Raw genomic sequence first — 57,671 nt, 5'->3', positions numbered from 1 at the left:
GTGCAGGGCCTGCGCACCGCAAACGAGAACGGTGCGGCAAGCCGTCTGCGCGCGGCGGCATTCTGCGTGTTGTGGATAGGCTCGGTGCTGTCGCTGTCGCAGCGCCAGGGCTATTTCGGACTGCCCAACGTCTTCTGGCATGCCTACGCGATCAGCGGCCTGGTGCAGGCGATCCTGCTCACCGGCGCGCTGGCTGTCAGGCTGCGCGCGGCCGAGGCGCTGAACAGCCACATGCGCGAGCAGGCGCTGGTCGCCGCCCAGGATGCGGAGCGGACGGCCAATGCACTGGTCGTTGAAAAGACGCGGGAGCTGGTGTCGGCACGGCAGATCGCCGAGGACGCATTGCAAGCCGAGCTTCGCTCGCAGCAGCAGCAGGTGCGCTTCATGGAGGTGATCTCGCACCAGTACCGCACGCCGCTGGCTGCGATCCGCTCCAATGTCGACAGTATCGGCATCAGCCTGCCTGCGGCCGACGAAGGCAACCTTGCCAGGGTCAGGCGCATCCAGCGCGCCATCGTGCGCCTTGTCGAAATGCTGGAGGTCAACCTGGCGCGCAGCCGCCTGCAGGGTCCGTCCTTCCGGCCCGAGATGTCCGGGGTGGCCGCCGGCGACATCGTCGTCGCCGCGGCGGCGCGGGCCCGCGACCTGATGCCCGCCGCCGATATCTCCATCGACCTGGAGCCATCGGCCCGGAGCCTCCCGGTCAAGGCGGACGCCGGAATGCTCGAGCTCGCAATCGTCAATCTCCTGGAAAATGCGGTCAAGTTCTCGGCCGTGGTGGGGGCGTCACAGGTCATCCTGTCGCTTGGCGCGGACGACGGGACCGTCCGTATCGCCGTCCGCGACCGCGGCATCGGCATTCCCGCCGATGAACTGGAGCGGGTCATGGTCCACGGCGTGAGGGGGGCGAATGTCGGCAGCGTCGAGGGCTCGGGAACGGGGCTGTCGCTGGTGTCGCGTGTCGTCACCGCGCATGGCGGGTCTGTCGGAATCGTCAGCAATGCGGACGAGGGCACGGTCGTTGAAATCGCACTGCCGCTGGCGACGGGCGGCGACCTGTTGGCCGTCGATGGGACATCCGGCGTCGGCGCCCTGGCAGGCTGATTTCACTCGACGATCACGCAGCGGCAAAATCGGCATCGTTGATGCCGCCGCGACACGGTTTTCGTTCCATTTCGTTACAACTCGTTCCATCTCGTTCCTGTCGAAGCTCGCCATTGCCTAATAAATAGACGCCCTTGAGGGTGGAATGGTCGACGGATCGGCCGTCTGCCCCGCAATTGAAATTGCATGACAAGGGGCATCGGGGATGACGACAACAGCAACACAGGCCGTGCATCGGAAGCGGCGGCGCACGGCGTTGTCCACCTTGCAGGCGCAACTGCGGATCGGCACGGCCCTGGCCGGCGTGGTGATGCCGCTGAGCATGCCCGGCGTGGCGCTGGCCGCTGACGAATGCGGCGTGCCGCTGGGCGGCGTCGTCACCTGCTCTGCCGCCGGCAACCCATATGCGTCGGGAATTGAATATACCGCCGGTGGCCAGGACCTGACATTTGTTCTGACCGCGGACGGGCTGGTCCACACGACGGCGCCGGGCATCGGCGTTTCCGTATCCGGCGCGGGCGGCGTTCTCAGCCTCGACCTGCAGGGACGTGTCGTCACCGACGCCGCCGGTGCGACTGGCGTGTCGGTCGATGCGAATGCGACGAACACGATCGTCAACGTCAACAGCATCACGTCGGCGGGCGCGGGGCTCAACGTCGTCGGCGATACCTCCATCTCCGTCACTGCCGACACGGTCGAAAGCGTCGGCCAGGGCATCGTTGCGATGACCTATGACGGTCCGGTTTCCGTCGACGCCCGTTCGATCACCACCACGGGCAACAATGCCTGGGGCATCGACGCCTTCAGCAACGGCTTCGGGACCGTAACGGTCACCGGCGATGGCCGCATCGAGACCAGGGGCAATGTCAGCCACGGCATCGGGGCCAATACCGGTGGTGCGGTCGATATCGACGTCAATTCCGTGGCCACGTTCGGTGCCGACAGCCACGGAATCTACGCCAATTCCATCGATGCCGGCCTGGTCACGGTCAATGCGGCCTCGGTCGCGACCGAGGGCGCGCGCAGCAACGGCGTGCTCGCCACGTCGGTCGGCGGCGACGTCGATGTCGAGGTTGGCGACGCCTCCACGATCGGCGACGACGCCACGGCCGTCAGGGCGAGCTCCGTCTGGGGCAATGTCGGGGTCGCCACCACCGGCCTGATTTCCACGACCGGCAGCGCAAGTCATGGCGTCCGTGCGTCGTCCACCTATGGCGGCGCGTCGGCGACGAACAGCGGCACGATGACCACGACCGGCAACGATTCAGCCGGCATGTTCGTCGAGGGGGGCGCTGGCGCGGTTTCGGCGACCAACTCCGGATCGGTGGGCACTGGCGGCGACCGCTCGATCGCCATCTTCGCCACCAGCAGCCAGGGCGATGTGACTGTCGGAAATACCGGCGTCATCTCCACGACCGGCAGCGACAGCCACGGCATCAATGCCGTCAGCATCGACGGCGCCGTGACGGTGACCAATGGCGGCACGGTGACCACCACCGGCGACGACGCGGTGGCCATCGCCGCCAAGGGCGGAAGCAAGGACGTCCGCGTCACCAATGCGGGGACATTGGGAACGACGGGAGCGAACGCCGAGGCCATCAGGGCCGAGAGCGACCAGGGCGACGTCGTCATCGGCAACAGCGGCAACGTGTCGACGACCGGCGCGAGGTCGACCGCCATCTTCACGCGTACCGGCGGCGGCGACATCACCGTAACCAGCACCGGAAGGGTGACGGCCGCCGACGGCATCGCCGTCGCCGCCCAGAGCACGCTCGGCAATATCGAGATCGACATGGCGTCAGCCGCAGCGGGGGGTGTCCGCGGCACCGCGATCTATGGCTTCTCGACAGAGGGCAATGTCGACGTCAGGATCGGATCGGCCTCGACGACCGGCCAGGATGGCTATGTCATCGACCTGCGCAGCATCGACGGCAACCTGACCCTTGTCGCCGACGAGATCAGGTCGCAGGGGGCATTTGCCAACGGCGTCTTTGCGACGACGGATACCGGCCGCATCGACCTTAGGGCGAACTCCATCGTGACTCAGGGCGAAGAAAGCCGCGGCGTTTTGGCGGAGACGACCTCGGGTCCGATCGCCATCGACGTGGGGTCGGTTGCCACCAGCGGCGACCTGGCGGATGCCATCCTCGCCACATCCGCGACGGGAGCCGTCACGGTCAATGCCCACGGCACGATCTCGACGGCGGGCTGGGGCAGCAACGGCGTCAAGGTCGAGACCGATGGCGACGTCGACATCACGGTCGCCGATATCAATACAACCGGTCGGGGCGGCAACGCCGTCACCGCGAACTCGGGCAGCGGCAACCTGACCGTCGTCGCAAACGGCACCATCACCACGCGGGGCAAATCCGCCGTCGGCATCGGCGCCTACAGCGACAGCGGGGACATTGACGTCACCGCCGGCAACATCGACACCGCCCGGGACGATGCCCACGGCATCGAAGCCTACAGCACCTCCGGCAAGGTCAAGATCGTCGACACCGGCACAATCGCCGTGCGCGGCGAAAACGCCCATGGCATCGTGGCGGGCGGCGGCGCCGGCACCACCGTGATCGCCGATTCAGTCTCGGTGTCGGGCTATAGGGCCGATGGCATCGTTCTGTCTGGCGATGGCGGCATCGAGCTTGCGCTTCGCAACCTCCACGTCACCGGCGATGGCAGCGACGGCATCCTGGCAGACACTGCTTCCGGGGCGGTACGGATCGACGTCGGCAACGTCCATGCCGCCGATGGCCGCGCCATCAGCGCCGAAACCGGCAATGGCGACACGAGCCTCCGGATTTCGGGCAAGGTGCAAGGCCACGCCGAGGAGATCGTGTATGCCGCAAGCACAGGCGATACGCGCATCGACATCCTCGCCGGCGGCGAAGTGAGCGGCCTTTACGGCACGCGCACGGCAATTGTGGCCCGCGGCGCGAACGTGCTGATCGACAATGCCGGCATTCTCAGTGCAACTTCGGTGCCGACGGTCATGGTCAACAGCGGCACCGTCAGGCTGATCAATTCCGGAACCTTCATCGGCGGCGTGTCCTTTGACGCGGGCGACGACCTCATCGTCAACAGCGGCAGGTTCGAGCTCTCCGGCACCAGCGAGTTCTGGGACGGCAACGACCTTTTCGTCAACTCCGGCGTGGTCAGCCTGCGGGACAACGCGACGCTGGCCAATCTCGAACGCTTCGACAATTCCGGACTGGTGACGCTGGCCAACAATCGCGCCGGCGAGGTGCTGACGATGTCGGGTGACTATGTCGGCATCAACGGCCGGCTGGCGCTCGACATCGACACTGCCTCGGCTGGCACGAGCGACCTGCTGGTGATCGGCGGCTCGGCCTCCGGCACCACGACGATTGCGATCAACTCGGTGCGCGGCGGCGCCTTGCTGCCGGGCCGCACGCTGACGCTGGTCGATGCGGCCGGCGGCACTACGGCGGGCGCCTTCACGCTGTCGCCGGACACGGTCAATGCCGGTTTTGCCCGCTATGCGCTCAACTACGACGCGCTTGGCAACGACTTCTACCTCTCGGCGTCTGAAGGGTTCGGCCTGTTCCAGATGCTCAAGGTCAATGAAGGCGCCCAGGCGTTGTGGCGACAGTCGGCCGACGCCTGGTCGGCGCGCACGGCGAGCCTGCGCGACCCGGCCAAGGACGGTGTCGAGCAGGGGCGCCTGTGGGCCCAGTTCTACAGCTCTGCCGACGAGCGCGACCAGGCCTATGCGGCAAGTTCCGGCGATTACGATCTGTCCTACCGCCAGAAGCATGTGGGCGGCCAGGTCGGCGCCGATCTCGGCACGATCGGCGGCGTGACCTATGGTCTGACCGGCGGTTACCTCGCCTCGGCCTTGACCTTTGCCGGCACCGAAGATCGCACCGACTACGATGCCTACAATCTGGGCGCTTATGCCCAGGGGCAGTGGGGCAACTACTTCGTCAACGCGCTGGCCAAATATGACGTGTTCGGCGCCAAGATCGACAGCGTGACAGGCGGCTTCACCGAAAAGCTCGACGGCACCGCCTTCGGGCTCCAGCTCGAGGCCGGCGCCCGCTTCGGCGACGCCAGCTTCTTCCTCGAGCCGGTTGCCAGCCTCGCCTACAGCCGGACCAGCCTCGACACGCTCGAGGTGCTGGGCGCGGCGGTCGACTTCGACAGTGCAAACAGCCTTCGCGGCAAGGTCGGCGCCCGCATCGGCGGAACGGCGCCGGTTGGCAACGGTGTGGCCACCTTCTATCTCGGCGCCCATCTGGTGAACGAGTTCGAAGGCAAGGACGGGGTGCGTTTCGTCAACGGCGCAACCAGCGCACTGGCCAACGATCCGATCGATGCCTACGGCCAGTTCCAGCTGGGCGCCACGCTGGTGTCGGGAACCGGCCTGAACGGCTTTGCCGAAGGCACCGCGTCTATCGGCAACGACTATCAGAGCTATGGGGGCCGCCTGGGCGTCCGCATGGCGTTTTGAGACCGCACAAGGTGAATGACTGAAACGCAGCCCCCGGCCTGGCCCGGGGGCTTTCGCCTATGTGAAGCCTTTCTACCCGGCGTATTCAGCGTTGTCCTATTTGCTCTGCTTTTAATGCTTCGGCTGGGCTTGCTGCTGCGCCACCTCCGCCTGCGGGGCTTCCGGCGTGGCGACCGATATGGCAAGCAGCCGCCATTGCCCTGACGCGACCTGGAAGACCAGGTCGAACTTGATCTGCTGCGGGCGGGTGGGGAAGTAGCCCGCAAGGCGCAGCAGGCCATTTTGATCGAGCGCGGGCGCTTCGGTGAATTGCGGCGCCAGAAGGGCCACGCCATAGAGATCGAAATTGCGGTGCCGCAGGTCGGAAAAGCTCTGGCCAAGGTCGGCTGCCGAGTTCTGCGCCTGGAAGTCGGGTGCGGCAAGATCATGCAGCACCGTGTAGTTGCCCGACCGGTTGGCGTCGTTGAGCGTCAGCAGCGTGGAGCGGATCAGATAGAGCGCCTGCTCCAGGGAGACGGGCAGGGCAGGCGACAGACGAGAGGTCTTGGACGCCGCCGTCGACGCCTGTTCCTGAGCCCTTGCGCCGTAGAACGCCCAGGGCTGCTGCAGCAACAGCGCAAGAAGGACGGGGCCGAGGGGGCGGGCCAAGCTTTTGGCGATCTGTCTCACCAGCCTATCCGCACGCCCAGGCGTCCGCCCACGCCGCCGCCATTGGTGCCATATGCAACGCCGCCATTGGCCTGAACATGCTCGCCAAGGCGCATCGCCCCGCTCAGGGCCAGGGCGTTGGTGCCGTCGAACGTGCCCCAGTTCAGCGTCATGGCGAAGCGTTCGGCGGGCATGACCCACGGCGTGCCCGACATCGCAAAGGCCATGGCGACACCGTTGAGCGCCTTGCTGCTCCTGCCGTCGAGGTCGTTGAGGCGGCTGTTGAGCCCGGCGATCTGTCCGTTGATGCCGGCGATGTCGGCGATGCCGGCAATTCCGAGATCGCCGAGCGTGCTGGAGCCGAGATTGCCGCCGCTGTCGGTTGTGACGAATTGCAGCGGCCCGGTCTGCGCCGCACGGCTCGCTGCCGAGGTGATGCCGCCCATCGTGTAAGTGTTCGAAGCCGTGCCGAAGGATTGCTGGTTGGCGCGCGTCGCTGTGGCGCCGGTGCCAATCGCCATGGAATTTGCATGGGTCGCCGATGCGCCGTTGCCGAATGCCGAGGAATTGGCGCCGGTGGCGGTCGAGCCGTAGCCCACGGCGGTGTTGAAGGTGCCGCTGCCGCTCGCATTGGCGTTGACGCCCAATGCGACGTTGGCGCTGCCGGTGCCGTTGGCGTTGGCAAAAGCGCCTGACGCGACGTTGCCGGATCCTGCACCGCTTGCAGTGGCAAGAAAGCCCGTCGCGGCGTTGAAGCTGTTGGCGCCGCTGGCATTGGCGCCGTCGCCTGTCGCGACGTTTCTGCTGCCGTCACCGCTCGCATTGGCGTTCAGGCCGCTCGCAACGTTGGAACTGATGTTGCCGCTGGCATTCGCCCGTGTTCCGGAGGCGTTGTTGTTGCTGTTGTCGCCACCGGCATTGGCGCCGTTGCCGGACGCGACATTGGAGCTGTTGTTGCCGACGGCATTCGCCCGTGTCCCCGAAGCGCTGTTGTTGCTGCCATCGCCGCCGGCAGTGGCGATGAACCCGGTGGCGATGTTCTTGCTGCCTGCGCCACTGGCAATCGCCCCGTCGCCGACTGCCGTGTTCGTGCTGCCGTTGCCGCTGGCGTTGGTGTTGTTGCCGTAGGCCGAGTTGCTGGAGCCGTTGCCGGAGGCGTTGGCATTGCCGGTTGCGGTGTTGCCGCTGCGGTCGCCGCTGGCGTTGGCGCCTGTCCCTGTTGCCGTGTTGTTGCTGCCTGAAATGCCGCTGGCATTGGCACCGTTGCCGCAGGCGAAACTGGCTGGTGATCCGGCAGCCGTTGCGCCTTGAGCGGACGCTGCGCCGTCGACGCAGACGAACTGGGCCTGTGCCGGCGAGACGATGGCATAGGCTGAAATCATCGAGACGAGCGCGGTTGCGGTCAGGGCCGCCGCCCGGTTCGAGTTGGCGCTTGTGACAGTCATATTCTTCCCCCGCCCGACGCAATAGGCCTGGTCCACCCGGGCAGATGGACCCTGTCTCCGGCACGTTTTCACGGTGCCGGGACAAAGGCTGCCGACCGCGATGCCGGCGCCTTGCCGCTCCGTCACGCTACTCGCATCCGCGAGCGCGCGGCTTGCAGGCAGTGGCGCGCCACGAGGCAGGCAGGGCGTTCCGGATGTCTTTGCGCGTATGTCGTTGCCGCGAGATTTCTGGCACAGCCGAGCAAGGCTGTCGCCGCATGCAGCTACAGATTGGGACGCTCGGTCATGAGGATGGGACGTCGGGTCATGGCTACCGCAGGCGCCGACGTTCCGCGGGCCTGTTGCGGTCCAGGTTCAATGGATCGAGCGGACGGATGAACGCCATCGAGCCCGCAGTCACGGAGAATCTCGGCCTGCAGACGGCTGGCGCTGATCGAGGCGTGTTTTGCGTGAGGGGCGGCGGGCCGCCACCGGAGAGGGCGGTGGCGTCCGTTGTCCGTCGTCAGGCTGGCTGCTGCTGGGTCGTGCAGTGAATTCCGCCGCCGCCGGCGGCGATGCCGTCGATGTTCAGCTGGATGATGTCGCGGCCGGGAAACAGGTCCCTGAGCGCGTCCCGCGTGTTGGCGTCGGCCTGCCTGTCGCCGAATTCGGGGGCGATGACGGCTCCGTTGCAGACATAGAAATTGATGTAGCCGGCTGCGAAGTCCTTGTTTTCGTACTTGCTTCGCACCGTCGAGGGGCCTTGCAGCACGACCACCTTCAATTTGCGTCCCTTGGCGTCGCTCGACTGCCTGAGGATTTCCAGGTGCCGCTTGGTCACGGCGTGGTCATAGGATGAGGGGTCGGGGTCCAAACCGGCGACGACCACGCCCGGGCTGGTGAAGCGGGCGTAGAAGTCGGTGTGCCCGTCGGTAATGTCCTTGCCGGCAATTCCGGGCAGCCAGATGATCTTCTGCAGACCGAGCAGGCGAAAGAGTTCGGCTTCGCATTGGGCCTTGCTGACGCCGGGATTGCGGTTGGCGTTGAGCACGCAGCTCTCGGTGATGATGGCGGTGCCTTCGCCGTCGACCTCGATGCCGCCGCCTTCGAGCACCAGTTTTGTCTCGATGAATGTCGCGCCGGCCTTGCCGGCGACGAAACCCGCAACCTCGGCGTCGTACTCGTGCGCCTGCTTGTCGCCCCAGCCATTGAAGTTGAAGCCGATGGCACCAGCCTGGCCGGATTGATCCTTCACGAACACCGGCCCGGTGTCGCGCATCCACAGGTCGTCGATGGGCTGGGTCACCAGCGTGACCGAGGGGCCGCACAGGCGTTCGGCGATGTCGTGGTCGTCTTCGCGCACCAGCATCTTCAGCGGCTCGTGCGCCGCAATCGCCTTGGCGATGCCGGCGAGGTTCTCGCGGACGACAGGCAGGAGTTTTCCGCCCCAGATGTCCGGGCTCGGGCCAAATGCCATCCATGTGGCGGCGTGTTTTGCCCCTTCGTCGGGCATGTGCCAGGTCTCGGCCTGTTCAGACGCGGCCGTGGCAAAACGGCTGGCGAGGGTGCCAGCGGCAAGTGCCGCTCCGGAAGCGAGCAAGAGATTTCGTCGCGTCGGCATCGAGAATTCCTTGGGAAAGCGGACAATCCGGCGGAGAGGTCTATCCGGCGAGAGGGCTATCCGGTGGGTAGGGGCGCTCGCGAAACTGGTCCGGAGAAAGGGAGGCGCAGATTCCGCGCCTCCCTTGGGAAAAATCAGTTCTGGACGTAGCAGCGCTTGCGCGCGCCGGGGGCCGGGTCGCCGAACACGTCGTTGCTGCACTCGACGCCGTCGCGGAATACACCTTCCTCGAAGTTGCCGGGGACGCCGTAGCGGACGCGCTTGCGGCCGTTGAAGTCGCAGTAGTCGTTCTCGCTGGCGCAGGCGACCCAGCGATTGCGGCGCGGCTCGCCATAACCGCCATCGCCCCAGCCACCGCCGCCATTGTCCCAGCCACCGCCATTGTTCCAGCCGCCGTCGCCCCAGCCGCCATCACCATAGTCGCGGTCGCGACCCCTGCCGCGCAGGACGATGTAGCAGCTCTTGCGGACGCCCGGTGCCGGATCGCCGAAGACGCGGTTCGAGCAGCGCACGGACGGGCCGTCGATGAAACGCGAGGTCATCCGGCCTTTGGCGCCGTAGACCACTTCGGCTGGATAGGGCAGCCGGCAGGTGCCGCCTTCGGTGGCGCAAGGCTGCATGCGCTGCGCCGAGGCCGTCTCGGGAAGCAGCGCGGAGCCCGCGGTCAGAAGGCCGCCGAGGCAGAGTGAGGCAAGTGCAGTGCGGAGGGAGAATATGGGTGCGCGTGACACGGGTTGGTCCTCGAATCGTTGTGGTCACAGCTTAGTGACCGCGATTTGAACGCACGATGAATGAGGCGTTTGTGTGTGGTTCAGGCAGCTGCAACCGCCGCAAACGCCAAGCCCCGGCGTCGCCGCCGGGGACAAATTCTGTTTCGTGGTGAGACAAAATTTCAGGGCGGGGCGGCCCGCTCATGTGGGGTCGGTGGCAAAGCCTGTCAGCACGCGCAGCTTGCCAGCGCAGCGTTCGGCTTCATGCGGTGCGCATCCCATGTCCTGATCCATCGAGCCTATTGTCAGCCTGTTGGCGCCGATCTCGCGGATCAGCTTGCGCAGGATGGCGGCCGAATAGTTCTGCCGCGCCGTCACCGGTTCGACAAAGGCGCCGGGGCCGCCGATGACCTCGTTACGGTAGTAGTCGATGAGGTATTCGGGCGGAAAATCGTCCTCGGCGCCGTCGAGCACACCCTGCAACAGGCCCTTGTAGACGATGGGCATGCCGTTGATGGTCGTGCCCATATCGAGCAGCCGCGCCCGCGTCTCCTCGACGTCGGGCACGTTGTTGTTCACCCCGTCGCCCGACAGGTTGACGACGTTGCGGCCGGCATCATAGCCGCTCGACTGCAGCAGATAGCTAGAATAGTCGAGCGCCATGCCGATCGAGGTGCCGCGCGGCAGGCGGGAGGGGAAATTCCGCTCCAGCCGCTGGGCGAAGGCAAGGGCCGCCTGCGGGCTGTCGATGACAGTCCAGGGCACGACCAGCTTGGGCGTGCGGTCGCCGCCCCATTCGAAATAGGTCACCGAGATCCGCCCTTCGGGACCGGCCAGCATCATGCGGATCAGTTCAGGGTCGCGGAAGGCGAGGACAAACCCCTGCTGCTGCAGCGTCTTTTCCTCGCGATCCATCGAGGTGGAGACGTCGGCGGCGATGACCAGTTGCAGGTCGACCGCTTGGCCGGCTCGTGCCGGCCCCGACGTGACGACGGCAGCCGTCGCAAGGGTGATCGTGATGTAAAGGCATGCGCGATACAGCGCGCGCAGATGTAACGGCAGCACGTTTTGCCCCCCTGAAAGCGATGTCAGCGGTTGTCGAGACGGCTTGGCAGGTCGCGTCGCCGCCAAGTCCGGCGCGCTGAGGGACTGTGCAGGAAGATTGTTGTCCGAATATTTGAAAGGGCGGGTTTCAGGCACAAAGCAGCAGGCGAGGGTTCGTTTCCGCGCCTGCGCCGGACGCTTGACTGCAAGCTGCACGAGCGTCCCGCGGCCCAGCGACAAAAAAGGCCCGGCGTTGTGCCGGGCCTTTTGGGTTCAGATGTCGCGCTGCCTATTCAGGCCGCAGGAAGCGGCCGTTGACCCAGCCTTCCTGGCCGCGATAGCGCACCTTGCACCAGCTCTGGCCATCCTGGCAGCCGAGATTGCGCAGGCCGCCGGCGTCGAAGGGGATTTCGGCGACGATTGCGCCGCGCGGCGAAGGGGTCGTGCGCATGTTGAGCACGTCGTTGGGCGTCACGCCGACCACGCGCCAGGAGCGCGGACCCGGTACCGGATCGGGGCCGGGAGCCGGGCCGGGACCTGTTTCGCCACCACGGCCGAAAATCGCGACGCTGAGCGAGAAGGGGGCCGGCACGTTGCGGCGGGCCTCGGCGCGCACGAGATAGATCTGGATGGTGTAGACGCCGGTGGCCGGCAGGCGGCCGTCCCATTGGGTCTGTTCGCGGGCGATGGTGCGGCCGCGCGGGTCGAGCACGTTGAAATAAAGGAAGGTGTTGCGCGAGCTGAGGTCGAGGCTCATGCGCTGGCCGGCGCGCGCCTCGAGCCGGTAAGAGGCGCTGATGCGGCCAAAGACGATGCCGCGCACCGTCGTCTGCGTCGCGCCCGGGCGCATGCGCAGCGTCTCGACGCGCTCCTGCGCCGCCGCAACTTGCGGCAAGGCCGGCGCAAAGGCGAGCATCAATGCCAGGAAAAGGCCTGTCCGTCGCATCATCTTGGTCCCCTAGCGTAAGATGGAATCCGTGAACGGATAGTAGAGCAAGTTCGCCCGGGGAGGGAACCGCCTCACGGAAAAATCATGTTGTGGCAACAGGATAGGCCGCGCGCTCCGGCGAGCTGGGACCGCTGTGGGGCAGGTGGCCGGCGGCAATCTCAAGCCGCCGGCTGCCATGGTCAGAAATTCCTGCCGACCTTGAGGCCGAGCGCATGGCTCTGGCCGACGCCGCCGACGGCGGTGCGATAGTCGAACCTTGCCGTCCAGCTGCCGCTGAGAGCGGCGTCAAGCGATGCGCCGAGCGTGACATAGTCGCTGCCCTTGCCCTCGGTCTGGAAGACGTAGTCCAGGCCGCCGGTGTCGGCATAGCCGAGGCTGACCTGGCTGGACCCCGCGAAATCATGGACATACTCGATCCGGGCGCCCGGCTTCAGCGTGCCCCAGTCGGTGGTGACTGCATATTCGACGCGAAGGCCGGCGATGCCAGACACCGTGTCGACGGTCTGGCTGCCATATCTCAGCAGGCCGGCGCCGCTGCCGCTTTCGGTATAGCCGTCCAGCCACGAGCGCGAGAAGTCCAGCCGGCCATAGGGCGAGATCAGCCAGGCATCGTCGCGCTTCTCATAGCTTGCGGTGATCGAGCCGAAGATCTGGGTGCCGCTGCGGTCACCCATCGCAAAGGTGCCGCTTGCAGTCTCGTAGCGCTTGCTGGAGAGGTCGAGCCAGCTGCCGCCGATGAGACCGTCGAGATAGGTCGACTTGAACGGCTGGTAGCTTGCATAGACTGCGCCGCTATAGGCATGCGCGCGGCTTTCGGTGCCGTTGGCGCCGATGTCGGTGGCGTCGCGGCCGTAGCCGAGCCCGAAACCCGCCACCAGCGACTTGGAGAAGCGGTAGTCCATGCCGCCGCTGACGCCTGCGGTGGTGTAGTCGAGGCTCAGCTTGCCGTCGTCGCGCTTGCCGAAATTGACGTAGCCGCCGGTCCACACGGCGAGCCTGCCGAGGTCGACATCGGCAGCTGGCTGCGCCGGCTGGCTGGACTTCTTGTCCTCGGCATAGTTGTGCATGGCGAAGCCGCCGCCGGCTTCGGTCCTCGAGGATTTGCCCAGCAGCTCCTCGAAGCGCCGGTCCTCGTCGCTCTTGCCGTCATTGCCGGAATAGCCGAGCCGCACGGCCATGCTGTTGCGGCGGCGGTCGCCTTCGTCGTGCAACTGCTCGAGCCGTGAGTTGAAGTTCTGAACCTGGCTGTCGGCGAAGCGGCGGGCAGCGTCGACCTGAGCGGTCAGCAGGCCGGTGACCTCGGCATCCTCGGTCGGATCGGGGGCGAGCGCGGCCACCGTCACGGTGTAGTCTTCCGTCACGCGGAAGGACCGCGAATCCAATGCGGCAATCGTGAAGGTGGACGTGCCTGCGGTGGACGGCGTGCCGGACACGACACCTGTCGCCCCGTTCAACGTCAGGCCGGTTGGCAGGGAGCCAGCAGTGATGCTGAAGGTGTAGGGGGCGGTGCCGCCCGTCGCGCTCAGCGTCTGCGAATAGGGGCGCCCGACCACGCCATCGGCAAGCGTGGCCGGCAGCGACATGGTGGGTGCATTGACCGTGTAGTTGTTCGATATGGCGGCGCCGGTGCCCGGATTGGCCGAGCTATTGACCACGCCGGTCAGGTCGAGCTCGATATGGTTGGTTGCGGCAGACACACCTGCGGCCGGGGTGAGCGTGGCGGTCCATATGACGCCACCATCCGACGAACTCAGGCCAGACAATGTGCCGTTGTCCGCAGTCATATCTGCGGTGGTGAAGCCGGTCACCGCCTCCGAGAAGGTGATCGTCACCACCGACGTTCCGCCGGTGACAAGCGCGGGTGTCGCAACGACGATCGTCGCCGTAGGGCGAGCCGTCTGGACCGAATAGTTGTTCGAAGCGGTTGTTCCGCTGCCGGTGTTTCCGGACGCGTTGGTCACGCCCGTGTTGGACAGAATAATCTGGTTGGCCGAGGACGTGATGCCTGCTGTCGGCGTGAATGTCGCCGTCCAGGTAATGCCACCATCCGTGGATGAAACAGCCGACAGCGTCCCGTTGGCGACGCTCAGGTCGGTGTTGTCAAAGCCGGCCACCGCCTCCGAGAAGGTGATGGTCACCAGGGCTGTTTCACCTGCCTTCAGAACGGGTATCGCCACGATGACCGTTGCCGTCGGCCTTATGGTGTCGATGCTGAAATTGGCCGAATTGGTCACGCCGGCACCGAGATTGCCGGCGAGGTCGGCCACGCCGGCGTTGTTGAGGGAAATCAGATTGGTCGTGAAACGAACGTTCGCATTTGGCGTGAATGTCGCCGTCCAGGTGATCCCGCCGTCCGAGGAGGAGGGGGGCGAAAGGCTGCCGTTCGGTATGGTCAGGTCGGCATTGTCAAAGCCAGTCACCGCTTCCGAGAAGGTGAAGGTTACCAGGGATGTGTCGCCGGCTTTGAGGGCGCTTCGGGCCATGGTGATTGCTACGGTCGGTCGCTGCGAGTCGACACCATAATTGTTGGAATCGGTTGTTCCGCTGCCTTGGTTGCCAAAGAGGTCCGCCACACCCCAATTGTTCAGCGTGATCACATTGGATGATTGGGTGATGCCCGCAGCGGGGGTAAAGGTCGCCGTCCAGGTGATGCCGCCGTCCGAGGACGAGACAGCCGACAAGGTGCCGTTGCTGATGGTGAGGTCGGCGTTGCTAAAGCCGGCTACCTCCTCGGAAAACGTGATTGTCACCTGCGACGTCTGGCCAATGCCGATGTAGGTAGGGTACAAAACGATGGTCGCTGTCGGCCGCTGGGTGTCGATCCGATAGTTGTTGGAATCGACGGTGCCGCTGCCAGCCTCGCTGCCCAGGTTCGTCACGCCCGCCAGGTTCAGGGTAATCCTGTTGGTTGGGGCGGTGATGGAACTCGACGGTGTGAATGTCGCCGTCCAGGTGATGCCGCCATCGGAGGAGGCCACTGGTGTCAGTGTTCCGTTGGTGATGGTCAGGTCGAAATTGGTAAAGCCGGTTACCGCTTCCGAGAAAGTAAACGTGACCAGCGACGTGCCGCCGATATTGAGATCGCTGTTCGCAACGACGATTGATGCCGTAGGCGCCGCGCTGAAAGCCATCGACGGCCAGAACATGCCCATGCAGAGCATAAGCAACAGGCGGGTAAGCGTCCGGCACCGCGCAGCCATTGTCGCGACCGCGCGTGTTGTCGTCTGATGCTTCATCGGTGGCCCCCGCCAGCTCCAGCCCGACACCTGTGAGTGGTGCGGCTGCAGTAATCCCATTCGCAATGACCGCCCGGAACCGGCGATTCACCCGAGTGGACTGAGAGCTTGTCTTTGGGGAAAGGTCAACAGAAGAATAGGATGCAATCTTTGCAAATATATATGCCAAGGCATGTTGTTTCATCTATATGTAGAATTACCGGATTCTAAAATATTCAAATAGTTGCATTTGCCTCTAGCCGCCGCTGATTGCCGTCAGCACGAAGACCTCGACGCCGGGGCTGAGCTTCGTGGCGAGCGTCGCGCGTTCGCCGTCGATGAAAACGTTCATGTGCTTGCGGATGGCCGGCCGGGAATCGCAGATGCGGTCGCGCATGCCGGGCCAGCGGCGGTCGAGCTCGTCGACCATGTCGCGGACGGTCGCAGCCTTGACTTCGACCCGCCTGACAGCACCGGGAAACAGGTCGACCAGCACGCCGGGCAGGCGCACCACGATTGTCGCCAGCCCCTGGGCAGGCGCGGCGCCGGGGGAATGGGTGTTGTCCATGCGCCCTTCCTCAGTCGACCACGAGCGTTTCCACCGACAGGATCGTCGGCAGGTGCTGGGCGACGTCGATCCAGCTTTCGCCCTCGTCGGAACTGGCAAACAGCGCCCCCGAACTGGTGCCGAAATAGACGCCGGCGGGCTCAAGCCGGTCGGTCGCCATCGCCTGCCTGAGCACGCCGATATAGGCGTTTTCCTGCGGCAGGCCGTTGCGCATCGCCTGCCAGCCATGGCCGGCATCGCGCGTCCGCCACACCGCCGCCTTGGCGTCGGGTACATAGCGGCCGGCGCTGTCGCCGTTGAGCGGCACGAGGTAGAGGGTGTCGGGGTCGCGCGGATGGGCGGCGGCTGGAAATCCGAAAGTCGAGGGCAGGCCCTTTTCGATGCTGACCCAGCGCCTGCCGCCATCGTCGGAGCGATACATGCCGCAATGGTTCTGCTGGTAGAGCCGGTCGGGCATGCCGGGCGCCATGACCAGATTGTGCACGCACTGGCCGAATTCGGGATAGTTCTCGCCCTCGGGCAGGAAGTCGGCGCGGGTGCCGAGGTTGCGCGGCTCCCAGCTCTGGCCGCCGTCACCGCTGTAGAACACGCCGGCGGCCGAAATGCCGATCCAGATGCGGTCGTGGTCGTCGGGGTCGAGCACGAGGGAATGCAGGATCAGGCCGGCGCCGCCGGGGTTCCAGTGCGGGCGGGAAGGGTGCTTCTGCAGCGCTTCGACGTGGCTCCAGCTGTGGCCGTCGTCGTCGCTGCGAAACAGCCCCGCCGGCTGGACGCCGGCATAGAGGCTGCCATTGCCCTTGGCGAGGCTCCACACCGCCTTGATCGGCTCCTCGCCCTCGGCATATGCGAGCCCCTCGGATGAGTGCGTCCACGTCTCGCCGAGGTCGGTCGATTTCCAAACCGCCGGGCCGAACCATTCATTGCCGCCCGCACCCCAGATTGCGTCTGTCTTCGGGTCGGCGACGACATGGTTGATCGGCCATGTCTCGCAGTACGGTCCGCGCAGCTTCCACGACCGCCTGGCAGCGTCGCTCTCGGCAATGAAAGCACCCTTTTTGGTGCCAAGCAGGACAAGGACTTTCTCAGCCATTGCACTCCTCCCCACAGGGGCCGATCTTCAGAAATTGAATCTGGATCGGCTTCCAAGTTTTTCAAATACCTTGCGTTCCCGCGCCCGCCGCGCTCGCTGGCTCGGCTTCAGGGCTGCGGTGCAGCGCTGTCGGGCGTCATTGCGGCCGATGTTAGCGGCAAAGCCGGAAGCGAAACAGCCGAAGCAGGCAGGCTCCTGACAAAGCGCCTTCGGGCCGGGGCGACATTCCGGTTGACAGTGCGCCATAATTCAATACCCGTCGCGCGGTAGAGAAGCTGCCTTTCTATCGTTCGGGAGGACCACCAGATGACGATCAACGTAGCGCCTGTGGGCTTGGCGCGAGACCTCGTGGAGCGGCAGAAGTCGGGCAAGCCGATCCGCATCGGCCTGATCGGCTCGGGCGAGATGGGCACCGACATCGTGGCGCGGGGGGCGCATATGCCGGGTATCGAGGTCGGCGCGATCTCAGAGCTCAATTTGCCCAACGCGCATCGCGCCGTCGACATCGCCTACCAGGAAAAGGGCCATGCCCGCGAAGTCGCCTCCGGCTCGGCGATGAGCGAGGCGATCGAGGCGGGCAAGGTTGCGGTGACCAACGATGCCGACCTGATCCTCAACAGCGGCCTGATCGACGTCGTCATCGATGCGACTGGCGTGCCCGCCGTCGGTGCCGAGATCGGCCTGCGCGCCATGGAGCATGGCAAGCATCTTGTCATGATGAATGTCGAGGCCGATGTCACCATCGGCGCCTATCTCAAGTCGGAGGCCGACCGGCTCGGCGTCACCTATTCGCTGGGCGCCGGCGACGAGCCGTCGTCGTGCATGGAGCTGATCGAGTTCGTCTCGGCGATGGGCCACACCATCGTTGCCGCCGGCAAGGGCAAGAACAACCCGCTCAACATCGACGCGGTGCCGCACGATTATGCCGAGGAAGCCAAGCGCCGCAACATGAACGTGCGCATGCTGGTCGAGTTCGTCGACGGCTCCAAGACCATGGTCGAGATGGCGGCGATCGCCAACGCCACCGGCCTCGTTCCCGACAAGGCCGGCATGCACGGTCCGGCGGCGACGCTGCCCGAACTCAACAAGGTGCTCATCCCTGAAAAGGACGGCGGCGTTTTGTCCAAGGTCGGCGTCGTCGACTATTCGATCGGCAAGGGTGTGGCTCCCGGCGTCTTCGTCATCGCCGACATGTCGCATCCGCGCATTCGTGAGCGCATGGAAGATCTGAAGATGGGCCATGGCCCGTATTTCACCTTCCACCGGCCTTACCATTTGACCTCGCTCGAGGTGCCGCTGACCTGCGCCCGTGTCGTGCTCTACGGCAAGGCCGACATGGTGCCGCTGGCAAAGCCGGTGGCCGATGTCTGCGCGGTGGCCAAGAAGGACCTCGCACCCGGCGATGCGCTCGACGCCATCGGCGAATACACCTACCGCGCCTGGATCATGACGGCTGGCGAGGCACGCGCCGCAAAAGCCATCCCCTGCGGCCTGCTGCAGGGCGGCACGGTCACCGCCCCGATCAGGAAGGGCGAGCTGATCACCACGGCCAATGCCGCGGTTGCGCCAAACTCGAAGATCGCCGAGCTCAGGGCACGGCAGGACAAACTGGTCTATGGCTGATTGGCTCTGTGCCGCGCGTCCTGATGGCACGCGGCACAGCCTCTAGCGCTGTCGACATGCCGCCTCGATCGCGTCCCTGAGATCCTCGCCTGAAATGGGCTTGTGCAGGATGCGGGCGCCGCTTGACGTCACCTCCTTCAGCCGTTCCGGCGAGGTGTCGCCGGTGACGATGACGGCGGGGACTGCGCGCCCCAGGCGGGCGCGGATCATCTGGATCGCCTGGAACCCGGTGACGCCGTCGGCGAGACGGTAGTCGGCGACGACGAGGTCGACCGGGGCATGGCCGGCGGTCGACGCTTTGGCATGGGCAGCCAGGGCCTCCGCGGCCGAACGGCCGGGATAAACCTTGTGCCCCTCCAGCGTCAGCAGTTGCACCATGGCGTCGAGAATGTCTCCTTCGTCCTCGACGATCATGAGGCCGGCAGCGATGCCGGCGGACGCCGGCCTTTCCACGGGCTGGGGTGTCATCGCCGTGCGCACCATCGGCACCGTGACCGAGAACATCGAGCCTTTGCCTGGCTTCGAAACCAGCCTGAGCGGATGCTTCAGCAGTCCAGCGGTGCGGCGGACGATGGCGAGCCCCAGTCCCAGCCCTTGCGTCCTGTCGCGCGCCGGGTTCTGCAACTGCACGAACTCCTCGAAGACCATGCCCTGCTGGTCCCCGGGAATTCCGGGACCGGTGTCCAGCACCTCGATCTCGACCTTGTCGCCCCGCCTGCGGCAGCCGAGCAGCACGCGGCCACTGGTGGTGTAGCGAAAGGCGTTCGACAAAAGGTTGTTGAGGATGCGCCTCAGCATCATCGGATCGCTTTCGACCCGCAGGCTCGTGTCGATGACGCGCCATTCCAGGCCGCGCTGCCTTGCCTCTCCGGCGAATTCACTGTGGAGATCGCGAAACATCTCGCGCAGCGACACGGTCTCGTTGGCGACGGTAACGATGCCGGCGTCGAGCCTGGAGATATCGAGCAGCGCGTTGAGCAGCCCGCTGAGATTGCCGACCACCGATTTCGCCCGGCCTGCCAGGTCGCGGGCGTTGCCCGCCGGCACGTCGCCGCGCTGACCCAGCACCGCAAGGGTCGAGACCAGCAGGCTGAGCGCATGGATCGGCTGGCGCAGGTCATGGCTGGCGGCGGCGAGGAAGCGCGTTTTCGCATGGTCGGCCGTCTGCGCCCGGTCGCGCTCTTCTTCCAGATGCACGACCAGATCGTCGTTCTGCAGGCGCAGGCTGATGGTTTCGCGCAGCATGCGATAGGTGATGCGGCAATAGTAGAAATTGATGGCGACCAGCGAGGTCAACAGGAACAGGAAGGCGCCCGAAAAATCGCTTCCTGAGGTGATGCAGCGCAGCGCCACCGGAATGACGGTGGCAAGGATCGAGCCGATGAGTGCGGGCGGAAACGCCGAGAGCGACGGCACGGTGCCGCAGACGAGACCGGTCAGAACAATGACGGTGAAGGACAGAACGACCGGCTCCTCGGGCAGGAAACCGGCCCAGCCGAGCGCGCCCCATAACAGCCCCGACACCCACGAAAAGCCCGCCGCCAGCCAGGCCCAGGGCATGAGCGATCCGGAATCCGTCCTGCGGCGGACGAACTGGCGCGATGCAAAGACGCGCGTGGCGGTGAGCAGGTACAGCGCGCTCAGCCATGCGGCGAGCCAGGTGGTGGAAACCGCGCTGCTGAGCACATAGATCGCCGCCATCGAGATGACGATATTGGAAATGACCACGCCATAGGAATTGCGATACAGAAGCTCGATGAGCTCGCGACTTATCTTGTCTTGCTGCATGCTGTTTTCCTAATATTCTGTATGCGCTGCGGCAGCATAACGCGATGATCTATCGACAACTTGTTTCAGACTGGTTGGCGATCGGGCCGACAAGCCTGCTATGCTCGCGCCATGAATCGCCCGCTCACCGCCATCCTCGCCGACGATCATGCCATTGTCCGCGAGGGCCTGAAGCTGCTGTTTTCGGCGGTGGACAACATCACAATCGTCGCCGAAGCGGCCGATGGCGAGGCCCTTTTGCGGCATGTCCGCGACACGCGCGCTGACCTTCTGATCCTCGATCTCGGCATGCCCGGCGTTGCCGGCATCCAGTTCATCTCCGACATCAGGGAGCTGGCGCCGCGCCTGAAGATCCTGGTGCTGACCGCAAATATCGAGCCACGGACGGTGCGCGCAGCGATCGAGGCGGGCGCCAGCGCCTATCTGACCAAGGACGGCGATCCCGAGGAACTGATCGCGGCCGTCGAGGCGGTGAAGAAGGGCGCAACCTATCTGGCGCAAACCGTGCGTTTTGCTTTCAGCGAACCGAACCGCAGCGCAGCACCCGTGCAGGACGTCGTCTCGCCGATCCCGCTCACCCGTCGCGAGCACCAGATCCTCGCGCTCGTGGCGCAGGGCATGACGGCGCGCGAGGTGGCGGAGCGGCTGGGCATCAGCCCGCTGACTGCCCGCAAGCACCGGGAAAACCTGATGCGCAAACTCGATCTCCATAGCGTCGCCGAACTCACCACCTATGCGGTTCGCCTGGGACTGCCCGCCGGCTGACCGGCAGCGCCCGCAGCCGCCCCTTTGCAATGCCTTAACCATCCCCAAGCTGGGCGAAAGCGCGCGCGAACTAAATACGACACCTGCCGTATGTTTCCGCCCAAGCGCCGCGCCTATTCCTCCCAGCGATCTGGTCGTACGGGGAGGAGCCGTCATGTTGTCGCTGGAACTCTTGGTTCCGTTTGCTCTCGCAACGCTTGTCTTTGCCTGCATGCCGGGACCGGCGATCCTTTACATGACGGCACAGACCCTGGCGCATGGACGTCAGGCCGGCCTGATGGCGGCCCTTGGCATTCATCTCGGCTGTTATGTGCACATTGCAGCGGCGACCGTCGGCCTTGCTTCGCTCGTCACCCATGCGCCTGTCGTCTACGAGGCGTTCAGGCTCATGGGCGCTGCCTATCTGGTGTGGCTCGGCCTCACCATGTTCCTCGGCTGGGACAAGACCTGCGGCGACAAAAACGACGCCGGGTCGAGCACGTTGCGCGACAGCATCGTGGTCGAGGTGCTCAACCCGAAGACGGCACTGTTCTTCCTGACGTTCCTGCCGCAATTCGTCGATCCGGCAGCCGCCATGCCGCTGTGGCTGCAGTTCATGATCCTCGGCGTGATCGTCAATCTGGTGTTTTCGTTCGCCGACGTGGCGGCTGTGGGCATCGCTTCCCTGGCGCTTGGCCGGGTCAGCAGCGCCAGGACCGAATGGATGATCCCCAAGGCCTGCGGCTCGATCCTGATCGGCCTCGGCGTGGTCCTGGCCAGCCAGCATCAGTGATGTGGCTTGCGGCCCGCCGCTTGACGTTTGATGTCAGGTGCGGGCGGCCTGCCGAGCCGGTGTTGCGGCGTCCAAGGCCAGGCCCCGGCATCGTTGGCGTCAGCCATCATCGCGGCTGGATAGTTCGCCCCCGGCGTGCCACTCTCACGGCAAGATTGCAGTTGCAGACAGCCACAATCCGCCTTGGGGGTCTTTCAGATGACGGGCATACGAAGCTGCCTTTCGAGCGTTCTTTTGCTCGTACCTGTTTTCCTTGCCGGTCTCGGCGGGACAAGCCGCGCGCATGACCCGGGCGCGGAGGTGGTCATGGCGGAGAGCGAGCCGCTGCCCGCCCCGAGCGGCGCGATCCTGTTCGAAAACGTCCGGATATTCGACGGCAAGGCGAGCACGCTCTCGGCCGCTTCGAATGTGCTGGTGAAGGGCAATGTCATCGAGCGCATCTCGACCGCCGCGATAGAGCCTGCGGGCGCCGAGGTCATATCGGGCGGCGGGCGCGTGCTGATGCCGGGCCTGATCGACGCGCATTGGCACGCGATGCTGATCGCATCGACGCCTGCGGAAGCGATGGGCGATGTCGGCTTCGCCAATCTCGCTGCCGGCGACGAGGCGACGCACACGCTGATGCGCGGCTTCACCACCGTTCGCGATGTGGGCGGGCCGGTGTTCGGGCTCAAGCGCGCCATAGACAACGGGATCGTCGTGGGACCGCGCATCTACCCGTCCGGCGCCATGATCACGGTCACTAGCGGCCATGGCGATTTCCGGCAGTTCAGCGACCTGCCGCGGCAGATCGGCGGCCCGTTCACACCCATGGAGCGGAATGGCGGCAGCATTGTCGTTGATAGCCCCGACGAGGTGCGTCTGCGCGCCCGCGAGCAGTTCATGCAGGGTGCCGCCCATATCAAGATAACCGCCGGCGGCGGGGTGTCGTCGCCCTTCAGTCCGCTCGACGTCACCACCTTCACCGAGGCCGAATTGCGGGCCGCGGTCGAGATCGCCGACAACTGGGGCACCTATGTGATTGCGCATGCCTTCACGATGGATTCGATCAACAAGGCGATCGCGGCCGGGGTGAAATGCATCGAACACGGCTTCCTCATGGACGAGGACACCGCCAGGCTGATTGCCGAGAAGGACATCTGGCTGAGCCTGCAGCCGCTGCCGGAGATGTTGAGGCAGGGGTTCCGGGAGGGCACTGTCGAGCGCGCCAAGGCCGACGAGGTCTGGCCAGGCATCGCCAGGACCTACGAGCTGGCAAAGAAATACAAGATCAAGACGGCATGGGGGACGGACGTGCTGTTTTCCCGCGAACTGGCGCGGCAGCAGGGCGCGATCCTGGCTTCGCTCATCCGCTGGTACACGCCCGCCGAAGCGCTTGCCATGGCAACGGGTACCAATGCCGAGCTGCTGCAGCTTTCGGGCAAGCGCAATCCCTATCCGGGCAAGCTGGGCGTGGTGGAAGAAGGCGCACTCGCCGACCTGCTGCTGGTCGACGGCAATCCGCTCGAGAACCTCGAGCTGGTCGCCGATCCCGAGAAGAATTTCCTGGTCATCATGAAGGATGGCCGCGTCTACAAGGACACCGTGCCGAACTGAGCGCGTCGGGACACATAGGGCGGCTCGTCTGACGGGCTGCGCGGGCGGGCTGCGTCTGACCCGTGGCCTCAAGCGACGGCCTGCCTCAAAGGCAGGTCATTGCTTCGTGCGCGGATACTGGGGCTGTCTGGCGAATTCCGCGCAGAGCGAAAACGCCGCCAGCACCACGTGGGTCCGGTCCCATCCCGCCAGCTCGGCTACGCTGAGAAGCTTGGCCAGGGAGGGCTCGATGGCGAACTGGCACTCAGCCAGATACTCCACGTCCTGCGGCTCCAGGGTCGGGCTGTTGATGCGCAAGTGCTTGGTCATCGGCGTGTCAGGGGGCGTCATTTCACGAATTCCAGTCCAGCAACAGATGCGAAGTCGGATCGCTGTGTCTCCCGGGCAAGCCGATCGACCGTAAGGCAATGATCTAAGGCGTTGACACAGATGAACATAATGAATTCCAGTCAGCTCACTTGAGTGGAATTCATATGTCATGACGAAAAAGCGATCGATGCCCCAGATGCGGGCGCTTCAATCTTTCGAAGCCGTGGCGCGGCATCTTTCCGTTTCCCATGCGGCCCAGGAACTTGGCGTGACGCAGAGCGCGGTCAGCCACCAGATCCGGCGGCTGAGCGAGGAGCTCGGAGAGCGGCTGGTGGAGCGGCAGGGACGCGGCCTCGTCTTGACGCAAACCGGGCGTCGCCTCGCATCGGAGCTCGACCGCGCATTCGACCTCATCGAAAGCTCGGCCGCGCAGGTGGTTGGAGCGGCCAGTGGAACGGTACGCCTTGCCGTCTATGGCTCCTTTGCCAGCGGCTGGCTCATCGAGCGGCTTCCGGCGTTTTTCGCCCGGCACCCCGACATCGATCTGCAGCTCATCACGGTCACCGACGAGGACGAGCTGAGCGACAGGCTCGCCGACGCTTTCATCACCTGCACGCCCTCGCAACGGGGATACAGGAGCATCCTGCTCAGGCGCGAGCAGCTGATCGCGGTCGCGTCGCCCAACATCGGGGAGTGGCCGTGCCCGTTGATCACCACTGAGGTGTCGCCGTCTTCGGTGGGGGCCGACTGGATCGACTTCTGCCGCCAGAACAGCCTCGAGCTTTCGACATTCCAGAAGGAAAGCTGGAAGCTGTGCACGCATTATCAGCTGGCGTTCGACATGGCCCGTGTCGGCATCGGCGCTGCCCTTGTTCCCGACTTCCTCGGCGAGCGCAGCATTGCCGAAGGCGCCTTGCAAAGGCTGCCAGGCGAGCCGATGCCGACAGGGCTGAGCTACTACCTGTCCATCAAGTTCAGCCGCAGCCGGGAGCCGGCGCTCACGAGCCTGACCCGATGGCTGCGCGCGGCGTCGCGATAGCGCCGGGAATGATGAGCTCAGATCATGAGTGGGGCGCCGGGGCTTCCGGCTCTTCGCCTACGCCTCCAGCGCGCCCGACCGGGCGTCCTTGCTCGGCGCCGTTCCGACCAGCTTGACGAGGTCGTCGCCGGCGCCGGTGAAGCGGTGGGAGCGGCGGGTGAGGATGTAGCCGTCCTGGGGCGCGAAGATCTCTACGCGGCCGCCGTCCTCGCCGGGTGCACGCACGACGGTTGCCAGCCTGTCGCCTGACTTGACCCAGTCGCCGGGCTTGACGTCGTAGAGGATGGCGCCGGAGCAGGGGGCCGGCACCATCTCGATATGGTCGATGGGCGCGACCACGCCGGCGAAAGGCGCGGGCGCCGCGACCGTCGCGTCGGCGACGACGCCGCGGGCCACAAGCAGGCGGTAGATGCCTTCCGCATCATATTCGGCAATGCCTGTATGGACGTCGGAGATGCCGCGATATTCGACGGTGGTGACGACGCGGGTCTCGAGCTTGGCTTCCTTGCGCGGCAGCTTCAGCCAGGGATGCAGCGACGCTTCGTCGAAGGAGGCGCCCGACTGGCCACCCCACAGGATGACGGCGTCGACGCCCATGGCCGAGGCGCAATCCGACATCGCCGGCCACAGCTCGTCGGGCACGTAGAGATAGGCCACGCCCTCGTCGTCGCAGTGCAGGTCGAGTACGATCTCGTGGCCGACCGACAGCTTCAGCAGCCGCGCCTTGAGGCGCTTGTCGGCCGTCATCGGCACGTCGTCGCCTGCTAGCAGCGACGTGTCGGGCCGGTCGAGCAGCGGGAAGTCTCTGTTGTAGTTGACGCGGGTGCCCAGGTCGAAGCGGCCCTGCGCGCCATGGAACAATTGCTGGGTGCCGCCGATGGGATTGGCGCGCGGCACGATGGTCAGGTTGCCGCGAATGCGGCCTTCGGCTTCCGCCTGGCGCAGGCGCGGCATCAGTGCATCGATGGCAACCACGCCCGGCAACTCGTCGCCATGAAGGGCAGCCTGGATATAGGCCGAAGGGGCGTCCGGCTCGGACCCGGCGAGGCGCAGCACCGCAAATTCATAAGCGATGCCGTCGCGGTCGCCCCTGATCGTCTCGACGCTTTTTTGCATCTTTTGTTCCCCCGAATCTTCCGATGCGAGGGATAGAACAGTCTGGAGCGGGTGTCGTCCTGATCCAGCAGGAGGCGTCTGCCACGCCAGAGCCCGGGCAGGTCAGGACGCGGCCGCCGCACCCCATTGCTTCATCAAGGCCGCCGAGCGCGCCAGCTGCGGGGCAGCGTGGAACTCGTGGCCGAGCGTTGCTGCGGCGCGCCAGGGCCAGCGCGGGTCGGCAAGCAGCGCACGGCCAAGCGCGACCATGTCGGCACGGCCTTCGCGGATGATGGCGTCGGCCTGGGCAGGCTGGTCGATCATGCCGACCGCCCGCACGGGGATGCCTGTCGCCTGTTTCACCGCCTCGGCGAGATGCACCTGGTAGCCGGGGCCGGTGCGCAGGCTCTGATGTGGTGAGTTGCCGCCTGACGAGCAGCAGATATAGGCGATACCAGCCTTGCCATAGGCCTTCGCCACTTCGATCGCCTCCTCGAGCGTGAAGCCGCCGTCGACCCAGTCGGTCAGCGACATGCGCGCGCCGACCATCAGCTTCGGCACGGCCGCGACCACGCGGCGGGCGATTTCGGTGGCAAAACGCATGCGGTTTTCGAGCGAACCGCCCCATTGGTCGGTGCGGTGATTGGACAGCGGCGACAGGAACTGGTGCAGCAGATAGCCATGCGCCGAATGCAGCTCGATGAAGTCGAAACCGGCGCGCTCGGCGCGTTTCGCCGCCTCGACGAAATGGCCGATTGTCTGCTCGATTTCTTCCTCTGTCAGCGCGTGCGGCACCTGCCAGCCGTCGGCATAAGCGAGCGCCGAGCTCGACACCACTGGCCATGCATCTTCTTCCGGCTTGAGCGGGCCGGAGCCGTCCCACGGGCGGTGATTGGAGGCCTTGCGGCCGGCATGGGCCAGCTGCACGCCGAACTTGGCATCGGGTGTCGCCACCCGTCTGGCCGCGTCCAGCGCGCGCCTTGCCGCCGCCTCGTTGGCATCGGAATAGAGCCCCATGCAGCCATGGCTGATGCGGCCGCGGCGCTCGACGTCGGTCATCTCGACGGTGATCATGCCGGCGCCGGACATTGCAAGGTTCATCCAGTGCTGCAGGTGCCAGTCGGTCGCCGAGCCGTCGTCGGCCGAATATTGGCACATCGGGGCGACGGCGATGCGGTTGGGGAATTCGAGCGTGCCGAGCTTGATCGGCGAGAAAAGATGGGCGGTCATGGCGGCTCCGATATCGGTCACTGCGAATGTACGGCCTTCGCGATTTCCGACAACCATATTTGCATAGGGCCAGCGCGTGTTATCAGTCGCGGCGAACATGGCTTGCCAGCAACGGGTGACTGAATGACGACGCGACATCGGCTCGAAGAGATTTTTGGGCGACTTTTTGTCCGCGCCGGGCAAGAGCGCGTGTTCATGAAGCTCTATGTCGAAGCGGCGCGTGACGCCGCCGACGCAGCCGATGCGCGGGCCAGGGCAGGGGTGACGCTCGGCCCGCTCGACGGTGCCATCGTCTCGATCAAGGATCTGCTCGATGTCGCGGGCGAGCCGACATTGGCCGGCTCGCTGATGCGCCGCGAGGCAGCACCCGCCCAGGCCGACGCGCTCGTTGTGCGGCGCCTGAGGCGGGCAGGGGCCGTCATCATCGGCAAGACCCACATGACCGAATTCGCCTTCACCGCGCTCGGCATCAACCCGCATTACGGCACGCCGGGCAATGCCGCCGATCCGGCGCTGATCCCCGGCGGCTCGTCGTCGGGCGCGGGCGTGTCGGCGGCCGAAGGCACATCAGACATTTCCATCGGCTCCGACACCGGCGGCTCGGTGCGCATTCCGGCAGCCCTCAACGGCGTCGTCGGTTTCAAGCCCACGGCGCGGCGCGTGCCGCTCGACGGCGCCTTCCCGCTGTCGCCGTCGCTCGATTCGCTCGGTCCGCTGGCAAGGTCGGTCGAGGCCTGCATCGCCACCGATGCGATCATGGCCGGCAAGGAGTTTTCCGCGCTTGCGCCGCTGTCGCTGTCTGGCCTGCGCATCGGCGTGCCGCGCGGCCGCCTGATGGAGTATTGCGACCCGACCGTCACCGCCGCCTTCGAGCAGGCTCTGAAGCGCCTTGCCGCATCAGGCGCCCGCGTCGAGGAAATCGCCATCGACGACCTGCTGATATCGATGCGCGAGGCGACGCGCACTGCCTCCATCGCGGCAATCGAGGGCGCCGAGATCCACGCTGACTGGCTGTCCACGGGTGCCCGGGGCGAGGTCGACCGCCATGTCAGCGGCGGGCTCGGACGGGCGCTGCAGGTGCCGGCGGTCGGCTATATCAGGATCATGCGCCGGCGCGCCGAACTTGCGGCGGCGATGGACGAGCGGCTGTCGTCGCTCGATCTCATGGTCCTGCCGACAACGCCGGTCGTCGCCCAGCCAATATCAGACATTCTGGCCGACGAGCGCCATGGCGACCGCATCGAGGGCCTGCTTTTGCGCAACACCCAGGTCGCCAACCAGTTCGATCTCTGCGCGCTGTCGCTGCCCGTGCCCGGCGCTGCACTTCCTGTCGGCCTGATGCTGGTCGGTCGCCACGGCCACGACCGCCTGACGCTGTCGGCCGGGCTGGCGGTCGAGGCGATGCTGAGGGGGTAGGCGATGACGGCACTGATCACTGCCGACGGCGTCGTCACGCGCTGGCCGGCCAAGGCCGCCGATCGCGTTGCGGTGCTCGACTTCCTGGCTGCGAAGTTCGAGACGGGCCGCGACTACAGCGAGCGCGAGGTCAACGATATCCTCAAGCGCCATCACAGCTTCGGCGACTGGGCCTTGTTGAGGCGCGAACTGTTCGAGAGCGGCCGCTTCCGGCGCGACCCTCTCACCGCCATCTACCGCCGCGCAGGGGGCTAGTCGGTCTGGTGGTCGGTCTGACGCCTGCTGGCCTCTTGCGGAGCCGGCGCAAATAGTGGTCATCTGGGCCTCTACAACGTTTCAGGCCGGAATCGGACGAGGAGTTTGCCATGCCGTCGACAATGAAGGGGCCCGCGATCTTCCTTGCCCAGTTCGCAGGCGACGCAGCGCCGTTCAATGCGCTGAAATCGATTACATCCTGGGCCGGAAATCTCGGCTACAAGGGCGTGCAGATCCCGACGCCGGATGCGCGCTTGTTCGATCTGAGCAAGGCGGCGACGTCGAAGACCTATTGCGACGAGATCAAGGGCATCTGCGCCGATGCCGGCGTCGAGATCACCGAGCTGTCGACGCACCTGCAGGGGCAGCTGGTCGCGGTCCACCCGGCCTATGACGCCCAGTTCGACGGATTTGCGCCGGCCGCCGTGCACGGCAATGCCAGGGCGCGCCAGCAATGGGCGGTCGAGCAGATGAAGCTCGGCGCCAAGGCGTCGCAGAATCTCGGGCTCACGGCCTGCGTGTCCTTCACCGGCGCACTGGCGTTTCCTTATCTCTATCCCTGGCCGCAGCGGCCGGCAGGCCTGATCGAGGAGGCCTTCACCGAGCTCGGCAAGCGCTGGACGCCCATTCTCGACGCCTATGACGAGGCCGGCGTCGACCTCTGCTTCGAACTGCATCCGGGCGAGGACGCCTTCGACGGCGCGACCTTCGAGATGTTCCTTGATGCGGTCGGCGGCCACAAGCGCTGCAACATCAACTACGACCCGTCGCATTTCCTGCTGCAGCAGCTCGATTATCTCGCCTTCATCGACATCTATCACGAGCGCATCAAGGCGTTTCACGTCAAGGATGCCGAGTTCAATCCCACCGGCCGCCAGGGCGTCTACTCAGGCTACCAGGGCTGGCTCGGCCGCGCCGGCCGCTTCCGCTCGCTCGGCGACGGCCAGGTCGATTTCACCGGCATCTTTTCCAGGCTCGCGCAATATGGCTACGACAGCTGGGCGGTGCTCGAATGGGAATGCTGCCTCAAGCATCCGGAAGACGGCGCCGCCGAAGGCGCGCCCTTCATCGAAAGCCACATCATCCGTGTCACCGACAAGGCATTTGACGATTTCGCCGGCGGGACGACGGATCGGGCGATGCTGAGGAAGATGATGGGGATCGCGTAGCCTCCTTCTCCCCGTTCACGGGGAGAAGGTCCCGGCAGGGGGATGAGGGGCAGCGCCAACATATCAAGGGAGGACACACATGGTCGGTGCATCGAAATCCGGAGACGGCGCTGGTCCGATCCGCTACGGCATGGTCGGCGGCGGGCAGGGCGCCTTCATCGGCGCGGTCCACCGCATCGCTGCCCGCATGGATGGCGATTTCCAGCTTGTCGCCGGTGCGCTGTCGTCCAATCCGGAGCGGGCCAAGGCGTCCGCCGCCGAGATCGGGCTTGATCCCGAGCGCAGCTATACGTCCTATGCCGAGATGGCCAAGGCCGAGGCCAGGCGTCCCGACGGCATCGAGGCGGTCGCCATTGTCACGCCCAACAACGTCCATTTCCCGGCAGCGAAGGCCTTCCTCGAGGCGGGCATCCACGTCATCTGCGACAAGCCGCTGACGGCGACGCTGGCCGAGGCCAGGAAGCTCGCAGCCCTGGTCGAAAAGACCGGCAAGGTCTTCGTGCTTACCCACAATTACACCGGCTATCCGATGATCCGGCAGGCGCGCGAGATGGTCGCCAAGGGCCAGCTCGGCGACATCAGGGTCGTCCAGGCCGAATACCCGCAGGACTGGCTGACCGAGGACCTCGCCGCGACAGGCCAGAAGCAGGCCTCCTGGCGGGCAGATCCAAAACAGTCCGGCGCGGGCGGCGCCACAGGCGATATCGGCACCCATGCCTACAATCTCGCCCGCTTCGTCACCGGCCTCGAGCTCGACAGCCTGTCGGCCGATCTCGACGCCTTCGTGCCGGGCCGGCTGCTCGACGACAACGTCAACGTCATGCTGCGCTTCAAAGGCGGGGCCAAAGGCATGATCTGGGCGAGCCAGGTGGCGCCGGGCCACGAGAACGGGCTCAAGCTGCGCGTCTATGGCTCGAAAGGCGGCCTCGAATGGGTGCAGGCCGATCCGAACTACCTCTGGTACACGCCCTTCGGCCAGCCCAAGCAGCTGATCACCCGCGGCGGCGTCGGCGCCGGCCCGGCGGCCGCGCGCGTCACCCGCGTGCCCTCGGGCCACCCTGAAGGCTATCTCGAAGGTTTCGCCAACATCTACCAGGAAGCGGCACGGGCCATCCGCGCGGCGCGCAAGAGGGGCGGCAAACCGGGCAAGGACGTCATCTATCCGACGGTGCAGGACGGGGTCGAGGGTGTGGCCTTCGTCGAGGCCTGCGTGCGCTCGTCGAAGAAGAACGCGGCCTGGACGAAACTCTAGAGCGTTTCCGCTTTTCTTCGATGAATCACGGAATCCCTCTATCTCTTTGTTTTTGCGCATTTCCTGATGGAAAATCGCCGCGCATTTTTCCTGGAACTGCTCTAGCTTTCGAAGCGAGACCAGAGCTTGCCAATGACTGCGGCCGCCAGTGCCAAGTCATTTAATTTGAGTATGAATATGGTCGTCATGGCGAGCGGCGCGGCAGCCCTGAAATCGGATCACGCTATCCTTGACCCCAAGCTCACTCCTGAGATGCGGCTCGATAAAAACCTTCTCCACTCCGAAGCGCTCGACACCTTCGGTGGAAAGCCACTTCAGGCTGAAGGCCATGCGCCTTTCCTCGATCCGATAGGCGGGGAACAATGGTTGCAGCCAATCGAAGTCCCATCTTGTCGTAAGAAGGTCGCGCCTTCCCGCGCAGGGCTGTTCGTCGTCTGCTGACGGTTGCTCAAAGGCAAAATAGCCGATTGGCGACCTTGTCACGCGATTGACGAAATCGCCGCGGGAATCCTTGTAATAGAACGCAACATCCAACTTGCGACCATCGGCGTGCGACAGGTGCGGAAGCATGGGAAAGCCGTCCCAGAAGGGGAAATTTCCATCCAGAACCACAGTGGTCGTGCCAGGAAATGCCTGGTTCACATCGTCAGCCAGCGCCGATGCCAGATCGAGCATGGCAGGCGTGACATAGTTGCGATTCAGCAGGCAATAGACGCTCGATCTGACCACGAGCTTGTCTGTCTCACCGACCAGGCACGACATGGGGACGCGACCGAAGGTCGGTGCGATCACATGCGCTGAGGCCGTGGCGGCGGCGTAGAAAAGAAGAAAAACAAGAAATTTCGAGAAGGAACGCCGCATTCCCAGCATGGGCGAGACGAGCAACGACACTGCATAGGCTATGCCGCCGATCTGGGTGACAATCGTAAGCACGAGAAAAATGCAAATTTGGCAGGTTCGGTGAAACCAGCGCATTTGACCTGAACACCCTTGGCCGTTGTGCGAAATGTAACTACTGGCCGGACCTGCCGATGCCGGCAAATAGCTACGTTTTCAGTTCTCGGCGTTGTGCGGGAGGCGTCGGCCAGGCCGGGATCCTGCTTCCTGCTTCATCACTCCCGACAGTCCTCTCGACTAAGGCCTCTTGATTTCAGACGGCCCTTTTTTGCTTCTCCGAGTACAGACGTTTGTAATATCGGTCTGAGGTGAATGCCCTCATCGCGGTCCCGGCCGTGCAGAAGAGGCCAAAGCCGACGAACCATCCAACCGCCCCAAGCAGCCATCCGAGGCCCAGACCCAACAGGGCCACGACCAGCAGGAAACCGAACATTCTGAGATAGAACTGCTGGTCATCTAGCATCACCGGAGACTAGGCGACCGCAGAGCCCGGTACAATCCCGAGTGTCGCATCTGGCGACGCCAACTCACCGCCCCTTTACCTCCGCAATCATTCGTCGCGCCGCCTCCACCAGTTGCCCGTTGCTCCTGGTCGGCGTCCCGTCGGGCAGAACTGCCACGTCCTCCAGTCCGGTGCGGATGCCGTGGCCGCGGGTGAGCGCGCGGCGGTTCACGGCCCAGCAGGAACCGTCATAGCCGTGATGCACCTGCGGCAGGGTGATGCCGGCGGCGATCACGATGGCCTCCATGTCCTCGGCATCGCGCAGCGCGGTTGCGGGATCGGGGTTCAGCGGCTCGATCAGCACGCGCCGGCAGTGCGCGCGGATGGGGGAGGCCACGAAGTTGCGGGCATCGTCGGGTGACAGCAGCCCGGCTTCGATGCCGACGCCCTTGGCCAGGAACCATTGGCAGAGTTCGGTGATGCCGTCCTCGCCCTGGTTGGCGGTGACGAGATCGGGCAGCACCGTCCAGCCACGCACGGCGGCCAGCCGCGCGGCCGGGTCGGCGATTATCGTGGCCGAAGTGGTCAGCGAGATCGGCACGCCGGGGCAGCTTTCCCTGATCGCGGTGACAACGGCGTCGCATTCGGCCGCGTTCAGGGTCTCGCGGCCGGCCGCGTCGAAGGCGTGGACATGCACCGAATGGGCGCCTGCTCGGATCGAGGCGAGGGCTTCGCGGCCGATGGCCTCGGCACTTTTGGGGACCGCCTCATGGCGGCGGTCGCCGTTCAGGGCTACTTGCAGGAAGGTCACTTTCACCTCGTATCCGCAGAAATGACCATGTCCGGTTTTTGACCCTATCTCGCCGTCTCAAGTGAAGGAACTGGCGCATCGGATAACTGGTGTCATGCACCTGTCAGTGCGCGCGGGCGAGGGGCGTTTTCCGCCCCTCCGGCACTCAGCTTTCTGCCTTGGGAAACACCTTCCAGCGTTTCGGCCTGAAGGTCACCCGGCTCTTCTGGGCGGCGGGGTGGTTGACGGGCAGTTCGATCTCGACGCGCTCGCGGCTGCCGCCGATCTCCAGCTCGACGCGGCGGGTGCCGGCGACACGGCGGCTCGCCGCAACCGTGCCGGCAATGCAGCCGCCGCATTCGTCCAGCAGATCGATGTCGTGCGGGCGGAAGTAGAGTGTCGCCTCGCCATCGGGCACATCGGGCGCCGAAAGCCCGATCGGCCGGTCGGCGATCCACACCTGTCCGTCCTCGACCTTGACCGGCAGCGAGCTCGACTCGCCGATGAAGCCATAGACAAAGGGCGAGTTGGGCGTGTCGTAGACGTCGTCGGCGGTGCCGACCTGCTCGATGCGGCCCTGGCTCATGACCACGACGCGGTCGGCGAGTTCGAGCGCCTCTTCCTGGTCGTGGGTGACGAAGATCGTCGTATGGCCAGTCGCGTCATGGATCTCGCGCAGCCAGCGCCTGAGCTCGCGGCGCACCTGGGCGTCGAGCGCGCCGAAGGGCTCGTCGAGCAGAAGCACGCGCGGCTCGATCGCCATGGCGCGGGCGAGCGCCACGCGCTGGCGCTGGCCGCCCGACAGCTGCGCCGGATAGCGCTTTTCCAGGCCGCCGAGCTGCACAAGGTTCAGCAGCTCCGATGCCCTTGCACGGATATCGGCCTTGCTTGGCCGCTTGGCCGAAGGACGCACCTTGAGGCCGAAGCCGATATTGTCGGCCACGGTCATGTGGCGGAACAGGGCGTAGTGCTGGAACACGAAGCCGACATTGCGCTCCTGGATGGTCTTGCCCGAGGCGTCCTCGTCGCCGAAGAAGATCGTGCCGCGGGTCGGCCGTTCCAGGCCGGCGATCAGGCGCAAAAGCGTCGTCTTGCCGGAGCCGGACGGCCCCAGAAGGGCAATAAGCTCGCCCGAACGGATGTCGAGCGATACGTCGTGAAGTGCCGGGAACCGGTCGAATTCCTTGCGCACATTGGAAACGCGAACTTCCATCAATCTGCCTCTGTCAGTGTCCGCGCGAGGCGGCGATCTCGGCGCCGTAGCGGAGCTCGAGCAGGGTTTTGAGCACAAGCGTCACCAGCGCGAGGCCGGCGAGCACGGACGCGACGGCAAAGGCGCCGACGGCATTGTATTCGTTGTACAGGATCTCGACATGCAGCGGCATGGTGTTGGTCTGGCCCCTGATGTGGCCCGACACGACAGACACCGCGCCGAACTCGCCCATGGCGCGCGCGTTGCACAAAAGCACGCCGTAGAGCAGGCCCCATTTGATGTTGGGCAGCGTCACATGCCAGAAGGTTTGCCAGCCATTGGCGCCGAGCGAAAGGGCTGCCTCCTCGTCGCCGGTGCCCTGTTCCTGCATCAGCGGGATCAGCTCGCGGGCGACGAAGGGAAAGGTGACGAAGATCGTCGCCAGCACGATGCCCGGCACGGCGAACAGGATGACGATGCCGTGCATCTTGAGCCATGGCCCGAGCAGGCTCGACGCCCCGAACAGCAGGACATAGACCAGGCCCGAGATGACGGGCGAGACCGAGAAGGGCAGGTCGATCAGGGTGATCAGGAAGGCCTTGCCCTTGAACTCGAACTTGGCGATGGCCCAGGCGGCGGCGACGCCGAAGACGAGGTTGAGCGGCACGGAGATAATGGCGACCAGCAGCGTCAGCCTGATCGCCGAGATCGTGTCGGGGTCGCCGACGGCAGTCAGGAAGGCGCCGATGCCCTTGGCGAAAGCCTGTTCGAACACCACCACCAGCGGCACCACCAGGAAGATGCCGAGGAAGGCGAAGGCCACGGCCATGACAAGGAAGCGGGCCAACGGGCTTTCGCTCGTGGCCAGCGAGGCATGCTCGTGGGTCTGGTCGGCGGGATAGAGCTCTGGATCAGCCATAGCGTTTGCGGGTCCACGCCTGAATGAGATTGATGACGAAGAGCATGGCAAACGACAGCGCCAGCATGATCGCGGCAATCGCGGTGGCTGCGGCGTAGTCGTATTCCTCCAGCCGGATGACGATCAGAAGCGGTGCGATTTCCGACACGTAAGGAAGGTTGCCGGCAATGAAGATGACCGAGCCGTACTCGCCGACGCCACGCGCGAAGGCCAGGGCGAAGCCGGTGGTGACGGCCGGCGCCAGTCCCGGAAACAGCACCTTGGTGATGGTCTGCCAGCGATTGGCGCCAAGGGTGGCTGCGGCTTCCTCGACCTCCTTGTCGATCTCCTCGATGATCGGCTGCACGGTGCGCACGACAAAGGGCAGGCCGATGAAGACGAGTGCGATGATGATGCCGAGCGGGGTGTAGGCGACCTTGATGCCGAGCGGCGCCAGCAGGGCGCCCATCCAGCCTTTCGGCGAATAGAGCGTGGTCAGCGCGATGCCGGCGACGGCCGTCGGCAGGGCAAAGGGCAGGTCGACCATGGCATCGACGATGCGGCGGCCGGGGAAGCGGTAGCGCACCAGCACCCAGGCGACCAGCGTGCCGAAGACGACGTTGATGGCTGCCGCGATGAAGGCTGTGCCGAAGCTGATCTCGAGCGCCTTCAGCGTGCGGCGGTCGGTGGCGATGGCGAAGAAATCGGTCCAGCCGAGCGAGGCCGAACGCCAGACGAGCCCGGCAAGCGGGATGAGAATGATGAGGGTGAGGTAGGCAAGCGTGAAGCCGAGCGTCAGTCCGAAACCCGGAATGACGCTCGGCTTTTTGAACCGCCACCCCGCCTGAGCGGGAGCTATACTCATGATGTCCTGGTCTTCGGTTTACTGGGCCGGCTTGTAGATCTGGTCGAATATACCACCATCACCGAAGTGATAGGGCTGCGCCTTTGCCCATCCGCCGAAAATCGGATCGTCGATGGAGACAAGCTTGAGTTCAGGCAGCTTCTGCAGGTCGGCCGCTGGAACCAGGTCCGGCTTGGACGGCCGGTAGTGGTGCTTGGCGGCGATGGTCTGGCCTTCCGCCGAATAGAGGTAGGAGAGATAGGCTTCGGCCACCTTGCGGCTGCCCTTGGCATCGACATTGGCATCGACCACGGCGACCGGCGGTTCGGCCAGGATCGACGACGGCGGGATGACGATGTCGAACTGGTCGGCGCCGAATTCGTCGAGCGCCAGATAGGCCTCGTTCTCCCAGGCCAGCAGCACGTCGCCGAGGCCGCGCTGGGCGAAGGTCACCGTCGAACCACGGGCGCCGGTGTCGAGCACGGGCACATGGGCGTAGAGATTGCCGATATATTGCTTGATCTTGGCCTCGTCGCCGCCGAACTCGGTGTTTCCCCAGGCCCATGCCGCCAGATAGTTCCAGCGTGCGCCGCCCGAAGTCTTGGGGTTGGGCGTGATGACCTGGACGCCATCCTTGGTCAGGTCGCCCCAGTCGTTGATGGCCTTGGGATTGCCCTTGCGCACCAGGAACACGATGGTCGAGGTGTAGGGCGAGGAGTTGTTGGGCAGCTTGGCGCGCCAGTCGGGATTGATCTTCTTCGACTTCTCGACGATCGCGGTGATGTCGCTTTCGAGCGCAAGCGTGACGACGTCGGCGTCGAGGCCGTCGATCACGGCGCGCGCCTGCTTGCCCGAACCGCCATGCGACTGCTCGATGGTCACCGTCTCGCCGGTCTCGGCTTTCCAGTGCTTGGCGAAGGCGGCGTTGTAATCCTTGTAGAGCTCGCGCGTCGGGTCGTAGGACACGTTGAGCAGCGTGGTGTCGGCATAAGCCAGTCCCAGGCCGCCGAACTGCACCGCACCCGCAATCAGGGCCGACAGCAGTATGGATCTGCGTGAAGTCGTCATTTCCGCCTCCGTTCGAATATGGTTCTACTCTATCGAACTGGTAGAAATTAGATGCGGCGAATGTTCCGAATTTCGCGCCGCATGGGCAAATTTCGGCCACCCAGCGGCTGGTCGCGAAATTATTTTGCTCGCGGAAAAACTCCTGAGCTGCCGGATCGATCCATTCGTTTGGCTGAAGTGATGAGGGAGCGGCGAGATCGAGCAAAAGCGATGGGCTCTTGGCGATCTGTCCAGTTCAGGATCGTTCACGCTCATGCAGCGACGCCGACCGCCGGCTCGGCCACGCTTTCAGGCGCGTTTGGTGACGAGCGGTGTCCGGCCGGCCCAGAAGTCCTCGACGCCTTCCCACCAGAGCAGGCTTTCTGGGCGCAACCAGGGGCGGAACGCCGCCGGATCGGTCGACATATGCAGTTTGGTGTTCTGCAGGTCCTCGAGCAGTCCTATTGTCGCGGCCTCGCGAACATAGTCGTCGCCTTCGACATGCCAGCGCTCCACCACGTCGAAGACGGCATCGAAGCTTGCCGTATCGCCGGCTTCAAGCCGGGCGATGAGGTGCCGGGCCAGTGCGTTCAGCGCCAGGTAAAAGGGCGGCTCCAGGTGATCGCGCCATTTATCCGAGAACGTGTTCCACGCATCTTGGAAGCCTGGATCGGCCTCGAGCATCGGGGCAAACATATCGGTGTTCGTGATCATCTGGTGCCCTCGGCTGCTCGATTCGCCATGTCCGGCACTGTCGGCGGGGAACAGACGAGGTTGCAAGCCCGGCCTGGAACTGTCGGGGACCAGGAGCCTTTGCCGCAGCGTGCAAACGGGCCGCTACTCGACGAACACCCTGACGCTCGCCGCCCGTCCCGCGGCGTCGATGACGGTCAGCGTCGAATAGCCTGTGCCGTCGGGCTGCCAGGTTGCCTCGCGGCGGCGCGCGACCGTGTCGAGCGGCTTGCCGTTGGCGAGCCAGCGGAACGGGGCACGCCCGCCCTGCAGCTTGAGCACCAGGGGCGCTGCACCTTCGGACACCGATCCGAGTTCGACCCTCGCACCGTCGGGCGGGAAAACGATCTGCGGTGCAGGCTCGGTGATCACGGCGGAAGCGACAGTCGGCAGCTGGCCGGCGGGGGAAAAACGTTCGAGCGTCACCGGCAGATCCGACCGGGCCATGCGCAAGGCGCCTGAAGGCGCGCGGGGCAGGGGCATCGACGGCAGGCCGGAGCGGACAAAACCCTCGAACAGGATGGGGGCTGCCGAGACATAACCCGAAAGCCCGGGAACCGCGCCGGCATCGGGACGCCCGGCCCAGACGCCGAGCACGTAGCGGCCGTCATAGCCGACCGACCAGGCGTCGCGGTAGCCGTAGGAGGTGCCGGTCTTGTAGGCGATGGTCCGCTTGGCCGCCCCTTCCGGCGCCTTCACGCCCGAGAGGATGTCGGCGATCTGCCAGGCGGCCTGCTCTTCGAGGATGGTGCCGTTGGCGAGCGGGGCGGGCGTGGTGGCCTCCGCACCGTCGCGGAGAACCTTGGCGCGGCCGCCATTGGCAAGGCCGGTGTAGAGCTGGACGAGGTCGCGCAAGGTGACACCGACGCCGCCGAGGCCGATGGCGAGGCCGGGGGCTTCGCCTGGAGGCAGCTGCAGGGTGACGCCGGCCTGGCGGAAGCGCGCCGTCAGCCTGAGCGGCCCGACCGCATCGAGCAGGCGGATCGCCGGCACGTTGAGCGACAGCTGCAGCGCCTGGCGCACCGACACGTCGCCCTGGTAGCTCATGTCGAAATTCTTGGGCCGGTAGCCGTGGAAATCGGTGGGGCGATCCTCGATCATCGTCTCCTGCGCCACCAGCCCCTGCTCGAAGGCGAGGCCGTAGATGAACGGCTTCAGGGTCGAGCCGGGCGAGCGCACGGTGCGGGTCATGTCGATCCAGCCCGAACGCGAGGCGTCGAGATAATTGGCCGAGCCGACCTCGCCGAGGATCTCGCCGGTCAAGGCGTCAGCCATCACCATGGCGACCGAGATGCGCGGTCCGAGCCGCTGGGCCGCCTCGCGCGCCACGGCCTCCAGCCCTGCCTGCACGCTCTTGCGCAGCGTGAGCTGGTGCCGGACTGTGCCGGGCGCGTTGCGCAGCGCAAGATCTGCCGCATGCGGGGCCAGCGTCGGCAGCGCCAGTCGCGCCGCCGCCACCGTTTCGAGCGACGCGCGTGCGGCCTCGCTCTCGCCGAGCACGCCAGCGGTCACCATGCGATCGAGCACGCGGTCGCGCGCGGCCTGCGCATTCCCGGGATTGCGGTCGGGGCGGCGACGTTCGGGCAGTTGCGGTAGGGCGACAAGCAGGGCCGCCTCGGAAACGGTCAGCCTTTTCGGCTCCTTGCCGAAATAGGCAAGCGAGGCCGAACGCACCCCTTCGAGATTGCCGCCATAAGGCGCCAGCGTCAGATACCGTTCGAGGATTTCCTTTTTCGACAGCCGCCGCTCGATCTGCACCGCGCGGGCCAGTTGCCGGAGCTTGGAGCCGAAGCTGCGCTCGGCGCGCGGCTCGATCAGCCGCGCCAGCTGCATCGACAGCGTCGAGCCGCCCGAGACGATGCGGCCATTGCTGGCGAACTGCCAGCCGGCGCGGCCGAGCGCCAGAACATCGACGCCCTCATGATCCCAGAAGCGCTTGTCCTCATAGGCGACCAGCATCTTCACCAGCTGCGGGTCGACCTGGTCGAGGCCTGTCCCCAGTCGCCAGTGGCCCGAGGGAACCGCGTAGGCGCGCAGCAGTTGGCCGTCGCGGTCGAGCACCTCGGCCGAGACGGTCAGTTTTTCGGGCAGGGGCGGCGGGAAGGCGCGGTCGAGCGCAAACAGGCCACCGACCGCGAGGGCGGCAAGGCCGGTCGCACCCATTGCCCAGAGGGCGATCCTGCGGGTGGTCCTTGCGGAGAGCATGGCGCTGGCCCTCACCCTTGCCCTCTGCCCGTCAACGGGGCGAAGGGGACCTCGGCCTCACCGCCTGTGCCTTCTCCCCGATCACGGGGAGAAGGTGCCGGCAGGCGGATGAGGGGCAGCGCCAAGCCTGTCCGGGACGTTGCCGCTTGGCTGAAAGCAGACATCCTATTCCGCCTTCACCTCCATCATGCCGGTGGCCGTACGCGCCGAATATTGCGGACGGTACATGTCCTCGACGTTTGCCGCCGGGTGGGCATAGGTGCCGGGTGTCACGGCGCGCACCACATAGGCCAGCGTGAACTCGCGGCCCGAATCCCCGTCGCTGTCCATGGCGGCGACGAAGCGGTCGTCGCGGAACTCGAGATGGGCGGCCTGCGTCTGCTCCAGCCACGGGAAGTTCGACAGGCTGGCGCTGTTGACCAGCCCCGGATTGTCGATCTCGAAGCCGGCCGGCAGCATGTCGGCGACGACGATCCGCGATGGCCAGTCGTTGAGCTCCGTGACCTTGAGCACGACGACGAAGCGCTCGTTCTGGTTGACCTCCGTCACGTTGGCCTCGCTGCCATCGAGCCGGTAGTAGGTGCGCTCGATGGTGAAGCCGTCGCCGCCGGCAGGCAGAGGCTGGGCCGGCGCAGCCACGGTGGTCACCACCGCCTGCACCGGGTTCTTGCCCTTGTTGGCGATCGACACCGGGTTGACCAGAAGGTCGGCGCCGTCGATGCGCTGCGAATAGGCGCCGCTGTGGGCGGTGCCGCCGATGTCGAGCGAGATCGCCTCGTTGCCGGCCTTCAGCGCGCGTGCCGCCAACAGCATCCAGGCGTCGTCCTGGGTGCTGGTCCACTTCGCCGAAGCGCGGTCGGCCGCCACCATCTTGACCAGTGCCGGCACCACCGAAGGCACCGGCTTGCTCTCGGCGGCCAGCGCCAGCATGGCGGCGCCGTCACGCAGGCGCGAGCCATAGTCGGAGCGATACCAGTTGAAGTCGGGTGTTGCCTTGGCGAGCTGGAGTGCCGCGTTGAAGATGTTTTCCGAACGCTGCGCATCGCCGTACAGGGCGAGCGAGGCGCCCAGCTGCGCCACCGCCATCGGGCTGGAGAAGGCTTCCAGCTTGGTGTCGGCGAAGTAGCGGAGGTCGCCGACCGAGGCCTTCTTGTTGCGTGCCAGCACATAGAGCGCATAGGCGATTTCCGAGCCGCGATCCTCGACGTCGACGTCGTAGCCAATGGCGTTCTGCAGGTTGTTCAGCGCCTGCATCATCGCCTGCTGGGGCACGTCGAAGCCCTTTTCACGCGCCCGGGTCAGGAAGTCGGTGACATAGGCGTCGAGCCACAGGTCGCCCGAACCCGGCCCCCACAGGCCGAAGCTGCCCGACGACGACTGGTAGTTGAGCACGCGGAAGATCGCGCCCTGGATGCGTTCGCGCAGGGCGGGATCGTCGGCCATGCCGGCGTCGGCGCTGAGCTCGCTGACATAAAGCAGGGGCAGCGCCCGGCTCGTCGTCTGCTCGGCGCAGCCATAGGGATAGCGATCGAGCGTCATCAGCATCGACGGCACGTCGAAGGCCGACGATTGCGACACGCCGACGCTGACATGGGCGCCTTCCAGGAGGCTTGCCGCCAGAAGCTCTCTGTCGATGCGCAGCGAAGCGTTTGGCTTGAGGTCCACCACCATGCGCGTCGTCACCGGCAACTGGCCGGGCCGCACGGGCAGCGACAGCTCCTGTTCGACGCTCAGCCCCTCGGCATTGGCAATCCGGACGGTCAGCCCGGCGGTGCCCGCCGTCACCGGCATCAGCGGGATCTTCAGCGTCTGGCGCTTGCCGGGTTCCAGTGTCAGTTTCTGGGGCAGGGCGGCGTCACCGGTCGAGAGGTCGCCCGTCGTGTCGACCGACAGCGTGTACTCGCCGGCCGGCGCATCGGTGTTGGCGACGTCGAGCGTCATCTCGGCGAAGTCGCCGGGGGCCATGAAGCGCGGCATGCCGGCCGTCAGCACGATCGGATCGCGCACGATCACGTCGCCCGTCGCATGGCCGACCGCATCCTTGGTCCAGGCGACGCTCATGATGCGCACCGTGCCGTTGAACTGCGGGATGTCGAAGTCGACAGTCGTCTTGCCGTCGGCGTCGAGTTCGACGATGCCGGAGAAGAAGGCGACCAGCTTTTCCTTGGGCGGGCTGCCCTGCGAGGCCATGGCCGCACCGTCGCCGCCGGTGCGCAGCTTGCCCATGGCACCCAGCGAACCGTCGATCAGGCGGCCATAGAGGTCGCGCAGTTCGAGGCCCATCATGCGTTGGCCGAAATACCAGTTCTCGGGGTCGGGCACCTTGTAGCTGGTGAGGTTGAGGATGCCGACGTCGACGGCGGCAACCGTCACATAAGCCTTGTCGCCTGCCTTGGCGCCGGTGACGGTGACCGGCACCGACAGCGCCTTGCGCGGCTCGGTCTTTGCGGGCAGGTCGAGTGCCACGTTCAGCTTCTTGTCGGCGGGGTCGACCGCCAGCCATTTCAAGCCGATGGCGCGGGCCGGCATGCGCGATTCCTGCGCCTCGCCGGGCCGGTAGAGCGTCGCCGTCACATAGGCGCCGGCGCCCCAGTCGTCGCCGACGGCGATGTCGACGGTGCCGCCTTCGGCCGGAATCGACGCAGAGACGGTCTTCAGCAGCTTCTCGGCGCCGATGGTCACAAGCAGCTCGCCGGCAAAGCGCGGCGACACCTTGAGCTTGGCCACTTCGCCGGCCTTGTAGGTCGCCTTGTCGAGCGCCACTTCGAGCCCGTCCGGCGTCTCGGTCGAGGTTGCCGAGACATACCAGCCAGCGTCGAATTCGTAGCTCGTGGCCGGACCGGCGGGGTCGGCGGTTTCGACCTCGAGGCGGTAGCGGCCCCAGTCGACGGGCGTCGAGATGCTTGCCTCGCCTGCGGCGGTGAGGTCGACCTGACCCGACGCCACCGACTTGGTGAAGGTCACCGGCTCATAGTTCCACGAATTGCCGGAGCGGTACCACTGGTAGTTCCGCTCGACCTTGACCAGCGACCACTGCGCGCCCTTGAGATCGGTGCGCTGTCCGTCGGGCTGGGCGGCGATCAGGCTGAACTTGGCCGTGCCGCCCTGGGGCACTTCGCCGCCCGAGAAGTCGGGGCGAATGCCGAGCATCGTGCCCTGCGGCAGGATGCCGATGTCGAGCTTCTTCTCGACGGCGCGGCCGCCGGTTTCACGCATGCGCACCGTCAGGCCGGCGTTGACCAGGCGGGTGGTCGAGGGCACCTGGCCCACCTCCACCGGGAAGGTCGCCTTGCCGTCGTCGCCGACGACAGGCAGGTTATCAAGCGGAATGCGGGTCGCTTCGCCTTCCTGCTCGTCGGCGAGGCCGAAATAATAGCCCGCGAAGCTGTCCCACTGGCGCTTGGTCGACAGGGTCAGTTCGCCTTCGAGCGCAAGGCCCGCGGCCGGTGCGCCATAGAGGAAGCGGCCGTCGACGGTTGCCTCGGCGGTCTCGCCGACGGCGATTTCCTTGCGGTCGGTGCTGAGGTCGAACTCGATGCGGTCGGGCACGAAGTCCTCGACCAGGAACATCTGGCTGGCCACCGCCGGCTGCTTGGGGTCGGTGTAGATCGACAGCGTCCAGGTGCCGCGCATCGCAGCCGAGGACAGCGCCAAGTCGACGGCGTGGCCGCCCGCATTGCCGCCCTGGCTGACGATGCGCCGGTCCTCGACGCCGTCGGGGCGGGTGAAGATGAAGGTCAAAGGCAGGCTGTCGGCGGCCCTGGCCGCGTCGTCGCGGGCAAGGGCGGCTGCATGCACGGTCTCGCCGACGCGGTAGATGCCGCGCTCGGTCCAGGCATAGACGTCGAGCGCCCCTGGCGAGGCGCGGCCGGCGACGCCGCGATCCGACAGGTCGAAGCCGGCGCGGGTCATGTCGAGGAAGACGAAATCGTCACTGCCCTGGCTCGCCATCAGCACGGCCGGCGCCATGCCGCCGTCACCGCGGGTCAGGCCGGCGGTGAAGGTGGCACGGCCTTCGGCATCGGTCTTGGCCGTGCCCAGGACCTCGTTGTTGCGGGCAAGCAGGGTCAGTTCCGTGTCGGCAATCGGCTTGGCTGTCGCCAGCGAGCGGGCGAAGACGTTCAGGCCGTCCTCACCGGTGTAGGTCGATAGGCCGATGTCGGAGACGACGAACCACTGCGTCGCCTTGCTCGACCAGCTGTCGCTCTTGTCGTCGACCGCCTGTGCCGTCAGCACATAGACGCCGGGCTTGCGGTTGGGCAGGGCTTCGTCGACAGGGAAGGAGGTCGTCACCTCCTTGTTCAGCTCGTTGGCAATCGCCAGCTGGCCTTCCCAGACGGGCGTGCCCATCTGGTCGGAGATGTTGGAGAGATCATAGCCGTCGAGCTGGCGCAGGAACTGGTAGCCGGACAGAAGCTGGGCCAGCGAGCGGTCGCCGACGCGGAAGAGCTTCATGTCGGCCACGGCCATGTTGACGGTGACGACGGGAATGCCGCGGCGGGCGGTCGAGGGCAAGACGAAGCTGTCGCCGGTGAAGCGGGCCGACTGCCCACGGTCCTGGACATAGACTGACAGCACGACGGGCGCGGTCAGCACCTCGCCGATTGCCGCCGGCAGGCCGGGGCGGAAGGTGACGCGGTAGTGCTTGCCGTGCTCCAGACCTTCCACGCAGATCTGCTGGTCCTTGGCCTCGATGCCCTTGGGCGCCTGGTCGTCGACGGTGACGAAAGGCGCATAGTCGACGCCGGTCTTGACGAGAGCCTCGGAGAACTGGGCGCAGACGCGCGGCGAACTGGTGTCGGCATCGATGCTGTGCTCGACGACGCGGAAGCCCTTTCGCGCCTTGAGGTCTTCGTATTCGGCGCGGACCGAGGCGGAATTGTCGAGCGCCAGGCTCGCCTCATAGGCCCGTAGGGCCGGGCGGAACATGTCGCGCTTGTCGAGCCCGCGCGCCAGAAGCGTCAGGCTTTCTGCCCGGTCGGCGGCCGTGCGCGACAGGAGATAGGCGTTGTAGGCGGTCGAGGTGCTGTCGCGCGGCAGGGTAGCCGTTTCGTCGCCGTTGTTGGGCGAGGCGATCTGCACGGCGCGGGCGAGCCTGATCCAGATCGCGGTGTCGTCAGGCAGGATGATGGCTGCGGCGCGGAACTTCTGCATCGCGGTCTGGCCGTCATTCGACTGCAGGGCGGTTTCGCCGGCGTCCGTAAGTGCTGCCAGCCCGAGGTCCGGGTTGACGACGCCATTGGCGGTCAGGCCGTTGCGGAACTGGCGGGCTTCCTCGACCATCGAGGCCGGGAAGAAGGACAGCTCGGCTGGGGCGCCGATGTCGGGATCGCCGCTGATCGGCACGACCTTTCCGGCGACAGCGCCGGTGAAGGGCTTGAGAACGGCGAAGTCGGACTTGAGGAAACACCATTTCGCCTTGGTGTTGTAGGTGAAGGCGCGGCAGGCCTGGTCGCCGAGACATGTCGTCTGGCACTGGTCGAGCGTGACGTTCTGCTCCGAGCGCAGGTCGAAGCCGAAATAGTCGCCATTGTCGCTGGTCACTACATGCCGGCTCTGCGCCATGGCGCCGAAGGTCCAGGCAAGAAGCAGAATCACCAACAATGGAAAAGCGCGCGCCGCACGTATCATCATACCCTCCGACAGCTCAGTCGCTGTTCAACCTGCGCTCAGGCTAGCGCATCGGCCCGGAAACCGGAATCGGTTTTCGGAAAGCGACGCGCAGATTCAATAGTTTAGAACGTTCTTGTGCGTCGCTTCGGACGCCCGGCCCCGGTCCCGCAAAGGCCATACGGAAGCCGGCGGGCACATGCCCGCCAAGGTTGTCGCTTGTTTCGGAAGCCATGCATGGTATTGCCCGACCATGCGGATCGCCCCCATGAATACACCCGCATCCCTATCCCGGCTGTCATTCATTCACCCAACGAAATCTGACATATCGATTGTGGCTGCTTTACGAAAACTCGAAAACTTCATTTCAATTTTAGGATTGGAGGTTAGTTTGGCTTGATGTTTGTGCGGCGTATGCGTGGATTCGACAGTTCTGTCAGCGCTCGCGTGCTTTGGCGCGCGGCGACGGCAATGCTGTTGTCGACCACTCTGCTTGCCGTGCAGACCGAGCAGGCCATGGCCTTCAAGATCTTCGGCATCAGGCTCTGGGGCTCAGAGAACGAGGAGGATCCCGACGTCGTCGATCCGCTCGACTATGCCGTCACCTTCGAGGTGGTCGGCGGCGACGACGACCTCACCAAGGCGCTGGAAAACGCCTCGCTGCTGAAGAGCGAGGAAGATCGTCCGGTGTCCGGCTCGCTCGGCCTGCTCGCCAAGGCGCGCAACGACCGCGAGCGGCTGGTCGCCGCGCTCTTCTCCAATGCCCGCTATGACGGCGTCGTCAACATCTCGATTGCCGGCCAGCGCCTCGACGATCTCCAGCCAGACGCGGTCTTTTCCGGCCAGCAGCCGATCCCGGTCACGGTCACCATCGATCCGGGCTCGAAATTCACCCTTGGCGACATCGTGCTCAAGGGCGATGCCGCCGGCATCATGGGCGCCGACTACGGCCTGATCGCCGGCGGCGACGCCTCGTCCGATGCCATCCTCAAGGCCGAGGCCGGCATCGTGCGGCGGCTGAAGGAGGAGGGGCGTCCGCTCGCCACCGTCACCGGCCGCACCATCGTTGCCGACCATGCGACGACGACGCTCGACGTCACCCTCGACGTCGCTGCCGGGCCGATTGCCGGCTACGGGCAGACCACCGTAGAGGGCACCGAACTCGTCGACCGCGATTTCACCGTCTACATGACCGGGCTGGAGCCCGGCCGCACCTATTCGCCAAAGGAAATCGACGACGCCCGCAACCGCCTGCTCGGGCTCGAGGTGTTCTCCAGCGTGACGATCTCGGAGGCGGCAGCGCTCAACGCCGCCGGCCAGATCCCCATCGACGTGCGCGTCAGCGAGCGCAAGATGCGCTATTTCGGCGCCGGCGCCACCTTCTCCAACACCGAGGGCGCCGGTATCGAGGGGTACTGGGGCCATCGCAACCTGTTCGGCCGGGCCGAGAAACTGCGCATCGGCGGCTCCATCGGCCGCATCGGCGACGTCTCCGAAATCGGCAAGCTCAACTACAATGCCGGCATCATGTTCGAGAAGCCTGGCGTCATCGGCCCGGCATCGAAGTTCTTCGCCAACGTCAAGGCGGTCGCCGAGCACCCGGACGCCTATGACCGCTTCTCCATCGCCGGCAATGTCGGCCTGGCCTACGAACTGACCAAGCAGCAGACCGTCTCGGGCTCGCTGGCGATCGACTATTCCAAGGTCGAGGACGCGCTCAATCCCGACGGCAAGCGCTACCTGCTGGTCAGCCTGCCGCTGCAATATGTCTACGACAACCGCGACGACAAGCTGAACCCGACGCGCGGCTTCCGCGCGCTCGCCTATGCCGAGCCGACCTACGACGCCCTCAACGGCAACATGTTCGTCAAGCTCAAGGGCGAGGGCTCGGCCTATTACGGGATCGACTCCAACAACCGCTTCGTGCTCGCCGGCCGTGTCGCCATGGGCTCGATCCTTGGCGCGGGCCTCGAGGACGTGCCGGCCGACCGGCGCTTCTATGCCGGCGGCGGCGGCTCGGTGCGCGGCTATTCCTACCAGGGCATCGGCCCGCACACCGACGGCAAGCCGACCGGCGGCCTGTCCTATGCCGAGACTTCGATCGAGATGCGTTATGCCTATAACGACAAGATCGGCATCGTGCCGTTCATCGATGCCGGCACCGTCTCGACCAGCCAGTTCCCCGACTTCGGCAAGGTGAAGGTCGGCGCCGGCATCGGCGTCCGCTACCTCACGCCGTTCGGCCCGCTGCGCGTCGACGTCGCCATGCCGCTCAATCCGGAACCGGGCGATCCGCGCTACGGCATCTATGCCGGCGTCGGCCAGGCCTTCTGATCCAAATGGTCATGCTGAAGAAAATCCTGCGCGTTCTTGCCATCGCCCTCCTGGTGGTCGTGGCCCTTCTGGCCGGCGCGCTCGGCGTCTTCACGCTGACCTCCAAGGGCCGCGAAAACCTCGCCGGGCTGATCTCGACGGTCGCCTCGAGCGAAGACCAGAAAATCAGGCTTGGCGGCCTCAACGGCATCTGGTCTGGCAACCTCACGCTCGACAACCTCGTCATCGAGGACAGGGAAGGGGCCTGGCTCGCCTTGCGTGGCGTCTCCGTCGACTGGTCGCCGCTGGCGCTGCTTACCCGCACCTTCCGCGCCGACCGGATCGCTGTCGACCGCATCGAGGTTGCGCGGCTGCCCAAACCCGGCACGCAGCCGGCAAAACCGAGCAGCGGCGGCCTGTCGCTGCCGGTGGCGCTCGACATCAGGCAGATCGACCTGCCCGAAATCGCGCTCGGCGAGGCGCTCGCGGGCACCGGCATCGCCGAACTCGCGGCCAAGGGTATGCTCAAGGCCGGCGGCTCGCCGCTCGGCATCGAGACCAGGCTCAACGTCGCCCGCAGCGACGGCAAGCAGGGCACCGTCGACGCCGACATCGCCTTTGCGCCCGATGAAAACCGGCTGACGCTCAACATTCGCGCCGACGAGCCCGCTGGCGGCATCATCGCCAACATCCTGAAGCTGCCCAACCAGCCGGCGGTCGAGCTGGTGGTGTCGGGCGAGGGGCCCTTGGCCGACTGGAGCGGCAACGGCACCTTCGCCGTCGACGGCAATGTCATCACCCGCATCTCGGGTACGCACCAGCTGACCGACAAGGGCAATGTCATTTCAGCCAAGGGCGACGGCGCGTTCGAGGATTTCCTGCCGGCGATGCTGAAGCCGCTTCTCGCCGGCAACACCACCTTCGACATCGCCGGCACCCGCACGACATCGGGCGGCATCGACATCGAGCGCGCCACGGTCGCCAGCACCGCACTTACGGCCAATGCGGCGGGCTCGCTCGACCCCGAGGGCGCCGCCGACCTGTCGCTCGACGTCAAGGCCAATGAAGGGCCGATCGTGCTCAGCCTCGGCAGCGACGCCCAGCCGGTCACCGTCGCCGTCAACGCCGCCAACCTGCGCGCCTTTGGCGACGGCAAGGCGCCGGCGGTCGATTTCAGTGCTGCGCTGGTGTCGGTCATCGCCGGCAACACCGAGCTGCGCGACATCGCAGCCTCCGCCCATTCAGACGGCTTCGACATCGCCAACCGCAGCGGTCCGATTTCGATCAAGCTGGGGGCTGCCGAACTCAAGACCGATGTCGCCACGCTTGCCCCGCTGGTCGCCGGCCGCGTCGCCGTCGACATGGCCGGTTCCGTCGGCAAGGATCAGGTCGTCGTCGACCAGGGCACCATCCGCAGCGATGCACTCAACGGTTCGCTGAACGCCAAGCTCAATCTGGTCGACATGTCGCTGGAGCTCGGCCTCAAGGCCGACGTCGCCTCCAACGCGCTGCCTTCAGGCGTGCGCATCGCGCTCGCCGACCGCACCCAGTTCTCGGCGACCGCGAGCCGCGACGCCGAAGGCAGCTTTGCTGCGAACGCCATCGAGCTGACCTCAGGCGCGCTCAAGGCGCAGGGCACGGCGCGCGTGAAGGGCAGCGAGATCGACGCCGATCTCAAGGGCTCCTTCGCCGACATCTCGCTGCTGTCGAAGGACGCCAAGGGCTCCATCGACTTCGCCTTGACCGCCAAGGGCGCGCGAACCGCGCCCGACGTGTCGCTGACGGTCACCAGCGACCGCATCGAGGCGGCGGCGCGCGAGATCACCGGGCTGAACCTCACCGCGTCGGGCAAGGTCGATCCGGCCAGTCCGGCCGCCAATGTCGCGCTTTCGGGCAATGTCGCGGGCCAGAAGCTTGCCGGCAACGCCGTGCTCGCCACATCAGACGGCACCAGCCAGATCAAGGGCCTGTCGCTGTCGCTCGGCCAGAACAAGCTGTCCGGCGACCTGGTGCTCGACAAGGGTTTCGTGCCGATCGGCACGATCACTATCGACATGCCCGACATCGGCCCGCTGGCGGCACTCGCCCTGGAAAAGGCCGAGGGCGACATCCGCGGCCGCATCGATTTCACCCGCTCCGGCGACACCCCGCAGGTCAAGGTCGAGCTCAATACGGCGCAGCTCAGGCGCGGCGACCTCGCCGCCAATTCGGTCGCCGTCAGCGCCGACGTGCTGAACTATCTCAAGGCGCCGGCCATCTCCGGCTCGGTCAAGGCAAAGTCGGTCACCTCGGGCAAGACCGTCATTTCCGGCATCGCCGTCGATCTCAAGCGCGACGGTGAGTGGACCGGCTTCTCGGGCGGCGCGACCGTTGCCGATATTCCGGCAAAGGCGTCCGGCCGCCTCAAGGTCGGCGGCGGCACGACCACCATCGAACTCGCCTCGGGCGAAGCTGTCATGCGCGGCATCAAGGCTGCCATCGCCCGTCCGACGACGGTGCAGATCGCAGGCGGCACCACCACGCTCGACAGGCTGGCGCTCAATCTCGGGGGCGGCACGGCGACCGTTTCGGGCACCGCGGGCGCTGCCCTCAACCTCGATGTGGCGCTTGCCAATGTGCCGGCGTCGCTTGCCAATTCCTTCTCGCCGGGCCTCGGTGCGGCCGGCTCGATCTCGGGTACGGTCAAGGTTTCGGGCGCCGCCGCCAATCCGACCGTCGGCTACGACCTCAAGGTTGCGAATGCCGCGACCTCGCAGACCACGGGCGCCGGCTTCGGGCCGATGAACATCGCCTCCGACGGCACCTTTGCCGGCGGCAGGCTGACCTTCCAGTCTGCCATCACCGACGGGACGGGGCTCGCTCTGCGCGGCGGCGGCACTGTCGTCACCAATGCACCTGTCGCGCTCGACCTCAATTTCTCCGGCCCCGTGCCATTCGCATTCCTGACCCGCACGCTGGCGGCGCAAGGCATGCAGCTGACCGGGACGGCCGATGTCAGCGTCCAGGTTCGCGGTCCGGCGTCTTCGCCCGTCATCGGCGGCAGCGTCCGCGCCTCGGGCGCGCGGCTTTTGGCAGCGCAGATGGGCCTTGCCATCAACGACATCAATCTCGACGTCTCGATGGCGCAGGGCGTGGCGCGCATCAACCGCCTGACCGGCAATCTGTCGACCGGCGGCCAGCTCACCGCCAGCGGCACCGTCGGCACCGATGCCGCGCAGGGTTTTCCGGCCGACATTTCGATCAAGCTGACCGACGGCCGCTACACCGACGGCCGCGTGGTCACCGCCAATCTCGGCGGCGATATCGCCATCAAGGGGCCGATGCTCTCTGCGCCCGTGCTGTCGGGCACGATCAATCTCGCCCGCACCGTCATCAGCATCCCCGAAAAATTCCCGGGCGCGCTGAGCGCGGTCGACGTCAAGCACAAGAACGCCCCCAAGGCCGTCATCATCCAGCAGGACGCCATGCGCCCGGCCGAAAAGGCCAGCGGCGGCAGCGGTGCGCTGACCCTCGACATCACCGTCAACGCCCCGAACCAGATCTTCGTCCAGGGCCGCGGCCTCGACGCCGAGCTCGGCGGCTCGCTGCGCCTCACCGGTTCGTCGGCATCGCCGCAGGCCATGGGCGAGTTCACGCTTCGGCGCGGCCGCCTGTCGATCCTTGGCAAGCGCCTGAACTTCACCTCCGGCTCGGTCGGTTTCGCCGGTTCGCTGGTGCCGACGATCAACTTCGCTGCCGAAACCACGGCCAGCGACGCCACCGTCACCATCGGCATCACGGGGCAGGCCAACAATCCGAAATTCTCCTTCTCGTCGGTGCCGGCGCTGCCGGAAGACGAGGTGCTGGCGCGCCTGATCTTCGGCCGCTCGATGTCCAACCTGTCGCCGCTGCAGATCGCCCAGCTCGCGGATGCGGCAGCCCAGATGGCCGGCATCGGCGGCTCGACGTCGCTTCTGTCGAGCCTGCGCGCCACGCTCGGCGTCGACGATCTGGACATCCGCACCAACGACAAGGGCGACACCTCGGTCGCTGTCGGAAAATACCTCAACGACCGCACCTACCTGTCCATCGAAAAGGGCGACCAGCCGGGCTCGGGCAAGGCCACGATCGACCTCAGTGTCGGTCGCGGCGTCAAGCTGCGCGGCCAGGCGACCGATGCGGGCGAGGCCAAGGGCGGTATCTTCTACGAAAAAGAATATTAGTTTTCCGCCATATTGGCGTGTGCCTTAACACGTTGAAAGCGCACATTTTTTGGGCAAGCTATGCCGCAATCCACGACGCTTTGGCCTGACCTCTAACCTTTGCTGACATCATTGCGGCGCGGCCGTGGCCCTGTCGCCGGGGTCTGCGGCGTGCTCAGCTTACGCAGCGTCGAAGATTCAGATGAATCCGGCGACCATTAGCGTTTTTGCGTCAATCCTGTCGGAATCACGCGAACTGCACCTCTCCCAAAATTGCAGACTTGGCTTCGGGAACGTCGACATCCAACCGTTTTGACAACGGCAATAGGATGCGGAATTGTAGCGTCAAAGACCAAAACAATGGGAGACGGAAATGACATTCTACAAAAGCAACTCCGACGTTGTGCCCGGCCACATCCGTGAGCTGGCGCGCGAGGTCGTCAACGGCAAGATGGACCGTCGCGAATTCCTGGCGATGGCGACCACCTTCGGCGCCAGCGCCGCAATGGCTTACGGCATGATCGGCCTCTCCGTCCCGATGGAGGCCCAGGCGCAGGAAACCCCGACCAAGGGCGGCGTGCTCAAGGTTGCGCAGTGGATCAAGGATCCCAAGGATCCGCGCAAGGCCGACTGGTCCGAAATCGCCAATGCCGAGCGCCAGGCGCTCGAGCCGCTGGTCAAGTACACCGCCAAATACACCTTCGAGCCCTATCTGCTCGCAAGCTGGGAAGTGAACGACGACGCCACCGAATACGTCCTGCACGTCCGTCCTGGTGTGACCTGGTCGAATGGCGATCCGTTCACCGCCGACGACGTGATCTTCAACTTCACCCGCTGGGCCGACAAGAGCGCCGAAGGCAATTCGATGCCGGGCCGCCTCGGCAGCCTGGTCGACGAGAAGACCGGCAAGCTGCGCGAAGGCTCGATCGAGAAGGTCGACGACGCGACGGTCAAGCTCAAGCTGACCACGTCCGACATCGCCATCATCCCGAACCTGACCGACTATCCCGGCCTCATCGTCCACAAGGCCTTTGACGAGAAGGGCGGCGACTTCAAAGCCTGCCCGATCGGCACCGGCCCGTTCGAGCTCGTCTCCTACGATGTCGGCCAGAAGGTGGTCTACAAGCGCCGTGAAGACAACAAGTGGTGGAACGGCGATGTCTATCTCGACGGCGTCGAGCTGATCGACTACGGCACCGACCCGGCCGCCATGGTCAGTGCCTTCGAGGCCAACGAAGTGCACACCAACTTCGAAACCTCGGCCGACTACGTGTCGATCCTCGACGGTCTCGGCCTGGTGAAGTCGGAAGTCGTCACCGCTGCGACCATCGTTGCCCGCACCAACGTCAACAACAAGCCTTATGACGACCAGAAGGTCCGCCAGGCCCTGCACAAGGCAGTCGACAACGCTGTGGTGCTGCAGCTCGGCTATGGCAATGCCGGCGCGGTCGCCGAAAACCACCACGTCGCGCCGATCCATCCCGAATATTTCGAGCTGCCGAAGCAGACCCGCGACATCGCGGCAGCCAAGAAGCTGATGGAAGAGTCCGGCCACGCCGACTTCGAGCACGAGCTGATCACGGTCGACGAGGACTGGCACAAGAACACCGGCGACGCCATCGCCGCGCAGATGCGCGAGGCCGGCATCAAGGTCAAGCGCACCGTCCTGCCCGGTTCGACCTTCTGGAACGACTGGACCAAGTACCCGTTCTCGATGACCAACTGGAACATGCGCCCGCTCGGCGTGCAGGTTCTGGCGCTGGCCTATCGCACCGGTGAAGCCTGGAACGAAAGCGCCTGGTCGAACCCGGAATGGGACAAGAAGCTCAACGCGGCGCTCGCGGTTGCCGACGTCGCCAAGCGTAAGGAGATGATGAAGGACATCGAGCAGACGCTGCAGGATTCCGGCATCATCATCCAGCCGTTCTGGCGCAAGCTCTACAACCACTCGGTCGCAGCCGTTCAGGGCGGGGGCATGCACCCGACCTTCGAGCACGACTACGGCAAGGTGTGGCTCAAGGCGTAAGCCTGGGTGGCCAATCGGGGAGGGGCGGCTTCCGCTCCTCCTCCTTTCCGCAACAGGGTTGATCGCCACCACGGACCCCAAACCCACAAAGGCAGGGGACGCCAATGCTATCCTTCATAATGCGCCGCCTCGGCACCATGGCACTCACCATGCTGTGCCTGACGCTCGTGGTGTTCTTCCTCATCAATCTCGAGCCGAACCTGAAGAAGCTGGCGATCAGCCAGACCGAGATGCGCACCACCTCCGACCAGCTGGAAAGCTGGCTGCAGCGCAACGGCTATCGGCAGAACTTCTTCATCCGCTACGGCCAATGGCTCGGCGTCGTCCAGAAGCAGCCCAACATCGACCCGGCCTCCGGCCAGGCGGTGCCGCGCTTCCGCTTCTGCAACGAGGCTGCGGTGCCGACCTATTCGGGCATCCTGCAGGGCGATTTCGGCTGCTCGACCAAGTTCAAGACACCGGTTGCGGTGAAGCTGTTCCCGGCCCTTGGCGCCACGGGCATTCTGATGTTCTGGGTGCTGGCGACGATGGTGCCGATAGCGCTTCTCATCGGCATCCTCGCCGGCATGCGCGAGGGCTCACGCACCGACCGCACATTGTCGATCGCCTCGATCGCGACGACGGCGACGCCAGAATATGTCTCGGGCGTCATCTTCACCGTCATCTTCGCCTCGTGGCTCGGCTGGCTCAACGGCTCTGCCGCCTCCGCAAGCCAGGGCATCACCTTCTACAATTTCACCCTGCCGGTCATGACGCTCGCCATCTACGGCATCGGCTACATCGCCCGCATGACGCGCGCCTCGATGGTCGAGGTGATGACGCAGCAATACATCCGCACCGCGCGGCTGAAGGGCCTGAGCTTCTCCAGCGTCGTCATCAAGCATGCGTTGCGCAATGCGCTGATCGCGCCGTTCACCGTCATCATGCTGCAGTTCCCGTGGCTGCTCACGGGCGTCGTCATCGTCGAGGTGATGTTCCGCTACCAGGGCTTTGGCTACACGCTGGTCGAGGCCGCCGGCAACAACGACATCGACCTTCTGCTCGGCTGCTCGCTGGTCTCGGTGTTCATCGTCCTGATCACCCAGCTCATCTCCGACATCGGCTACGCCTACCTCAATCCACGCATCAGGGTTCAATAGGGAGCGCGCCGCATGCAGATCGAATATATCGGCGCCTTCCAGATATTCCTGGGCGTGCTCGCCCGCTTCTGGCCGGTGTGGCTGGCCATGGCGATCGTCATGGGCGCCAGCTTCAACTTCCGCCGCAAGCTCGGCCTTTACGGCCAGCTCTATGATTCAGGCGTCGGCATATCAGGCGTGCTGATCTGCTTCTTCTGGCTGTTCACGGCGATCTTCGCTGCCCGCATCGCGCCCTTCGATCCGCTCAGCCAGATCCCGATCATGAAGGACGCACTGCCTGGCGCCATCGAGCCGGCATCCAAGCAGATCTACCTCTTCGGCGGCGACAAGCTCGCCCGCGACGTGTTCTCGCGCATGGTGTTCGGCAGCCAGATCGTGCTGATCATCGCACCGGCCGCGACCGCGTTCGCGCTCATGGTCGGCATCACGCTCGGCCTGCCGGCGGGCTATTATGGCGGCCGGATCGATGCGATCCTGTCGTTCCTCGCCAATCTCGTGCTGGCCTTCCCGGTCATCCTTCTGTTCTACCTGCTGGTCACGCCGGGCATCATGGACACGCCGATCCCCTATGCGCTGGCGGGCGTGTTCTTCCTGTTCCCGATCATCTTCTTCACGGTGCTGTTCTACACGCGCTTCAAGGCACGGCCGGAGCGGCTCTATCTGCTGGTCGGGCTGACGCTCGTCATCGGCGGCTGGATCTATGCCGGCCTCGTCTTCAACGCCGATCCGCTCGGCATCGTGGCCATCGACCCCAACCAGCTCAACATCTTCGTCGCCGTCGTCTTTGCCTCCAGCCCGGGCGTGTTCCGCATCGTCCGGGGTCTCACCATGGACATCAAGACGCGCGACTACGTCGCCGCCGCCCAGACCCGCGGCGAAAGCCCGTGGTACATCATGCTGTGGGAGATCCTGCCCAATGCGCGCGGGCCGCTGATCGTCGATGCCTGCCTGCGCATCGGCTACACCACCATCCTGCTCGGCACGCTCGGCTATTTCGGCCTCGGCCTCGCGCCCGAAAGCCCCGACTGGGGCACGGCGATCAAGGACGCCAGCCGCCTGCTGCGCTCCTTCATCCACCCCGCGCTGCCGCCGACGATCGCGCTGATGTCCTTCGTGCTCGGGCTGAACCTGCTCGCCGACGCGCTGCGCGAACAGTCGATGAAGGATTGAGGATGTCAGTGCGCTACGTTGCCCCCCTCTGTCCTGCCGGACATCTCGCCCACATGGGGGGAGATCAGCCGGCCGCGGTCTTGGCACCAGTCCTGCGACGTTGGGGATTGGCGAGAGCGGAGCTGACAGCCAATCTCCCCTCTCGTGGGGGAGATGTCCGGCAGGACAGAGGGGGGCGCGAAGGAACGCGACCTGAACCGGCAATGCGAGAAGGAGCGACCCATGAATGAGGCAGTTCGAACTCCCGCCGAACCCATCCTCGAGATCGAGAACCTCTCCATCTCCTTCTTCACCCGCGCCGGCGAAATCCCTGCCGTCATGGACTTCTCCTGCACCGTCATGCCGGGCGAGGCGATGGGCATCGTCGGCGAGAGCGGTTGCGGCAAGTCGACCGTCTCGCTCGGCATCATGCGCGACCTCTCCAACATCGGCAGGATCGTCGGCGGCCGCATCAAGTTCCAGGGCAAGGACATGGGCGACATGTCCGAGGATGAGCTGCGCTCCATCCGCGGCAACAAGATCGCCATGATCTACCAGGAGCCGATGGCCAGCCTGAACCCGGCCATGAAGGTCGGCCAGCAGCTGATGGAAGTGCCGATGATCCACGACAAGGTGTCAAAGGACGAGGCCTACAGCAGAGCGCTCGAAATGGTGCGCTCAGTCAAGCTGCCCGACCCCGAGCGCATGATGCGGTCCTATCCGCACCAGCTGTCCGGCGGCCAGCAGCAGCGCATCGTCATCGCCATGGCGCTGCTGTCGAAGCCGGCGCTGCTTCTGCTCGACGAGCCGACGACCGCGCTCGACGTCACCGTCGAAGCCGGCATCGTGCAACTGGTCAAGGGGCTCGGCAAGCAGTTCGGCACCTCGATGATCTTCGTGTCGCACAATCTCGGCCTGATCCTCGAGACCTGCGACCGCATCACGGTCATGTATTCCGGCGAGGCGGTCGAGTCCGGCTCGATCAAGGACGTGTTCGACCGCATGCGGCACCCCTATACGCAAGGGCTATTCCGTTCGATCCCGCTGCCG

Annotated in this window: 39 protein-coding genes (2 of these 39 cut by a window edge); 17 read left to right on the top strand and 22 right to left on the bottom strand. The window is 65.5% G+C overall.

Annotation, left to right across the window (positions count from 1 at the left end; all coding sequences use genetic code 11):
- Together B015_RS0115845 and B015_RS0115840 are read left to right on the top strand one after the other, a co-directional pair.
- A protein-coding gene (locus B015_RS0115845) for a sensor histidine kinase (RefSeq protein ID WP_018428699.1) crosses the window boundary here: on the top strand, positions 1–1,104 show its 3' portion. 1,080 nt of this gene lie to the left of the window's left edge; only the last 1,104 of its 2,184 coding nucleotides appear in the window; the start codon falls outside the window, past its left edge; the stop codon is at positions 1,102–1,104.
- Between the two features lie 205 nt (positions 1,105–1,309).
- Positions 1,310–5,578 carry an autotransporter domain-containing protein gene (locus tag B015_RS0115840; RefSeq protein ID WP_018428698.1) on the top strand — a complete coding sequence of 1,423 codons (4,269 nt, stop codon included), beginning with the start codon at positions 1,310–1,312 and terminating at the stop codon, positions 5,576–5,578.
- A 111-nt stretch (positions 5,579–5,689) separates the two neighbouring features.
- Here B015_RS0115840 and B015_RS0115835 read toward each other — a convergent pair whose 3' ends face one another.
- From B015_RS0115835 to B015_RS0115795, 9 genes are all read right to left on the bottom strand, one after another.
- Entirely contained in the window at positions 5,690–6,247 is a 558-nt protein-coding gene (locus B015_RS0115835) for a hypothetical protein (protein ID WP_018428697.1), read from the bottom strand.
- The gene (locus B015_RS0115830; RefSeq protein WP_018428696.1) at positions 6,244–7,671 is read right to left on the bottom strand and encodes a hypothetical protein; all 1,428 of its coding nucleotides are present in this window, start codon (positions 7,669–7,671) and stop codon (positions 6,244–6,246) included. Before B015_RS0115830 ends, B015_RS0115835 begins: the two co-directional genes overlap by 4 nt.
- A 502-nt stretch (positions 7,672–8,173) precedes the next feature.
- Entirely contained in the window at positions 8,174–9,271 is a 1,098-nt protein-coding gene (locus B015_RS0115825; RefSeq protein WP_026227343.1) for an agmatine deiminase family protein, read from the bottom strand.
- A gap of 134 nt (positions 9,272–9,405) precedes the next feature.
- On the bottom strand, positions 9,406–10,002 hold the full coding sequence (locus B015_RS0115820) for a hypothetical protein (protein ID WP_018428694.1): 597 nt from the start codon (positions 10,000–10,002) through the stop codon (positions 9,406–9,408).
- 180 nt (positions 10,003–10,182) lie between these two features.
- Positions 10,183–11,046: a DUF1194 domain-containing protein gene (locus tag B015_RS31000; RefSeq protein WP_018428693.1), complete on the bottom strand. Its 864-nt coding sequence runs from the start codon at positions 11,044–11,046 to the stop codon at positions 10,183–10,185.
- 268 nt (positions 11,047–11,314) lie between these two features.
- The gene (locus tag B015_RS0115810) at positions 11,315–11,974 is read right to left on the bottom strand and encodes an SH3 domain-containing protein (RefSeq protein WP_018428692.1); all 660 of its coding nucleotides are present in this window, start codon (positions 11,972–11,974) and stop codon (positions 11,315–11,317) included.
- Positions 11,975–12,153: 179 nt separating this feature from the next.
- Entirely contained in the window at positions 12,154–15,210 is a 3,057-nt protein-coding gene (locus B015_RS32205) for an Ig-like domain-containing protein (RefSeq protein WP_198292862.1), read from the bottom strand.
- A gap of 235 nt (positions 15,211–15,445) precedes the next feature.
- Positions 15,446–15,757, bottom strand: a complete 312-nt coding sequence (locus B015_RS0115800; RefSeq protein WP_018428691.1) for a MoaD/ThiS family protein — start codon at positions 15,755–15,757, stop codon at positions 15,446–15,448.
- A 10-nt stretch (positions 15,758–15,767) separates the two neighbouring features.
- Positions 15,768–16,847, bottom strand: a complete 1,080-nt coding sequence (locus tag B015_RS0115795) for a sialidase family protein (protein ID WP_018428690.1) — start codon at positions 16,845–16,847, stop codon at positions 15,768–15,770.
- 306 nt (positions 16,848–17,153) lie between these two features.
- On the opposite strand from B015_RS0115795, the gene B015_RS0115790 reads away from it, so the two are divergent.
- A complete protein-coding gene (locus B015_RS0115790; RefSeq protein ID WP_018428689.1) occupies positions 17,154–18,470 on the top strand; it encodes an NAD(P)H-dependent oxidoreductase in 1,317 nt (438 codons plus the stop codon).
- Positions 18,471–18,512: 42 nt separating this feature from the next.
- Here B015_RS0115790 and B015_RS0115785 read toward each other — a convergent pair whose 3' ends face one another.
- A complete protein-coding gene (locus B015_RS0115785; protein ID WP_018428688.1) occupies positions 18,513–20,258 on the bottom strand; it encodes a hybrid sensor histidine kinase/response regulator in 1,746 nt (581 codons plus the stop codon).
- Positions 20,259–20,369: 111 nt separating this feature from the next.
- On the opposite strand from B015_RS0115785, the gene B015_RS0115780 reads away from it, so the two are divergent.
- From B015_RS0115780 to B015_RS0115770, 3 genes are all read left to right on the top strand, one after another.
- Positions 20,370–21,023 carry a response regulator transcription factor gene (locus B015_RS0115780; protein ID WP_018428687.1) on the top strand — a complete coding sequence of 218 codons (654 nt, stop codon included), beginning with the start codon at positions 20,370–20,372 and terminating at the stop codon, positions 21,021–21,023.
- A gap of 154 nt (positions 21,024–21,177) precedes the next feature.
- Positions 21,178–21,795, top strand: a complete 618-nt coding sequence (locus tag B015_RS0115775) for a LysE family translocator (RefSeq protein ID WP_018428686.1) — start codon at positions 21,178–21,180, stop codon at positions 21,793–21,795.
- A 306-nt stretch (positions 21,796–22,101) separates the two neighbouring features.
- Positions 22,102–23,391, top strand: a complete 1,290-nt coding sequence (locus B015_RS0115770) for an amidohydrolase family protein (protein WP_051091969.1) — start codon at positions 22,102–22,104, stop codon at positions 23,389–23,391.
- Positions 23,392–23,487: 96 nt separating this feature from the next.
- Here the strand turns inward: B015_RS0115770 and B015_RS30990 are convergent, their stop codons facing one another.
- Complete coding sequence (locus B015_RS30990; RefSeq protein WP_018428684.1) at positions 23,488–23,721, bottom strand: hypothetical protein; 234 nt, start codon at positions 23,719–23,721, stop codon at positions 23,488–23,490.
- A 148-nt stretch (positions 23,722–23,869) separates the two neighbouring features.
- Between B015_RS30990 and B015_RS0115760 the strand changes: the two genes are divergently transcribed.
- Positions 23,870–24,739: a LysR substrate-binding domain-containing protein gene (locus tag B015_RS0115760; protein ID WP_018428683.1), complete on the top strand. Its 870-nt coding sequence runs from the start codon at positions 23,870–23,872 to the stop codon at positions 24,737–24,739.
- A gap of 57 nt (positions 24,740–24,796) precedes the next feature.
- Here the strand turns inward: B015_RS0115760 and B015_RS0115755 are convergent, their stop codons facing one another.
- Entirely contained in the window at positions 24,797–25,855 is a 1,059-nt protein-coding gene (locus B015_RS0115755; protein WP_018428682.1) for a succinylglutamate desuccinylase/aspartoacylase family protein, read from the bottom strand.
- Positions 25,856–25,957: 102 nt separating this feature from the next.
- Positions 25,958–27,064, bottom strand: coding sequence for an NADH:flavin oxidoreductase/NADH oxidase (locus B015_RS0115750; protein WP_026227339.1), 1,107 nt, complete (start codon positions 27,062–27,064; stop codon positions 25,958–25,960).
- Between the two features lie 123 nt (positions 27,065–27,187).
- On the opposite strand from B015_RS0115750, the gene B015_RS0115745 reads away from it, so the two are divergent.
- The 4 genes from B015_RS0115745 to B015_RS0115730 all read left to right on the top strand — a co-directional run bounded on the left by B015_RS0115745 (position 27,188) and on the right by B015_RS0115730 (position 31,156).
- Positions 27,188–28,480 (top strand): amidase, encoded by a 1,293-nt coding sequence (locus tag B015_RS0115745; protein WP_026227338.1) that lies wholly within the window; start codon positions 27,188–27,190, stop codon positions 28,478–28,480.
- Positions 28,481–28,483: 3 nt separating this feature from the next.
- Complete coding sequence (locus B015_RS30985; protein ID WP_018428679.1) at positions 28,484–28,735, top strand: DUF2087 domain-containing protein; 252 nt, start codon at positions 28,484–28,486, stop codon at positions 28,733–28,735.
- A 110-nt stretch (positions 28,736–28,845) separates the two neighbouring features.
- Complete coding sequence (locus B015_RS0115735; RefSeq protein WP_026227337.1) at positions 28,846–29,904, top strand: sugar phosphate isomerase/epimerase; 1,059 nt, start codon at positions 28,846–28,848, stop codon at positions 29,902–29,904.
- A 79-nt stretch (positions 29,905–29,983) separates the two neighbouring features.
- Positions 29,984–31,156, top strand: coding sequence for a Gfo/Idh/MocA family oxidoreductase (locus B015_RS0115730; RefSeq protein WP_018428677.1), 1,173 nt, complete (start codon positions 29,984–29,986; stop codon positions 31,154–31,156).
- 156 nt (positions 31,157–31,312) lie between these two features.
- Here the strand turns inward: B015_RS0115730 and B015_RS0115725 are convergent, their stop codons facing one another.
- The 9 genes from B015_RS0115725 to B015_RS0115680 form a co-directional block, all read right to left on the bottom strand.
- Positions 31,313–32,131 (bottom strand): hypothetical protein, encoded by an 819-nt coding sequence (locus tag B015_RS0115725; RefSeq protein WP_040456256.1) that lies wholly within the window; start codon positions 32,129–32,131, stop codon positions 31,313–31,315.
- Between the two features lie 449 nt (positions 32,132–32,580).
- Positions 32,581–33,306, bottom strand: coding sequence for a 3-keto-5-aminohexanoate cleavage protein (locus B015_RS0115715; RefSeq protein WP_157632746.1), 726 nt, complete (start codon positions 33,304–33,306; stop codon positions 32,581–32,583).
- Positions 33,307–33,451: 145 nt separating this feature from the next.
- Positions 33,452–34,498, bottom strand: coding sequence for a sulfate/molybdate ABC transporter ATP-binding protein (locus tag B015_RS0115710; RefSeq protein WP_018428673.1), 1,047 nt, complete (start codon positions 34,496–34,498; stop codon positions 33,452–33,454).
- Between the two features lie 13 nt (positions 34,499–34,511).
- Positions 34,512–35,396, bottom strand: a complete 885-nt coding sequence (gene cysW / locus B015_RS0115705) for a sulfate ABC transporter permease subunit CysW (protein ID WP_018428672.1) — start codon at positions 35,394–35,396, stop codon at positions 34,512–34,514.
- Positions 35,389–36,240 (bottom strand): sulfate ABC transporter permease subunit CysT, encoded by an 852-nt coding sequence (gene cysT / locus B015_RS0115700; protein WP_018428671.1) that lies wholly within the window; start codon positions 36,238–36,240, stop codon positions 35,389–35,391. The genes cysW and cysT overlap by 8 nt, the downstream gene beginning before the upstream one ends.
- An 18-nt stretch (positions 36,241–36,258) precedes the next feature.
- Entirely contained in the window at positions 36,259–37,287 is a 1,029-nt protein-coding gene (locus tag B015_RS0115695) for a sulfate ABC transporter substrate-binding protein (protein ID WP_018428670.1), read from the bottom strand.
- Positions 37,288–37,575: 288 nt separating this feature from the next.
- Positions 37,576–37,980 carry a hypothetical protein gene (locus tag B015_RS0115690; RefSeq protein WP_018428669.1) on the bottom strand — a complete coding sequence of 135 codons (405 nt, stop codon included), beginning with the start codon at positions 37,978–37,980 and terminating at the stop codon, positions 37,576–37,578.
- A 123-nt stretch (positions 37,981–38,103) separates the two neighbouring features.
- Complete coding sequence (pbpC, locus tag B015_RS0115685) at positions 38,104–40,203, bottom strand: penicillin-binding protein 1C (RefSeq protein WP_026227335.1); 2,100 nt, start codon at positions 40,201–40,203, stop codon at positions 38,104–38,106.
- Between the two features lie 165 nt (positions 40,204–40,368).
- Positions 40,369–45,837, bottom strand: coding sequence for an alpha-2-macroglobulin family protein (locus B015_RS0115680; RefSeq protein WP_026227334.1), 5,469 nt, complete (start codon positions 45,835–45,837; stop codon positions 40,369–40,371).
- 447 nt (positions 45,838–46,284) lie between these two features.
- Between B015_RS0115680 and B015_RS0115675 the strand changes: the two genes are divergently transcribed.
- From B015_RS0115675 to B015_RS0115650, 6 genes are all read left to right on the top strand, one after another.
- Positions 46,285–48,147 carry an autotransporter assembly complex family protein gene (locus tag B015_RS0115675; RefSeq protein ID WP_245262188.1) on the top strand — a complete coding sequence of 621 codons (1,863 nt, stop codon included), beginning with the start codon at positions 46,285–46,287 and terminating at the stop codon, positions 48,145–48,147.
- Between the two features lie 11 nt (positions 48,148–48,158).
- Positions 48,159–52,328 carry a translocation/assembly module TamB domain-containing protein gene (locus B015_RS0115670; protein WP_343122981.1) on the top strand — a complete coding sequence of 1,390 codons (4,170 nt, stop codon included), beginning with the start codon at positions 48,159–48,161 and terminating at the stop codon, positions 52,326–52,328.
- Positions 52,329–52,680: 352 nt separating this feature from the next.
- Positions 52,681–54,333, top strand: coding sequence for an ABC transporter substrate-binding protein (locus B015_RS0115665; RefSeq protein ID WP_018428664.1), 1,653 nt, complete (start codon positions 52,681–52,683; stop codon positions 54,331–54,333).
- A gap of 104 nt (positions 54,334–54,437) precedes the next feature.
- Positions 54,438–55,472, top strand: coding sequence for an ABC transporter permease (locus B015_RS0115660; RefSeq protein ID WP_026227332.1), 1,035 nt, complete (start codon positions 54,438–54,440; stop codon positions 55,470–55,472).
- 12 nt (positions 55,473–55,484) lie between these two features.
- The gene (locus B015_RS0115655) at positions 55,485–56,642 is read left to right on the top strand and encodes an ABC transporter permease (RefSeq protein ID WP_018428662.1); all 1,158 of its coding nucleotides are present in this window, start codon (positions 55,485–55,487) and stop codon (positions 56,640–56,642) included.
- A gap of 222 nt (positions 56,643–56,864) precedes the next feature.
- Positions 56,865–57,671 carry the 5' end (the start) of an ABC transporter ATP-binding protein gene (locus B015_RS0115650; RefSeq protein WP_018428661.1) on the top strand. 1,314 nt of this gene lie beyond the right edge of the window, so only the first 807 of its 2,121 coding nucleotides appear in the window; it begins with the start codon at positions 56,865–56,867; its stop codon lies off the right edge, out of view.

Source organism: Hoeflea sp. 108 (genome assembly GCF_000372965.1).
GTDB lineage: Bacteria > Pseudomonadota > Alphaproteobacteria > Rhizobiales > Rhizobiaceae > Aminobacter.
Note: the sequence above shows the minus strand (reverse complement) of the source record. Positions and strands in the feature narration are given on the sequence as shown.

Bases quoted from the DNA above. Each gene is read 5' to 3' on its own strand.
- B015_RS0115775 (WP_018428686.1), top strand. From the start codon at position 21,178: ATGTTGTCGCTGGAACTCTTGGTTCCGTTTGCTCTCGCAACGCTTGTC.
- B015_RS0115725 (WP_040456256.1), bottom strand. From the start codon at position 32,131: ATGCGCTGGTTTCACCGAACCTGCCAAATTTGCATTTTTCTCGTGCTT.
- cysW (WP_018428672.1), bottom strand. From the start codon at position 35,396: ATGGCTGATCCAGAGCTCTATCCCGCCGACCAGACCCACGAGCATGCC.
- B015_RS32205 (WP_198292862.1), bottom strand. From the start codon at position 15,210: ATGAAGCATCAGACGACAACACGCGCGGTCGCGACAATGGCTGCGCGG.
- B015_RS30985 (WP_018428679.1), top strand. From the start codon at position 28,484: ATGACGGCACTGATCACTGCCGACGGCGTCGTCACGCGCTGGCCGGCC.
- B015_RS0115710 (WP_018428673.1), bottom strand. From the start codon at position 34,498: ATGGAAGTTCGCGTTTCCAATGTGCGCAAGGAATTCGACCGGTTCCCG.
- B015_RS0115690 (WP_018428669.1), bottom strand. From the start codon at position 37,980: ATGATCACGAACACCGATATGTTTGCCCCGATGCTCGAGGCCGATCCA.
- B015_RS0115800 (WP_018428691.1), bottom strand. From the start codon at position 15,757: ATGGACAACACCCATTCCCCCGGCGCCGCGCCTGCCCAGGGGCTGGCG.
- B015_RS0115785 (WP_018428688.1), bottom strand. From the start codon at position 20,258: ATGCAGCAAGACAAGATAAGTCGCGAGCTCATCGAGCTTCTGTATCGC.
- B015_RS0115795 (WP_018428690.1), bottom strand. From the start codon at position 16,847: ATGGCTGAGAAAGTCCTTGTCCTGCTTGGCACCAAAAAGGGTGCTTTC.
- B015_RS0115670 (WP_343122981.1), top strand. From the start codon at position 48,159: ATGCTGAAGAAAATCCTGCGCGTTCTTGCCATCGCCCTCCTGGTGGTC.
- B015_RS0115675 (WP_245262188.1), top strand. From the start codon at position 46,285: ATGCTGTTGTCGACCACTCTGCTTGCCGTGCAGACCGAGCAGGCCATG.
- B015_RS0115655 (WP_018428662.1), top strand. From the start codon at position 55,485: ATGCAGATCGAATATATCGGCGCCTTCCAGATATTCCTGGGCGTGCTC.
- B015_RS0115830 (WP_018428696.1), bottom strand. From the start codon at position 7,671: ATGACTGTCACAAGCGCCAACTCGAACCGGGCGGCGGCCCTGACCGCA.
- B015_RS0115730 (WP_018428677.1), top strand. From the start codon at position 29,984: ATGGTCGGTGCATCGAAATCCGGAGACGGCGCTGGTCCGATCCGCTAC.
- B015_RS0115750 (WP_026227339.1), bottom strand. From the start codon at position 27,064: ATGACCGCCCATCTTTTCTCGCCGATCAAGCTCGGCACGCTCGAATTC.
- B015_RS0115660 (WP_026227332.1), top strand. From the start codon at position 54,438: ATGCTATCCTTCATAATGCGCCGCCTCGGCACCATGGCACTCACCATG.
- B015_RS0115760 (WP_018428683.1), top strand. From the start codon at position 23,870: ATGACGAAAAAGCGATCGATGCCCCAGATGCGGGCGCTTCAATCTTTC.
- pbpC (WP_026227335.1), bottom strand. From the start codon at position 40,203: ATGCTCTCCGCAAGGACCACCCGCAGGATCGCCCTCTGGGCAATGGGT.
- B015_RS0115825 (WP_026227343.1), bottom strand. From the start codon at position 9,271: ATGCCGACGCGACGAAATCTCTTGCTCGCTTCCGGAGCGGCACTTGCC.
- B015_RS0115810 (WP_018428692.1), bottom strand. From the start codon at position 11,974: ATGATGCGACGGACAGGCCTTTTCCTGGCATTGATGCTCGCCTTTGCG.
- B015_RS0115745 (WP_026227338.1), top strand. From the start codon at position 27,188: ATGACGACGCGACATCGGCTCGAAGAGATTTTTGGGCGACTTTTTGTC.
- B015_RS0115755 (WP_018428682.1), bottom strand. From the start codon at position 25,855: ATGCAAAAAAGCGTCGAGACGATCAGGGGCGACCGCGACGGCATCGCT.
- B015_RS0115735 (WP_026227337.1), top strand. From the start codon at position 28,846: ATGCCGTCGACAATGAAGGGGCCCGCGATCTTCCTTGCCCAGTTCGCA.
- B015_RS0115665 (WP_018428664.1), top strand. From the start codon at position 52,681: ATGACATTCTACAAAAGCAACTCCGACGTTGTGCCCGGCCACATCCGT.
- B015_RS0115790 (WP_018428689.1), top strand. From the start codon at position 17,154: ATGACGATCAACGTAGCGCCTGTGGGCTTGGCGCGAGACCTCGTGGAG.
- cysT (WP_018428671.1), bottom strand. From the start codon at position 36,240: ATGAGTATAGCTCCCGCTCAGGCGGGGTGGCGGTTCAAAAAGCCGAGC.
- B015_RS0115770 (WP_051091969.1), top strand. From the start codon at position 22,102: ATGGCGGAGAGCGAGCCGCTGCCCGCCCCGAGCGGCGCGATCCTGTTC.
- B015_RS0115695 (WP_018428670.1), bottom strand. From the start codon at position 37,287: ATGACGACTTCACGCAGATCCATACTGCTGTCGGCCCTGATTGCGGGT.
- B015_RS30990 (WP_018428684.1), bottom strand. From the start codon at position 23,721: ATGACGCCCCCTGACACGCCGATGACCAAGCACTTGCGCATCAACAGC.
- B015_RS0115680 (WP_026227334.1), bottom strand. From the start codon at position 45,837: ATGATGATACGTGCGGCGCGCGCTTTTCCATTGTTGGTGATTCTGCTT.
- B015_RS0115780 (WP_018428687.1), top strand. From the start codon at position 20,370: ATGAATCGCCCGCTCACCGCCATCCTCGCCGACGATCATGCCATTGTC.
- B015_RS0115840 (WP_018428698.1), top strand. From the start codon at position 1,310: ATGACGACAACAGCAACACAGGCCGTGCATCGGAAGCGGCGGCGCACG.